Origin of the sequence: Hyphobacterium sp. (genome assembly GCF_043584775.1) — a bacterium.
In the GTDB taxonomy this organism is placed as follows: Bacteria; Pseudomonadota; Alphaproteobacteria; order Caulobacterales; family Maricaulaceae; genus Hyphobacterium.
In genome coordinates this window covers 2050250-2106282 of the sequence record NZ_CP121327.1, presented here as the reverse complement: position 1 = coordinate 2106282, position 56033 = coordinate 2050250, and the positions used below count along the sequence as shown (strand labels likewise).

Sequence of the window (56033 nt, the reverse complement as noted above, 5' to 3'; positions counted from 1 at the left end):
ACCACGGCGACGGTCTGCGGATACTCATTCTTCAGATAATTCGCGAGCACGACCTCGTTCACATTGCCGAGTTTGTCCCACATGGTACGCCCGGCAGGACCGCGCAGCTCCTCCATGATGCCATCGACTTTTTCGCCAGGCAGGAAGGAGGTGAGCAGCCGCTGGGTCGCTTCGAACGAGCCCATCAGCGAGCCGCCTTGCGAAATCTGGCCGGCAAAATCGACGATCAGTTTTTCAACGGCCTTCGCAGACACATTGCCGAGATTGGACATGGCCTGGGAGACCTCGCGGATCTCCTCCTCGTCCATCATTTCCCAGAGCGAGTGTTCTTCCTCGCCCAGCGCCAAAAGGATGACGGCAGCCCTTTCCGGTCCCGCGAGCTTTGCGGGATCATCAATGACGCGTTTGCCTTCCCTTGCAGCAGCCATCAGCCTTCACTCATCCAGGTCCGGATAATCGACAGGGATTCATCCGGGTGAGAATTGACGACGCCCGATACCTTCTTGATCGAGGAGGCTTTCACCTGACCGTCAATCTTGGCGATATCGATTCCATCATCGACATATTCGGTCGTTGCGGGCGCGCTCCCGCCGCTTGTATTCTGTTGTGGCATTTGCTGACCGCTGGCATCCGCAATGGCGGCCTGCGTGCCTTCGGACTCAATCCGCGGTCCGCCGCCGCCACCACCGCCCGCAATCGCCATGGCCGGCGCAGAAGCGGCGGCCCCCTTGGCCAGTGGCCGGGCCACCAGGAAGATGACCAGCAAGGCCGTCAGGAACATCACGCCGATTTCCGCCGCCCGCATGATGTCATCCGTGTTCAGGGAGAAACCCGAGGCCGCCGGCGTGCCGATATTCGGGTCTGCGCGGGAAAACCGGATATTGGTGACTTCAAGACTGTCCTGCCGGCCATTCTCGACTTGGGTAAAGCCCATGGCGGAGCGTACAAGCGCCGTGATTTGCGCCATTTCCTCGGCACTGCGCGGCACATAGGTCTGCGTGCCATCCTCGGCGATTTCCACCGTGCCATCGACGGCGACCGCGACCGACAGGCGCTCGATATCGCCGGCTTCGGTAACCCGCGTCGTGGTCGTGCGCGACAGGGCAAATTCCTGGGCGTCATTCGAATTCGATGACTCATTAATCGACTGTGGCCCATCGGATGCGGCGTTTTCGTCGTCCGGAAGGTTTTCGGACGCGGACACGGCATTCGCCGCACCATCGACTTCGCGGCCGGTTTCTTCCGAGCGCGTCCGGCTGCGCAATACGGAGCCTTCGGGATCGTAACGCTCTTCGCTCTGTGTCACGGAATTCCGGTTCAGGTCGGCGCTGACTTGCACCCGGGCCGCGCCAACACCGACCACCCCTTCGACAAGATCCAGAATGCGGCGGCGATACTGTTCCTCGATCGAGGCGCGCTGGCTTTCCAGCGCAATCGTTCCGAGGCCATCGCCTTCTTCCGGACTGGCCAGAAGGCGGCCGGTGGTATCAGCAATGGTGATTTCCCGGGCCGACAGACCATCAACGGCGCTCGCCACGATATTGCGGATGATGCCGGAATGCTCGCGGGTCAGATCACCACGCGCGGAGATCACAATAGAGGCGGAGGGCTGGGCTGCATCGCGTTCGAACAGGCGCCGTTCGGGCAGAACAAGGTGCACGCGGGCCGATGTAATAATGTCCAGCGATTGTATCGTCCGCGCCAGCTCGCCTTCCAGCGCGCGTTTGGCATTCATGTTCTGGACAAAGCTGGTGGCGCCGAGCGCATCGGTCTCATCGAAGATTTCATAACCGACCGAGCCGGAATTCAGCGCGCCGCCGCTGGCGACCCGTACGCGCGCTTCATCCACCTGGTTGCGGGCAACATAGATGGACGAGCCACCATTGCGGAATTCATAGGGGATGCCGGCCGTGTCCAGAGCTTCGCTGACGCTGGCCGAATCGGAAGGGTCCAGACCGGCATAGAGCAGGGCCTGGCTGCCGCCACCCATATTGAAGCTGAAGAAGAGGAGGGCTGCGGCCAGCCCGGCGCTCAAGCCGAATATGGCTATGAGACGCATGGCGCCAATCGACCGCAATTGTTCCATCAGACTGTTCACGTAGGCGTCCTGCCGATTCATTGCGCTGCTTTCGAAGCAGCAACCCGGCAAGTTTTTCCCACTGCCCGCGTAAACGAGGGTTTAATATGAAGACGCCCGGCTCAAAGAACCGGGCGTTTTTCGCAGTTTTTACTGAATAATGTGTCTCAGGCACCCATCGGATTGGGTTTGGCGCGGTAATGCTGGATGCGCGTTGTCCGCAATCCGGCCAGGCCGTGCTTGTCGATGGCGCGCTGCCAACCGAGAAATTCCTCGACCGTCAGACGATAGCGCTCACATGCCTCTTCAAGGGAAAGCAGACCACCGCGGACCGCGGCAACCACTTCGGCCTTGCGGCGAATGACCCAGCGCTGGGTCGACGGATTTGGCAAATCCGCCAGTGTCAGCGGGCTGCCATCCGGACCAATGACATAATTTTCCTTACGCCGTGCATTCATAACCACCACCCTGTATTTTCACCCGATGGACGCTCTTTGTCGTCCTTGTTGAGAGGGGTTATACGCGCAGCCTCTTAAATTCCGCCTAAACGCCGTGGTAAATCTTCATTTAACTCAATGACTAAAAAGCAAAGGACCTCCCGCCGGAACGGGAGGCCCTTCACTCAGGAAGTATGGGTCAGATCAGCGTTAGCGCTTCATCCGGATCGCTTCATCCAGCATCTCGTCAGCTGTGGTGATGATCTTGGAGGAAGCGGAATAGGCCCGCTGGGTTGTGATCAGGCTGGTAAATTCGGTCGCGATATCGACATTGGAGTTTTCCAGCGTCGATGAAGCGATCGTGCCTGCGGCGGCTTCACCCGGCACGTTGAAAGTATAGCTGCCTGAATCCGGCGTCACCGAATAAGCACCGCCCGCTTCGACATTCAGCCCGTTCGGATTGACGAAGGTTGCCACCGGCACCTGATAGGTCTTGCGGATAATGCCGTTGGAGAATTTCGCGTAGACAAAGCCGTCATTATCAACCTGCACGCCGGTAAAGGTCCCGAACGCCGAACCATTCACCTGGGTCGAGGTCAGTGTTGACGGGCTGTCATACTGGGTCATGCCGCCTGGCTGGGTCGGAGAGCCGATATCCAGCGTCACCGACTGCCCGGCAACGCCCGTTGCCGCTGCCCACTGATACTGGTTGGCACCCAAAGCGCCAGTGTTTGTCGAGGACAGAAAGTCGAGCGTCAGCGGCAGTGTGGTGTTGGCGATGTCGATTTCGCCCTGAGCATCGAAGGCAATAACGCCGGTGCCGATCTGGCCATCGACCAGGCCTGCGCCCGTTGTGATGTCAGATGTCGGCGAAACATGAAGCTCGGCATGCCACTGATTGGCCGTCGAGGATTTCAGCATGGACAGGGTAATGGTCCGGGCCCCGCCCTGACTGTCATAGATCTGGATCGATCGCTGGAAGTCAGGCGTAACGGTTCCCGATGCCATATTGGTCGCGCTGGCGCCGGCAGCATAAGCGGCTTCGTCAGCGGAGACCACCTGACTGGCTTGCAGATTGCCGTTGACGCCGACCTGTGTGGTGGCTTCCGCCGCGCCCCCGATGGAGGACAGGTTGATCGCTTCGAGGCCCGAGAGGTCGGACGGATTGGCGGTGACAGAACCGTCGGCAGCCACCGGCCATCCATACAGGAAGAGCCCGGCATCATTTCTGAGATTGCCTTGAGAATCTGCCGAGAAGGAGCCAGAGCGCGTAAACAGCACCGCATCCGTCGCTTCGACATTGGAGGCGACCGGCCGCACCACGAAGAAGCCGTCCCCGGCAATGGCGAGATCGGTCGGGGATGTGCCGGGCGTCAGAAGTCCGCCGGTGGAAATCTGGAAGCGGTTATTGGTGGTCACACCGCCCGCCGCATAGCGCGAATTGACGCCGTAGGATTCAAACATCGGCGAAAAGACTGCCGAGGCGCGCTTGTAGCCGACCGTGTTCACGTTGGCGATATTGTCGGATACGGCGGCCAGTGCGCTGGAATTGGCCAGCAGACCGGAGGCACCGGCCCAAAGGGCTGAATTGATACTCATTTTATGCTCCCTGAGTTTTCAATAGGAGCGTTCTGCTGTTTTCATCCACCCGGCAGAGTTCTTTTGCCAAGCGTCGGGCTCTTTTACGGCCCGATGTTAAACTGCGCCTGCCTCCCGCAGGCTGCGGACCGAGGAGAGGCGGACAAACAGTCCGTTCAACTCGACCACGACTTCCGAACCGGAGAAATCAACGCCCGTGACACGGGCCGTTGTCAGAATATCCGGTTGCATCGGGTCCCCATCGGCATTCACGGCCGAAATTTCCATCGTATAGATTCCGTCTTCCACGGTATTGCCGGACAGATCCTCGCCATTCCATTCGAAGACATGGGTGCCGGCGGTCGATTCCCCTTCAAACGTGGTGACGGTACGTCCGCTCGAATCCTTGATCGTGACCAGCGTGCCCTCGCTGTCTTCGGGCATGATGTAGGTCCATTCGGCTGATCCGTCCTCAAGCGCAGCATTCGGCGAGGCGACGGTCGCTTCCCGGCCAATAAAGCCCACCGCGGCGCCTTGCGCCGAGGCCGCCTGAATTGAAATGAGCGATTCCAGATTCTGGTTCGACCGGATTTCCTGCTCCACGCTGGAGAAATTCACCAGCTGGTTCACGAACTCTGTGGAGTCGAGCGGGTTGAGCGGATCTTGCGCCTTCATCTGCTCGGTGAGCAGTGTCAGGAACATCTCGAAATTATTGGCCAGCGAAGCCTGGGAATTCGCAGTTTGCGATCCGAAGGCACTGCCCAGCGCGTCAATCTCCGACATATCCGGCTCCTATAATCTGACATCAACACGGCCGACCGCGCTCAGCTGGAAGCCATAAAGCTCCCGTGGCAGCGCGGCAGCCGTGATCGGACCGGCGAGGTCCTCGGCGAATTCAATATTTGTGAATCCCGGCAGGTTCCGGGGCATGTGTTCGTCGTCATCGCGGCCTTGCGAGAGCTCGAAGGACAGACCGTCATTGTCGAGCTGAAGGCCGGACTCCTCGAGTGCACGTTCCAGCTCGCGGGCGTGCTGGCGCAAATCATTCAGCGTTTCCGGACGCTCGGCGCTCAGGATCGCCTGAACACGATTATCATTGCCGACATGCATCTTGACCTGAATGCGCCCCAGCTCGGGCGGGTCCATGCGAATTTCAAACTTGCGGTCGCCATTCTGGAATTTCGCCGCGATCTGTGCGGCCAGGGTTCCGGCATGGGCGGGTGTGAAACGTGCGGTGCCTGCGGCAACGCCGGGACGCTCGGTCACGCGGCTGATTTCGGCTGCCCGCGAATTGGACATATCCACCCGTTCGGCATCTGCGGCTGCGTCGGTCTGGCCGGGATCGGCCGGCGGCGGGGCAGAACGGGCATTATCGCTGACGGCCAGCCGGGCGGGATCAAGCGGTGCGTCGGCTTGTGTCTGTGCGGTTTGCGGCGCCGGCGTCTGCGTCTGGACCGTGATGTCCGGCTTTGCCGTTTGGGTGGTCGTGGAGCTCGCCGAAGAATTGGTGGCATTTGCCGCACCGGCTGACCCGCTGGCCGTTGATTTTGAGTTTCCGGCAATCGGGGCCTTGTCGGGTCCGGCCGCCTCGCGCCGCGCCTGAACGCCCGCCTGAACGACCGGTTGCGAAGCCGTGGAGGCCGCCGTGCTGGCCGCCTGTCCGTCGCTGATCTGTGCCGTTGCGCCTGCCACAGCATTGGCGGCGGGTGTAGCGGCATTTGTCTTGACGGTACCGGCACTGTTTGAGCCGGCGATTTCGCCCGTATTGCTGGCACCTGTCGCGGCAGGCGTCACATTATTCTTTATAGAGGGCTCTGCAGCCGCCTTCGCATTGACCGTTGAAGCCGATGGCGCGGCCGCTGGCGTTTTCGCTGCGGAATTGGACGCCACGGTGGCATTTCCGGACTCCGGGGCGGTCTGTGACGTCCCGGGCCCGGCGGCGTTCTGGCCGCCTTCAGCGCTCACCGTCGCCGGCGATGTCGATGGCGCCCCTGAGGCGCTGCCACCCTGCGCCGCCGTATTCGGCTGCAGCACTGCACCGTCTTGCGGATGGGCTCCCGTGGTGGGGGAGGCAGGCAAGGCGGTTGTCTGTAGGTTCGTCGTCGCGCTGGCCTGGGTTTGCGTTGCCATCACCGGGCCGGACGCTGTGCCGGCACTTGTCGATGACGCGGACATGGCCAGTTGCGCGCCTTGTGTCGGATTGGAGGGTGACGGCGCAAAGCCGCCATTGGGCCGTGAGGGAATGGCGGGAACCGGCGTAACAGGTGTCGTCTGACCGGCGAGCAGCGCGTCAAACGCGCCGGCCTCCGCCGTATCGGACGCAGACGATTGCCCGGCGCTATTGGCACCGGTTGTCTGAGACAGGATCGGATAGATCGCGTCCATGCCCTGTTTGGCTCCCCAAGCGGCGCGAGCCCCGACGGCCCACGCACCCGTCATGGGGAGTCGCAAGGAGCATGCCAGTTCGGTAACCATACAAATCATTGAAAAATATAGAGTAATATAATCTGCAGGCCGGCAGAAAGCGCGTGCCCGGCAGGAATCTCCCCATCCACGAGGGCGGAATCTGCCGACCCATCACGCCCGCTTTCCTCCACGGCGAAATGGCCCCGGCATTGCGACGCTGACAGTCAGATACGTCACCGGTTCGAAGACACGGAAACACCCGAATGCTGGAAAACATTATGAATACAAAGGCTAAGCGAAAGGACGCTGCCTCAGGCGACCGCGCCGGTCCGCGTATTCTCCCGGCAATTTCTGCCCGATACCCGGCATCTTTCTACCGGTTTGACGGGATTGTGACGGAGGAAACGCCATGTCGCTGAGCTCCATTCTCGGGAGTGCCCTCTCCGGGCTGCAGGCCAGCCAGATCGGTCTGCGCTCGGCGTCCAACAACGTCGCCAACGTCAACACTCCCGGCTATGCGCGAACCGAAGCCAATTTTACCACCCGCGTCATAGACGGCCGCGGCTTCGGCGTCAGCGTGACCGGCGTCGTCCGCGTCGCCGACGCATTTTTGCAGGCTGCCTCCGTGCGCGCTTCGGCGGAAGCCTCCGCCTCCGAGATTATCGGTCAGTCGCTGGACCGCTTTCAGCGGCAGGTCGGGACGTTCGATGATCAGGGCTCGATTTTCTCGCGTCTCAATCAGGCCTTTTCTTCCATCGCTTCAGCGGCGGTGGACCCGTCCTTGAGCGTCTCGCGCCTGTCTGTTGCCTCGGACCTCCAGTCCTTCTTCGATGAAGGCCGACGCCTGAGCGGAGAATTGCGGGTCCTGCGCGAAGAGGCCGACAGCCAGATTTCCTCGACCGTCAATCGTATCAACGAGCTGACGAGCGAGATCGCGGCCCTGAATCAGCAGGTCCAGTCACTGACCTCGGCCGCAGCGGATTCGACCGGCGCACAGAACCGCCAGGCAGAACTGATTGATGAGCTCTCCCAATATCTGGACATCCGAACCACATCGAACGCCGACGGCCGTATTTTCGTTTCGACGACAGACGGCGTGGCGCTGGTAGAAAATGGCGCGGCCAGGCTTCGTTATTCCGCGTCCGGTTCCGGTGCCGCCGGTGTTGACTATGCGCGCATCACCATTCAGCCGCCGGGTGGCACCTCGCAGATGGATTTCAATCCGCATATCCGCTCGGGTGATCTGGCGGCCTTTTTGAATCTGCGGGATGACGAATTACCGGCTCTGATGGAAGAAATCGGCGAATTTGTTGCCGCTGCGGCTGATGCGCTGAACCGCGAGCATAACAACGCCACCGCCTATCCTCCGCCCACAATTCTGGAGGGCCGCAATACCGGCTTGCTGGCAACGGACAGTCTGGGATTTACGGGTGCGACCACGATCGCCGTGGTGGATTCCGGCGGCACTTTGGTCAAGCAGATCGATGTCGACTTTGACGCGGGCACGATAAGCGTGGATGGCGCGGCGGCAACGCCCATTGGCGGCACGACGATAGCGGATTTCGTGACCGCTCTGAATACGGCGCTTGGCGCTGATGGCACGGCCAGCTTCACCAATGGCCAGATGACGATTTCCGCCACCGGCACGGACGGCATTTCCATGCTGCAGGACGAGACCACGCCGGCCGATCGCGGTGGACGTGGCTTCTCGCACTTCTTCGGGCTCAATGATCTGGTCGAGGCGGATCGCCCGCTCTTTTTCCAGAGCGGCGTTTCGGCTGCGGACGCTCACGGCTTTACCGCCGGACAGACGCTGGATTTCCGCATTAATGCTGCCAATGGCAGCGTCGCCCAGAACATCTCGATCAGCGTCGGCGGCACCAGCTTCAATGATCTTCTGACCCAGCTGAATGATCCGGTCTCCGGCCTCGGCCGCTACGCCACATTCTCTATCAATGGCGCCGGCGAATTGGTGGAAACACCTGTCGCGGGGTTTGAAAGTTTTGATGTCGAGCTGGTGGGCGACAATACACAGCGCGGCGGCACGACCATTGCCTTCAGCCAGCTCTTCGGCGTCGGTCTGGCCGCGCAGGCGGGACGGGCCGATATGCCGAATGTGGCGCCACGTATCCGGTCTGACTCCTCGCAGCTGGCCATGGCCAAGCTCGACTTGACAGGGTCGCCGGCGATCGGAGATGTCGTTGTCGCCGCCGGTGACGGCCGCGGCGGACACGCCCTGCAATCGGCCATGACCAATCAGCGCTCCTTTGCGGCCGCCGGTGGTTTTTCGGCCAGCACTTCCTCGCTGGAGAATTTCGCCGCCCGGATTGCGGGTGATATCGGCACCCGGGCTGCGCGCGCCGAGCGCGCTGCCCAGTCGGCCGAGTCGCTGAAAAGCGCGGCCGATCAGAAACGCGCCGATGTCGAAGGCGTCAGCCTCGATGAGGAACTCGCGAACATGACGATATTCCAGCAATCCTATAACGCCTCGGCGCGCCTGCTTCAGACGGCCAAGGAATTGACCGACACCCTGCTGAGCATCGTCTAGGAGAGGTGAGATGACCCGCATCGCCACAGCCGCAGCCGCCCAGACCGCCCTGATGGATCTGATGAAGGCCCAGCGCTCGGTCTTTGAAAGCCAGCAACAACTGACCACGGGAAAGCTTTATCCGGATCTGAAAGGTGCCGGGCATCGCGCCGAATCCATTTCGGCGGCCTATGGCGCGCGCGACCGGGCGGAATCCTACAAATTCTCCGCTGAACGCGTGCAGGGGCGGATGGATATGACCGCTGTCGCGCTCGAGAAACTGACGGAATCGGCGACCGATTTGCGCGTCGCGATGACCACGATTGATGGCACCTACATCATGGATCAGGCGCGCGAAGCCTTCGACAAGGCCCGCAATGCGCTCTCCACTCAATATGCTGGCGGCTATGTGTTCGGCGGCACGCGCACCGATACCGATCCGGTGACGGTCAATACGCTGGCGGATCTGGTTGCCGCGCCGACGGCGGGCGACGTTTTCGTCAACTCCAGCCGCCGTCCGGTGGCGAAGCTAGATGATCAACTCACACTGGAGGTCGGTGTGCTGGCGGATGAGGTCGGCACGGACATCATGGCCGCCTTCAAACGTCTTGCCGAATTTGATGCCGGTCCGAATGGCCCGTTGAATGGCCCGCTGACCGATGCGCAACAGACCTATTTGCAGGGTGAGATCGCCAATGTCATGACGGCCTTCGAGCGGATCAGCGATTTCGTGGGCCAAAACGGGGCCCAGCAATCGCGCGTCGAAAGCATGGTCAAAAGCCAGGATCAGAAAGCCGATTATCTCACCAGCCTGATCGGCGATCTGGAAGACGCGGATATGGCCGCCGCTGCCACCCGTTTCCAGCAGGCCCAGACCGCCGTGGACGTTTCGGCACGGACCTTCTCCGTCCTCAGCCAGGTGTCACTATTGCCCTTCCTGAGATAGGTCCGGTGAAATATATCACCTGATTGTTACTGGTTGCCAGAACTCGTTTATGTAATTCGTATTATACCGAATAATAATTCAACTAGGTGTAGAAATGCGAGTAATTCTGGCAATTCTGATTGTCTCTTTGTCCGGTGCCGCTTTCGCGCAGGACGAAGCTATCGACCGGCATCAGGCCTCACGGGCCTTCTTCGATCATTTCGCGTTTCAGGAAGGCCAGTGGCAGCTTGAAAACTTCATCATGCGTGGGCCGAATGACAGCACCACCTTGGAATTCACCGTGACGGTCGAACGTGTATTCGATGGCACGGGACGCCAGTCCCATTGGGTGCAGAATGATACCGGTGAGTGGATCGGCGACATCATCAACACCTATGATGTCGAGACCAATCTCCTTTCTGTCCGCTTTTTTGATGCCCGGGCCAATCGCTGGGTGGAATCGGCACAGGAAATCACCCTCACCGAAACCGGCTTTGAATTGCAATTTTCAGGCGAGGACCAGCATGGACCCTTCGATTCCCGCACCCGCATGGAGCGGATTTCCGACGATCACTATCGTCAGACAATCGAACGCCGTTATCCGGGTACGGACTGGTTTGTGACCGACCGCGTGGACGCGACGCGCGACTGACCCTTCCTAAACCGGCGCATTTCCCCTATATCCGCCGTCCCTTTAACGACTGCTTCGGGCCTTGACCCCGTGGGAGACGAGTATGACGACGACTTTGACGCGCGCCGGCGACAGCCGCGCCGACACCCTCATTCGTGAATTCGGCCTTGATGGCGACATATTGGGTCTGGGCGGAAACCCGTCCGACCATCGCGTGGTTGTGGCCATGTCTGGCGGCGTGGATTCCACTGTCACCGCCACCCTGCTGCACAAGGCCGGCTATGATGTGGTAGGGGTGACGCTTCAGCTCTATGACCATGGCGCCGCCATCAAGAAGAAGGGCGCGTGCTGTGCCGGGCAGGACATTTATGATGCCCGCCGCGCCGCCGAGGAAATGGGCTTTCCCCATTACGTGCTGGATTATGAAAGCCGCTTTAAAGAAGCGGTGATGGACGAATTCGCCGATACCTATCTGGCCGGCTATACGCCCATTCCCTGCGTGCGCTGCAATGAGCGCGTGAAGTTTGCCGATCTTTTGAAGCAGGCCAAGCAATTGGGCGCGGCCTGCATGGCGACAGGCCATTATATCCAGCGCATCGAAGGCCCGAACGGGCCGGAGCTGCGCCGTGCCGCCGATCCCGGCAAGGATCAGTCCTACTTCCTGTTCGCCACTACGGCGGAGCAGCTCGACTATCTGCGCTTTCCGCTGGGCTCCCTGACCAAGGACCAGACCCGCCAGCTCGCCGAAGCCTTCGGGCTGGCAATTTTCGACAAACCGGACAGTCAGGACATCTGCTTTGTGCCGGATGGAAATTATGCCGATATCGTTGAAAAGCTGCGCCCCGGCGCGTCAGAGCCGGGCGATGTCGTCCATATTGATGGCCGGGTGCTGGGCCGTCATGAAGGTGTGTTGCGCTTTACCGTCGGTCAGCGCCGCGGGCTGGGCATCGCCGTGGGGGATCCGCTTTACGTCGTCAAGCTGAACCCGGACGCGCGTCAGGTGATTGTCGGTCCGCGCGAAGCGCTGACCGTCAAGGAAATCAAGCTGCACGCGGTCAACTGGCTCGGCGAGGGCGATCTCGCGGCGCATGATGGCGCGCCCATCCTCGTGAAGGTGCGCTCCACACGTCCGCCCGTGCCCGCCGTGATTCAGCTATCGGATGGCAAGGCCAGCCTTTTGCTGGATGAGGGCGAGGAAGGCGTGGCCCCCGGACAGGCGGCCGTCTTCTATTCACCCGCCGATGGCGGTGATCGCGTCCTCGGTGGCGGCTGGATTACGGGAACGGTTTAACCCCTCACCCTCGAAAGCCGCCCATTGCCATGGCCGCCTTTCTCTACCCTCTCCCCTTTTGAAGGGGAGAGGGAAAAGAGCGCGCGTCCGCGAAGCGGCAAGCGGTCTGGATGAGGGGTTGGCTTAGTCCACCAATCGCCGCATCGCCCATTCCACCGGTCCACGCGTGTGATAGCGCCGCCAGATCGTCGCGAAAATGACGGACGCGATGAAGAAGGCGATGACGATACCATAGAGCCAGAAGATCGATTCCATTTCGCGCGGCAGGAACCATTCAATCCCGGTGACGCCGATGAAAACATGAGCGAGATAAAGCGTCAGCGCCATCTGCCCGGCATAAATGACGGGCTGAACGAATTTGCGACGGGCGTCCGACGCACAGAGCATGAGCGACAGGGACAATACGATAAAGCCGACGCCGAGGCCGAACATCACATAGATCGGTGTGGGCGGATAAGCCGACGAGCCGAACAGATCGGCGATATAGGGCAGGGCATAGCCCCAGTCCTCGACGGGTACGAGCTTGATATAATTGAGATCCAGCGCCGCAAACTTGATCGCCTTGGCCAGCGCGATCAGCACAATCCCGCCGATCAGAAGCTTCCAGTGATTGGACGATTTGTGCAGGTCAATCTGTCCGACCGCCAGCCCGGTCAGGAAATAGGCGAACCACGGAAAGGCGGGATGGTGGCCGGTAAAGAACACATCGCGCAGCGCTGCGCCGGGTTCGTGAAAGCTGGGGCTTTCCCAGTAATCAATGCCGAAGGCCGGCGGTAGAAACAGATAGAGCGCCACAAAGCCCAGTGTAGTGGCAATCGCCAGCGCAATCTGCCAGCGCGCGTGCAGCGTGAACACCAGCGCGGCCAGTCCCAGAAACACGCCGTAGAAATGCAGGATGTCATAGGGCCATTGGGCGCGGAAAGAGACGCCGACGATAAAGAGAAAGAGCCCGCGCTTGAGCAGCGACAGGCGCGCCGCCCGCCGGTCGGCCACATCCCGCGTCCGCCGCCAGCGCGCCGTGAGCAATGCCGTGCCGACCCCGGCGATGAAGACGAAGGTCGCCGCGGCCCGGCCGGAAAACAGGCTGGCCAGTTGCGTCATCCAGGCGGGGTCTGTGTCGGCATTGTGGATATAGATATGGAAATTCACCATCATCATGCCGAGGAAGGCCATGGCGCGGGCAAAGTCGATGCCTTCCAGCCGCGCTGCTGCCGGGGCGGTGATTTCCGAGAAGATCGGATCGGACGTCACAGTGGTCGTAGCCATCACCGGTCTCCGTCCGTTTGCGGTTCGGTCTCCGGGCAGGGGCGGCTGGACGCCGCTCTGATCCGGTCACCGCCCTGTCCGCGCCCGATCGGGTCGGAGCCAAATCCGGTATCGATATCCGTCACCCGCACTGGTCCGCGGCCCTCGCCCGCCGGGTCGGCATGCGCGCCGCGATCCCGGTCGGTATAGGTGCGCGGTCCGCGGCCATATCCCGCGCGGTCGGCGTTTTCTCCGGAATCCTCGTCGGTCACGCCCGTGCCCTGGCCATATCCACCGCGATCGGCCTCTGTCCCGCTATCGCTGTCCGTGATGCCGGTGCCACGGCCATTGCCGACCGGATCGGCTTCCTCGCCGCCATCGGAATCGGTCACGCCCGTGCGGCAGGCCGCATATTCCGCGCTCCAGCTTCCATGCTGGGCATGCGCGCCATTGATGATCGATGTCGCCCCGGACAGGGCCGCGCCCCCCACGACCGTACGCAGGAATGATCGCCGGCTCGGCCGGCCTTTATGTCTGGACATGTATTTCCCCTGATCCCTGGACGGGTTTAGTTGCTCACCCGCGAAAGGAAAAGTAAGAATTTCTATGTCTCGATTGTATTCTTAGTTTTACCCTCAGATTCCGCGACAAACTCGGATACGAACCGCATCCAATCATCCCAGATTGCGGGGTCCGCTGTTCCAGCTCTCACGAAACTGTCGATGGCTGAAGAGCCCAGAAATTCTGAGAATTCGTTTTTCGGTGATCCACGCAGCTTCCACTCGAAAACCAAAAATCTGTGCATGATGATGTAGGCCTCTTTTGGTGAAAGCTGGATTTCATCGGTCATCTTGGTTCCAATCACAATCAATATTCAAAGCGGTCCTAAGCTGATTTTACACAGACGAGCCGAGATTAGAATGTTGTCAGGCGATGTTCGCCTAGCTCGAAAAAAATTGATGAATTCCGAGGTTTGCAGCGACTATCTGATCAGGTTCTATGTGCAGTGCAGCAATTTCACCAGTGGCAAGGCTTGACGAAACGCGCCGCGCGCCTTTCACATGCGCGCCCGAATTCCCATATCATGCTTCCACCCAGGAGTGATCGAACATGAGTGCCAAGGAAGATCCTATTGTCATCGTCGGAATGGCCCGTACCCCGATGGGCGGCCTGCTCGGCGATCTCGCCGCTTTGTCCGCCAACGAGCTGGGCGCGATCGCGGTGAAAGCCGCCCTCGAGGAAGCCGGTGTCGCCGGTGATGACGTCGAGATGATTTACATGGGCAATGTCCTGCCCGCCGGTCAGGGACAGGCCCCCGCCCGTCAGGCCGCCATCAAGGCCGGTCTGCCGAAATCGGTCGAGGCCACGACGCTGAACAAGATGTGTGGATCCGGCATGCAGGCCGCCATTATGGGCCGCGCCTCCATCACCTCCGGCGATGCGGCTGTCATCGTGGCCGGCGGCATGGAATCCATGACCAACGCCCCGCACATGCTGCCGAACCATCGCACGGGATCCAAATATGGCGATGATGTCATCAAGGATCACATGGCGCAGGATGGCCTGACGGACGCCTATGAGCACAAGGCGATGGGCGTATATGCCGACATGATCGCCAACGAATACCAGTTCACCCGCGAACAGCAGGATGCCTATGCGCTGGAAACCCTCGCGCGCGCCCAGCGCGCGACGACGGAAGGCGATTTCAAGCGCGAGATTACGCCGGTCACGATCTCCACCCGCAAGGGCGATATCACCGTCGAGACCGACGAATTGCCGCGCAAGGCCATGCCGGACAAGATTCCCGGCCTGCGTCCGGCCTTTTCCAAGGACGGCACGGTGACAGCGGCCAATGCCTCCGCCATTTCCGATGGTGCGGCCGCTCTGGTGCTGATGAAGCAGTCGGAAGCCGAGCGCCGCGGTTTGAAACCGCTCGCCAAAATCGTGGCGACCGCCGCCCATGCGCACGAGCCACAATACTTCACCACCGCGCCGGTTCCGGCCATGCGCAAAGTGCTCGACAAGGCCGGCTGGTCGACCAGCGATGTCGATCTCTGGGAAATCAATGAAGCCTTTGCCGTCGTGCCGATGATCGCCATGAAGGAACTCGGCCTCAGCCATGACATCGTCAACGTCAATGGTGGCGCCTGCGCCATGGGTCACCCGATCGGCGCCTCCGGCGCGCGCATCATGGTGACGCTTCTGGCGGCCATGGAAAAGCACGGCAAGACCAAGGGCGTGGCCTCGCTCTGCATTGGTGGCGGCGAAGCCACCGCCGTTGCGCTGGAGCGCCTGAACTAGGCATTCCCTTATAGCCGAACGAGAAACCCCGGATCGTCACGATTCGGGGTTTTTCTTTGGTACGATCTTGGGGCAGACTGCAGCAGAAGGGGAGGCGATCATGAAATCTCTACTCACCGGGCTGGCTGTTGCCGCCGCAGCAACCACCGCCGTCAACGCCCAGAACTGCACCCGGCTGCCTTGCGAAGCTGACTATATCTGGCCTGAAACCGCCAGAGTGTATGTCGACCCGGCCGATGTGGTGTCGCTCTCCCCGGAAATGATGCGGTTGGCGCGAAATGAGATTTTCGCCCGCCATGGGCGCATATTCGTCTCGGAAGATCTGCAGGCTTTCTTCGGCGCGCGGGACTGGTATCGACCGATCACTGGCGAGCCGCAACTCAGCGAAATCGAGGCTGCGAACGTACGGCTGATCCATAGTATCGAACGCGGGCCTGACACATCGGGGCAAGCCTTCTCGGAAGTGATCTCTCGCGATGTCGGCGGCTATTCGGCCGTCCGGGAACTGTCTGTTGAATACCGGGAAGGCTTCGGCCGCGAGGATTATCAGGAAACACAGCCCATCCGGGCCAGCGGTGCCTCGATCCGGTTGGATGATGAGCACGGCCGGATGGTCTCTGCGCTCAACATGCGCGGCCGCGGCCTCGGCGAAAGCGCCGGGGGCATTACCATCACGGCCTTTTCGGTCGAATGGGACGAGAACCTGCTGGTTATTCTCAACGGATACATGCAGGCCCAGCCGGTCTGGTTGTCGGATGAACTGCTGGCCGAGACCAATGCCCGCATCGTGTCCGAAACGCCGGGAATGCACGGCGATGAAGCCGTGACGATTTACGAAGTCGGCGGTCAGGGTATGCCGGACTGGGGCTGGGGCAATTATTTCGAGGACGATTGCTTCGTGAACGATGCCGAACGCTTTGCCTGGAGTCATTACCAGCACGGCGAAACGGATTACCCGGTGCCCGCGCTTAGCGGCAATTTCGCTGTCACCCCGGACGGCATCATTCTCCGCGCCGAATACTACATCTGTTCGCCGCATCACGAAGCTTCGACGAATTACTACACGGGGTATTACATCCGCTACGAGCTTCAGGACTTCCAGCGCGAAGCCATTCCAGCCTCGGTGTTCGAACCCCCGTTAAGCGAGGTCGAAAACGTCGTGGCACCGGGCTGATACGTCGATGGGCTAGAAATCGTCTTCCGCGTGCAGCTTGCCGTCCTGCAAAAGATGCTTCAGGGGCACGCCATTGAACGGCTTCACCGTCTTCAGGATGACCGCAGAAGAATTGGCACCGATAACGCCAATCGGCAAAAGCCGGTTGCCGATGAAGTTGTTGAAGGCGGTCATGTCCGGCGTCATCACACGCAGCAGGTAATCGTAATCACCCGACAGCGTCAGGGCTTCGACGATTTCCGGAATGTCCTGGACCTTGTCCATGAAGAGGGCGTGATTCTCGCGAGACGGAGAGGCAATCTTGACCATGACGATGGCCTCGAAATCCAGCGCGACCTTGCGGTTGTCCAGAATCGCCATCCGCTTGCGGATCACGCCGGCAGTTTCCAGATTCCGGATACGCCGCCAGCAAGGCGACGCAGTAAGCCCGACCTTTTCCGCGACTTCGGCCACGGACAGCGCAGCATTGTCCTGCATGGCTTCGAGTATTTTTATATCGATATCGTCAAGTTTCATGGAATTCATATCCTGAAAGAGTGGTGAGCTGGCTCCGGATTATAATTAATTTCCAATCCTGGCAAATTAGCAGTTTTTCCTGCCCGATACGCCGGAAATGCAAACCGGCTTGCCAGTGCTGTGAGTGGACAAACACGGCCTTTCCGCGCTAAGGCCCGCCCGCAAAAGGTGATATGTCTATCGCCGGATTATCTATTCGATCAGAGGCAGTGCCCATGGCGACCAATGAACCGCGCTATCGCGTTCCTGTTCCGAACTTCCGTCCGGGTGATGATCCCGACTTCTCGCATCTGAATATCCCCGAGGCCGGCAAGGCCAAACGCCCCGGTGTGGACGTCGCGGGGCGGGACACAACCGATCTGGCGCTGGGCATGGTCCGCGTGCTCGATCACAATCATCAGGCGGTCGGCGAGTGGAATCCGGAGATCAAGCCGGACGTGCTGCGCGAGGGCCTTCGCCACATGATGCTGACGCGCGTCTATGACGAACGCATGCTCAAGCTGCAGCGTCAGGGCAAGATGAGCTTCTACATGAAGTCCACGGGCGAGGAGGCGGTCGCCGTCGCCGCCGCCATGGCTCTGAAAGATAGCGACATGGTGTTCCCGTCATATCGCCAGCAAGGCATTCTGTTCGCGCGCGGCCGCGACATCGTCGACATGATGTGTCACTGCATTTCCAACAGCAAGGACAACCTCAAGGGCCGTCAGCTGCCGGTTCACTATACGTGGGCGGAAGGCAATTTCTTCTCCATCTCCGGTAATCTCGGCACGCAATTCCCGCAAGCCGTCGGCTGGGCGATGGCGGCCCGCTACAAGGGCAGTGATCAGGTCACCGCGAGCTGGATCGGCGATGGCACGACGGCTGAGGGCGATTTCCACGGTGCCATGACTTTGGCCTCCACCTACAAGGCGCCGGTCATCCTGAATGTCGTCAACAACCAGTTCGCCATTTCCACCCACCAGAATATGGCCATTGGCGATGCGCCGACCTTTGCATTGAAAGGTCTGGGCTATGGCATCGCCTCCATGCGCGTGGATGGCAATGATTTCCTCGCCGTCTATGCCGCCATGCAATGGGCCGCAGAGCGGGCACGCGCCGGTCATGGCGCGACCTTTGTGGAATATTTCTCCTACCGGTCCGATGCGCACTCCACCTCGGATGACCCGTCCGGCTACCGCCCGAAGACGGAAGCCAAGGCCTGGCCGCTGGGCGATCCGATCGAGCGCCTGAAGAACCACCTGATCGGGCTCGGCGAATGGGATGAGGACCGCCATGAGGCCCTTAATGCCAAGCTCAACGAGCTGGTGATCAAGTCCTACAAGGAGGCGGAAAGCCACGGCACGCTGCACGATGGTCCGCTTTCGCCTATACCCTCCATCTTTGAAGACGTGTTCGAGGAGCAGGACTGGCGCCTGATCCGTCAGCGTCAGGATCTGGGAGTCTAGACCATGGCCAAGATGAACATGATCCAGGCGCTCAATTCGGCGCTCGACATTGCGATGGAGAAAGACCCCAACGTGGTCTCCTTCGGCGAGGATGCCGGCTATTTCGGCGGTGTGTTCCGCGTCACGGCCGGCTTGCAGGAAAAATACGGTCTCGACCGGTCGTTTGACACGCCGATCAATGAAGCCGCGATTGCCGCCATGGCCATCGGCATGGCTGCCAATGGTCTGCGCCCGGTCGCGGAAGTCCAGTTTTCCGACTACATCTTCCCGGCCATTGACCAGATCGTGAACGAGATGACGCGCCTGCGCTATCGTTCAGCGGGTCAGTATACCCAGCCTATCGTCATCCGCTCGCCCTGGGGCGGAGGTATTCGCGGCGGCCAGACCCACTCGATGAGCCCGGAAGCCTTTTTCACGCATGTTCCGGGCCTGCGTGTGGTCATCCCGTCCAACCCCTATGACGCCAAGGGCCTGCTTCTGGCCTCGATCGAGAATAACGACCCGGTCGTCTTCTTCGAGCCCAAGCGGATGTATAACGGCCCGTTCGATGGCAAGGCCGATGGCGCGCTTGCCAGCTGGGCCAATCATCCCAAGGGTGAAGTGCCGGAGGGCCATTACACCGTGCCGCTGGATACCGCCGAGATCGTCCGCGAAGGCAATGACGTCACCGTCGTTGCCTATGGCACGCTGGTGCATGTTGCCCTGTCGGCGGCGGAGAAATCCGGCATTGATGCCGAGGTGATCGATCTGAAGACGCTCACCCCTTACGACATCGAGACCATCACAAACTCGGTGAAGAAAACCGGCCGATGCATCGTCAGCCAGGAAGCGCCGCGCACCTCCGGTTTTGCCGCCGAACTGTCGGCCCAGATCCAGGAAGACTGTTTCTATGCGCTGGAAGCCCCCATCTACCGGGTGACCGGCTGGGATACGCCCTATCCGCATGCCCATGAATGGTCCTATTTCCCGGGGCAGGAACGCTTTATCAACGCGCTGAAATCCGTGATGGAGGCCAAGTAATGTCTGAATACCGTTACAAACTCCCCGATGTCGGTGAAGGCGTGGTCGAAGCCGAGATCGTTGAATGGCGCATCAAGGTGGGCGACACGGTCGAGGAAGACCAGCCCATCCTGGACGTGATGACCGACAAGGCCACGGTGGAAGTTCCCTGCGCGGTCAACGGCACGGTGACAAAGATCGTCGGCGAGCCAGGCGATGTGATCCCGGTGGGCACGGAAATCCTTTTCATTGATACGGGCGGCGCTCCGGCCCCGTCCGAAGACCCGGAAGAAAAGTCCGCCGAGCCGAAAGACGAAGCGCCGAAGGAAGAGCCCAAGCCGGAACCGGCGAAGGAAGAGAAAAAGCCTGAACCGAAACCGGAACCCAAAGCCGCTCCGGCCCCGGTCGCGCGTGCCGAAGGCGACCGCCCGCTGGCCAGCCCGGCCGTGCGTCAGCGCGCGATGGAAAACGATATCGATCTGTCCACCGTACCGGGCACCGGCCCGGCCGGCCGGATCACGCATCAGGACCTGGATGATTTCATCGCCTCGGGCGGCCGTCTGGCAGCCCGCGCAGGTGGGGGCGGTTCTAGCCGCGCCAAGCGCACCGGCGTGGAAGAGACGAAGATCATCGGTCTGCGCCGCAAGATCGCGGAGAACATGGTCAAGGCGAAGACCACCATCCCGCATATCGCCTATGTCGAGGAAATTGATCTGACGGCGCTGGAGGATCTGCGCAAGCACCTCAACGCCACCAAGCGGGATGACCAGCCCAAGCTGACCCTCATCCCTTTCCTCGCCGCTGCCCTGTGCCGTGCTCTGCCGCAAACCCCGCAGGCCAATGCGCATTATGACACCGAGGCCGGCGTTCTGACGAAGTACGAAGCCGTCCATCTCGGCATTGCCACGGCAACGCCCAACGGCCTGATGGTTCCGACCATCAGGCATGCCGAGGCCATGGATGTCTGGGAACTGGCTACCGAGCTCGGCCGTCTGGCCAAGGCCGCGCGCGATGGCAAGGCCACCAAGGACGAGCTGTCCGGCTCGACCATCACCATCACCTCGCTGGGCGCGATTGGCGGTCTGGTCACGACACCGGTGATCAACCTGCCGGAAACCGCCATTATCGGCGTCAACAAGATGCAGGAGCTGCCGCGCTTTGACGAGGGTGGCCTCGTCGTCCCGCGCAAGCTGATGAACCTCTCCTCCAGCTTCGATCACCGCATCGTCGATGGCTATGAAGCCGCCGTCCTGATCCAGAACGTGAAGGGCTATCTCGAAAATCCGGCGACGTTGTTTATGTGAGTTCGTTCCTTACAGCTTAAACGTGAAGTATGATACGGTTGGCCTGATCGATCGAGCCAAGGACCTTCTCGTGCTGCAAGTTAGATGCATCGGAATGATAGCTATTGGTTGCCTCATGGCGGTCTTGGTTGCCTCTATCGCTTCTGCCAATGAAAGAGACCAAGGTGCTCCAATTGGCGAGGTCGAAAGCATAAGCCTTCAAGACCTCGTCGATTATTGGGACTCGCCACTACCCCGTCCAGAAGTGCCGGTTCGGGCTCGCTATCTAGAGATAATCGACTCGCTTGTTTCCGGTGTCGAGATTAGGTCAGCGCCCGATGAATGGATGGAATCAACGATTGCGGGCCTTAGGCTAGAGGATGAGTATTCCGAATATACGGATGCTCAGCTTCGCGTTCTGGCTGAAGGCGGTTGGCAATATCTGCAGAGCTGGGCGATTAGTGCGCAGCAGGAACATTATGTTTCCGCTGTCGATCAAGAGGGGCCGTTTGGGTTTACTCAGCTGACAGAAATATTTCTCAGGTTTCAAACTGACGATCGCGAACAAAGCCTAACCGAGCTGATGGCTCTTTCCGAAGCCGGTTATCTGCCAGCTCAGATCGCCGTCTATATGATATTTCTGAGGCTCACGCCCGTCGATGTGCCGGAGAACCGTGACGCGGCCCATCATCATATCCAGCTGGCTGCGGATGCCGGTTTCATTTGGGCAATTGAACAGTACGCAATGCAGCTGAGGCATTTCACGGACGATCAAGAGCTTGCCCTCGAGTATTACAACCGAGCTGCTGAGCTTGGGTCCGTTCAGGCGCACCGCTATGTCGCGGAGATGTACTTCATGGGGCAGGGCACCCCTCAGGATTTCGAAGCGGGAATGGAGTGGCTTTATCGAGCGGCGGAACGTGGCGAGAGCTGGATGCTTCGAATTCTTTGCAGCAATAATTGGCCTTATGGAAGCATAGTTTACGATTATGAGCCCCGCATTGAAATGGATCAGCTTTTCAGCGCGCACGAAGCCAATGAATGGTGTCTTCGATCCATACAGTTGCGCCAGAGTCGTTTCACCAGCACAGACGCGTCGACCATCGGGGTCCGCTTTCTTTTCGATGAATCGGTCGGGCCAGATATCGTTCTGGCCTATGCATGGTTCTTGATTTCACGGGAGATCGAACCATCGTCAGTCAATCGACAAGCCGGTTATACGGCCGAACGAATGCGTCACCCCGAACTGGAAGAATTGCCAGAAGATCTTGGGCCGCTTGCAATGCAGATTCGGGACGAGTTGTCTGAAGTGGAGCTGGCGTTAGCCAACCTGATCTTCATGCGATGCCGGGACAGTGGTTATCAGGATTGCGATCTTGTTAGCAGCACACAGGACGAGTGAGCCGTCAAAAACGCGGACTCAGTGGCGCAGGTGCTATCGCAAAAACCCGGCGACGTTGTTTATGTAGGCGTTCACGCTTGGCCCTGCCTCTTTCCCCTCCCCCTCTGTGGGGAGGGGTAGGGGTGGGGGCTTAATTCGCGGCTGGCTTGAGGCCAGCACCTCACCAGCAAGCAATTTTCCATTCGTCATCCCCCGACTTGTTCGGGGGATCTCGCCTATAGAGGAGATCACCCGGATAAACCGGGTGATGACGGTTTGGTATGGGTTGGATACCGCATCCTGAGGACGGCTTTCAGGATTGAAGCCACCCTGCCCCTCTCCCGCAAGGGACAAGGAACGTTTGCTTGCGTGAATCCGATTCATCGATAGCGTTGCAGGGGGAGGTCTGGCGCGTGTTCAAAAGTGTACTCACAGCTTTTGGATTGATGGCTGTGATATTCGCAGGCGCTATCCTATTAGGCATGCATTCAACCTGGCTGCTTATGGCCGGAAATTGGGATGAGCTACCCAGCGATGCTGCTGTTACAAATCAGGTTGTGGGCATAATTCAGGCATTTTGGGCAGCGATATCGATAGCCGTTGTCATTGCATTTCGAACACTGTCTTTTCGCCGAAGCAAAGTTCTTCAGGGGGCGGCCCTCGGGCTTTCAATGCTGGCTACGGGTTCGTTGATTTTGTATCCGGCATTTCACTATTTCGCGGTCTCGTGGCCCAAAGTCCTATTTTCATTGGTTGCCGTGATTTGCGCACACTATGTGGCGTTTAATTTTATTCGCGTAAGGTCAGATGGCGGTTATCCGAAATGATGGTGTCGGCTTCATCCTCACGCCATCGTGACGCCACGGCGCGCATAATTTTGGCATGATCTTCGACAACTCGGGGAGATCATCATGAAACACGCAATTTCCATTCTGGCATTCACGCTTTTGGCCAGTACGTCCGCCCATGCGCAAGTCGTGGGCGAAGGCGTGCGCTGGTGCGGTGATTATGGATCGCCCGCCGAAGGCATGCCGGAGGAATTCGCGCAATTTGCCTTCATCATTGGCGATTTCGACGTCCAGTTTCTGGACTGGGATGCCGAGACGGATAGCTGGTCCGAACCGCGGCCTTACTTTGCCCACTGGAATGGGCGCTATGGCCTCGGCGGGCGGGCCATTATTGACGAGTGGTATGATCCGGGCTTTGGCTATCGCGAGCAATCCGGCGGGGGCATCAATATCCGCACCTGGGATCCGGACGAAGGCATCTGGAAAACCGCCTGGGTCCATACCGGCGGCCTCATCGTGCAGGATCTGCGTCAGCAGGTTCTGGAAGATGGCCGGCTGCATCTCTGGCAGGTCTATCCGGACGTCCCCGAACGCAATGTCTGGTTTGAAATCTATGACAACGGCGAATGGGCGCGCATCACGCAGGTGAGGGATGAGGATAGCGGCGAATGGGTGAATTCGGTGTCGCTCTATGCGCGCCCCGCCGATTGCGGAGCTGACTAGGCGCGCCTCAGGCCTGACGGCGGAATTCCGGCCAGTCGGCTTCAAATTCTTCCAGCCATTTCCGGCCCGCGTCACGGGAATTGAAGATTTCAATATCGAAAACACCACTCACGAACGGCATGGACTGCCAGAGGCGCAGAAGCGGGAGGTTATAGTCATCTTCCGCGACCCAGGCGACCTTGAAGTCCGGCCCCCGGATTTCCGTCAGGCGCTCCAGCTCGGCCTTGAAAGCGGTCCGCAAGACTTTGCTGTCAATGGCCGACACATCGGCGCCCTGTTCCAGAATTGCGAGCAAATTCATGCCCGTGCGCCATTCCGGTCCGAGATAGAGCTCGACATGTATGTCGCGGAAGGTCTCGAAAGACAAAGCGCCACTCAGGCGCACTTCAACGATATTTCCCGTTTCCGGGAAAATGATTTCATAGGCCATGACTGACCCTCTTTTTTAGCGGGACGCGGCGTATATGAAGGAAATGTGACGCAATCAAGGCCCGAGTCATGCGCGATCCATTATGCGGCTATGCCTCAGCGGGACGGTCGCCGAAGCGCGGCTGAAGTCCCGTCATGTAACCGATCTGGCGAGCGTCAGGCCGGACGCCGGAATTCGGGCCAGTCCGCTTCGAATTCCTGAAGCCATTCGCGAGCACGTCCGGCATCCGGAAAAATCTCGATGTCGTAGACACCATCGACGAAGGGCATGGCGCGCCATTCCCGGAGGGTGCCTTCAATCGCGTCATTATCGGCGACAATGGCGGCCTTGAAGTCCGGCCCGCGGACATCCTGAAGGCGCTCCACTTCGTCGCGGGGATCCGTCCGCATGGTTTTGGTGTCGATGCCAATCAGTTCAACGCCGGGGTCGATGATGGTGAGCACATTCATGCCGGTCTGCCAGGCTGCACTGAAATAGAGCGCGTCATGCATCTTTCGAATGGTGTCAAAACCCAATGCGCCGCTCAAACGCACTTCGACAATATTTCCCGTATCCGGGAAAATGATCCTGAAAGCCATGTCGTGGTATCTTTTCGTTTGGGTGGATGGGCGCGCTGAACCGGAATGGCTCCGAAGCGCGGCAGGCATGCCTGCAAGACGCCCGGCGCCGCACTAACCTGCATCAGTGTCCAGCTGTTCTTCTCAGTTCTGGAACCCTGCGCCCGGGCGGGCGTTTCCGTTCAAGATGAAAAGGAGAAGGTGATGCGTGCTTTCTGGATCTATCTTGCCGGTACGCTGATGGCGGTGACGGCGATCGGCTATGGCCTTTACGCTGCTGGTGTCAGCCCGACATGGACGGTGGTTGCCATTGTCCTGATCGCCGGGATCGGGATCGCCAGCGGCGCGGGGCTCTCTAGGAAGAAGTCCGGTGAAACCGGTCGCAGCGAAGCGGAAAGCGGCGGGAAGTCATAACGCGCGGCGTGCGGCTGCAGGGCGCAATGAATACCCGCCATGCATCCTCGCCCCTTCCCCTGAAACGCTGGCCCGGTTAAACCCTCGCCGAACATCAAGACGAGGATTTCGGCATGAGCGATCTCACCTGTGACGTACTGGTCGTCGGCGGCGGACCGGGCGGTTATCCGGCGGCCATCCGTGCGGGCCAGCTGGGGCTGGACACCATTATCGTCGACAAGGATGGCTGGGGCGGTACCTGCCTCAATCGCGGCTGCATCCCGTCCAAGGCCTTCATCCACGCTGCCGACAAATTCCACGAGATGAGCCACCATGCCGACAAGGCCGCACTGGGCATTTCGCTCTCCGCCAAGCCGAAGCTCGACATGAAGGGCCTCGTCGCCTGGAAAAACGAGATCGTCGGCAAGCTGACCGGCGGCGTTGAAGGCCTTTTGAAGGCCGCCAAAGTGAAAGCCATTTCCGGTTGGGCCGAGTTTGAAGACGCCAAGACCTGCACCGTCACACTGGAAGACGGCTCGAAACAGAAAATCACCGCAAAGAATGTGATCCTCGCCAATGGCTCGGTCGAGGTCGAACTGCCCTTCCTGAAATTCGGCGGCAAGGTCATCGGCTCCACCGGCGCGCTGGATCTGGAAAAACTGCCCGGGAAGCTCGTCGTCGTGGGCGGCGGCTATATCGGGCTGGAGCTTGGCATTGCCTATCGCAAGCTGGGCTCGGAGGTCACCTTCGTCGAGGCGCTGGATCGCATCCTGCCCGTCTATGACAAGGAGCTGACCCGGCCGATCACCCGCTGGCTGAAAGAGAACGGCATTACGGTTCACACCTCCTGCAAGGCCAAGGGCATGGTCGAGGAGGGCGGCAAGACCTTCCTCGAATTCGAAACCGCCAAGGGTGAGACCGAGCGTCTGGAAGCCGACAACATTCTCGTCTCTGTGGGCCGCAAGCCGAACATGTCCGGCTGGGGGCTGGAGAAGATGGGCATCCCCAATGACGGCAAATTCCTGAAAGTGAATGAGCGCTGCGAAACCGGCATGCGCGGCGTCTATGCGCTGGGCGATCTGACAGGCGAACCGCTGCTCGCCCACCGCGCCACGGCGCAGGGCGAGCGCGTGGCCGAGATCATTGCCGGTCACAAGACCGCCTTTGATCCCGTGGCCATTGCCGCGGTCTGCTTCACCGATCCGGAAGTCGTTGGTGTTGGTGTCACGCCGGATGAGGCCAAAGAGCAGGGCGAGACCGTCATCACCGGCAAATTCCCGCTCGCCGCGAATGGCCGATATCTTTCCATGGAAGGCGGCGCCGATGGCGGCTTCATCCGCATCACGGCGCGCGAAAGCGATCACGTCATCCTCGGCATTCATGCCGTCGGCAAGCACGTCTCCGAACTCTCCGGTGAATTTGCACTGGCGATGGAAATGGGCGCGCGACTGGAAGACATTGCCGGCACCGTCCACGTCCACCCGACACTAACCGAAGGCTTTGCTGAAGCCGCGCTCGCCGCCCTCGGCCATCCGATCCACATCTCCGCGCCGAAGAAATAGGGCAGGGGCGGTCTGTGAATACATATCTGAAGCCAAAGGATCAAACCGCCCGACTCTCCGGCGCGGTGGTCGGAGCCTATCTATTGGTGGCATTCTCGGATGGAGATTTCACCAAGTCGGAGGAGGTTCGCCTCAGATTAGGGCAATTTGATTCGACCAATCTGCCGGGGTTACGGCGGGATGTTTTCGAAGCGATCTATCCTGACGCGCTGACAATGTTTCGGCAGGACTACGACAAGGCCGCTGAATACACATTGTCGATGCTAGCCGGTTTCGCAGGCGAAGGGCTCGTTCGCCGCGCCGTTGCAGAGGCTGTCCGAGCCGCCGTGATGGCGGACCAGCAGATCAAGCCGCAGGAAAGTCTGGCGATCAATCGCATAGAAGAAGCGTTGGGTGCTCCGGCAGGACAGATCTGACAGAGAAAACGTGATCGACATGAACACTCTTGCCACATCCTTCGAGACCGCCTTCCTTCACACCCTGACGGTGGAAGACGACGCCATCGATTTCATGGGGCATGTGAATAATCTCGTCTATCTGCGCTGGGCCGCCGAGATGGCCGAACGGCACTGGGAAGCCGTCGCGAGCGACGACATGCAGGCCGCAGGCGTCTGGGTCGTTCTGCGCCACGAGATCGACTATCTGCGCGAGCTGAAACTGGGCGATGAGGTCGAGCTGCGTACCTGGGTCGATCCGGTGAGGGGCGTGCGCTGTCCGCGCCATGTCGATATCCGCAAGGCCGGGGCCGAAAAACCCTCCGCGAAGGTGCTGACCACCTGGACCTTTATCGACGCCGAAACCCATCGTCCCAAACGCCTGCCCCCCGAGATGAAAGCCCTCTTCGGGATGTAGACCCCTCACCCTCGAATACTCGCCTCGGCGAGGCTCGCATTCTTTCCCTCTCCCTGGAGGGAGAGGGAAGAGCGCGAAATCGCGAAGAGATGAGCGATCAGGGTGAGGGGGTTACTCCCCCAGAACCCCGTCCAGCCAGTCAATCATCGCCGTGACGTCAAAATCGGGATTGTGCTCGCCGCCATCCGTGCGGACGTGTTCATAGCGGGCACCGGCGGTGTTCAGGACCGTCAGCATGTAATCGCCCTGGCTGATCGGCACGACGGGGTCATCGGCGGAATCGATCATGTAGAGCGGTGGATCACTGGCATCGACATAGGTGGCCGGCGAGGCCTGCACGTGGATGGGCGGTGCTGTCTGATAATGATTGTCCGGTCCGAAAAACGGCACGCCCGTATACATGGTGATGGTCTGCGCCGCATAGGAATCCGCCTCGGCCGGATCGCCGGCCAGCATGAAGGGCGTGGCGATGCCAACCACCGCCTGAACGGCGGCAGAGGTCTGGTCAACCGGATCCACGCCTTCCCCCGGCGCATCATCCATCAGCGCCGCCATGGTGGCGAGATTGGCGCCGGAGGAATGGCCAAGCGTGGCAATCCGCATCGGGTCCAGCCCCAGGCTTTCGGACATCGTGCGCACATAGCGGACGGCGCGGCGCGTATCATTCACGGCTGCCGGAAAGCGATTGCCGGGCGAGGAGCGGTGATTGATGACAAACACCGTATAGCCATTCATCTGTAACTCGCCGACGATATTGCGGATATAATCATAGCCCGACAGGTCCTTGAGCTGCGGCGCGGAATAGATTTCCGGCCGGTACCAGCCCGAACCCGGCACCACGATGACGGAGGCGCCATTGGCCTCTTCCGGCACGTAGAGATCCATCAACATGGCCGCGCCCGACACCATGCCATAGACAATATTGTCCTCGGTCGGCTCGATAGTCTGGGCGTGCGCGGTCGTGGTCAGAAGGGCCAGCCCGAAGGCGGCGGCAATAAAGCGTTTCATGTGTGATCTCTCCCCGGAGTCGTGTGGGCACATAGTGAACGCTGTTTACGATTTGGGGAAGGGGCTAACCACTCACCCTCGAAAGCCGATCACTTTCGTGACCGCCTTTCTCTTCCCTCTCCCCTTCCAAAGGGGAGAGGGGAAAGCGTGCGAGATCGCGAAGCGGCGAGCGCGCTGGGTGAGGGGTTCAGAGACCCAGCCGCTTCTCAACCCCCACCGCCTCCGCCGCCGCATTCAGCTGTTTCAGCGTCTCGGAATCGAGCGGTACGCCTTCCGACGAACGGCGCGCGCGCAAGGACCGCTCCGGATCACCGGGCGCGACGACGGGCGAGTCCCAGTCCGCGGGCGGGGAGGCCAGCGCATAATCCCACATCGCATCGGTTTCACGCTCCATGGTGGCCGGGTCGCCAAAGGCATCGGGCTGCATCACCACAGCGATCATCTGATTGCGAATGCCGCCGCGCCGTTCATTTCCGGGCTGGATCGTGCCGCCACCGGAATAGACCCCGGCGAGGAGCTCAGCCGCAAAGGCGAGGCCATATCCCTTGTGATCGCCAAACGGGGCGAGCGCGCCCTTTTGTTCAAACCCCTTGAAACCGGAGGGATCATCGGTCGGCAGGCCGTTTTCATCGAGGATCGCCCCGAACGGCACGCGCAGACCTTTATTCGCGGCGACGCGCGCCTTGCCCATGGCAATGCGGCTGGTGGCCATATCCAGCAGGAAGGCGGGCTTGGTGCCGGTGGGCGGCAGGGCGATGCAGACCGGATTGGTGCCAAATCGGCTGTCTGTGCCCTGATAGGGGGCGACCATCGGATCATGATCGGTGACATTGACGAAGAAGAGCGCCGAAAAACCCGCATTGGCCGCCATTTCGCCATAGGCGCCAATCCGCCCCAGATGATGCGCGTTCGACAAAGTGACGGTGCACACGCCCAGTGCTTCGGCCTTTGGAAACGCCGCCGTCATGGCAAATTCGCCCGCCATCCGGCCCCAGGCGTCATGACCGGCGACTTTCAGGATCGCGCCCTTCTCGTGCAGGATTTCCGGCGTTGCATGGACGTCCACCAACCCGTCGACCGCATGCTTCACATAGGCGGGCAGAAGGCCGATGCCGTGACTGTCATGCCCCGTCAGATTGGCCATCACCAGATGCTCGGCAACCAGACGCGCATCGCTGGCGCGGGCCCCGGCCTTTGTCAGGGCCGCGCTGCCGAAATTGATCAGGTCGGGGGCGAGGATGCGGATATCACCGGGTTGCATCAGTCCTTGTCCACTTCTTCTTCCGGGCGGATGTCGGGCGGCATCCAGGCCCGCTCCATGGCATTGTCCCGGCCGACTTCGCGGTCATTGCGCATGGTCTGTTCCATCAGCTCATTCTGGCGGCGGGCAATATCGAGATATTCCTGGTTCTCGAAGACTGACTGCCCCTCGCGCCAGGCAGCGGCCAGCTTGATCAGCGTCTCGCGGTCATGGCGCACAAAATAGCGCACGGCCTTTTCCGCTTCAAACGGATGCTCGCCCAGCCCTTCCAGCGCACTTCGGGCCGCCCGCACCGCACTGTCAAACGTCTCGCGAATGATATCATTCGCGCCCGCGGCATAGAGTTGATAGACGTGATGGCGGTCAATCGCCCGCGCCACGATATGGATATCCGGCCGTTCCCGGCGCACATGTTTGACCAGTTCGGTGATCTGGTCCTTGTCATCAATCGCGGCGACGAATTGCCGTGCATCCTTCAGACCGGCGGCGTGCAAGAGGTCCGGCCGCGTCGCATCGCCATAGAAAGTCTTCACGCCGAACTTGGCCATATTGTCCACGAACTCGCTCTTGTGCTCCAGCACCACGATTTCATATCCGGAGGCCCGCAGGACCCGGTGCACGATCTGCCCGAAGCGGCCATGCCCGGCGATGATGGTCGTGCCGCGCTGGTCAATCTCGTCGGGATCGCGCGAAGCCTCGCTTTCCGCATACTTGGTGTGAAACACCCGCTCATAGAGAATGAAGAGGAGCGGCGTCACCAGCATGGAGAGCGCCACGACCAGTGACAGAACCGGCACCAGATCCGCCGGGATGACATTGTTCTGGACGTTGAAACTGATCAGCACGAAGCCGAATTCACCTGCCTGAGCCAGAGACAGCGCCATCAGCCAGCGATTGCGCCCGCGCAGTTTGAACACGAAGGCCAGAATCATCAGCACCGCCGCCTTGGCCCCGATCAGCGCCGCGACCAGCCCGCCAATCAGCATCCAGTCCGCCGTCAGAACTTCGAAATCTATACCCGCCCCGACCGTGATGAAGAACAGGCCCAGCAATAGCCCCTTGAAGGGTTCGATATCGGCTTCCAGCTCGTGCCGGTATTCCGAGTTCGCCAGCACCACGCCCGCCAGGAAAGTGCCCAATGCCGGTGACAGCCCCACCAGCGTCATCAACAGCGCAATCCCGATCACCAGGAAGAGCGCCGTCGCCGTAAACATTTCCCGCAAGCCGGACCGCGCGATAAAGCGAAAGAGGGGGCGGGTCAGATACATGCCGCCACCCACCACCACACCCACCGCCGCCAGAACGGTCAGGCCATAGGCCCAGCCCGGCATGCCTTCGGTCAGGTTCAGACTCGGGCCGTGGGAGGTGTCGGCGCCATGGGCTGCATCCACCGCGCCATGGGCCGCGTCAGCGCCGTGCGCCAGATCGGCTTCCAGCCCGCTTCCCATGACCACCGGCAAGGCCAGCAGTGGCAGGAAGGCCAGCATGGGAATGACGGCAATGTCCTGAAACAGCAGGATGGAAAAGCTGGCGCGCCCGCCTTCGGTCTTGTCCAGCTTCTTCTCGGCCAGTGATGGCGCATGTCCCAAAGCGCGCGTGGCTCAAGCTCCAGCCCGATGATGAAGAGCATCATCACCACGCCAAATTCGGCGAAATGCTGCAAATCCTGCGTCTCCTGGCCGACAAGGCCCAGGACCGGGCCGATCAGCACACCGGCGATCAGATAGCCGAGGACGGAGCCGAGGCCGAAGCGGGTGCAGATCGGCACCAGAATGACGGCGGCGACCAGATAGATGGTGGCATCCAGCAGTAATCCGGCCATACCTAACCCTCCCCGGTCAATGTTTTCAGCTGCCCGTTCAGGAGTGGCCGGTTGCGGGCGGCTTCGATATCCAGCCGGTGATCGCGCAAGGCGGCCAGAAGGCCTTTCCATTCGGCGACATGTTCATTCAGCCGGTTGTCTTCTTCGGCATGCCCGGCCCGGAAAAACGCAAAGGGCGGCAGATAGACCATGCCGCAATAATCCGCCGTCTGTTCCAGCGGCGTCAGCATTTGCCGCACGGTGAAACGGTTATAGCCGTCATCCGCATAGCTTTCTTCGGGGTTTCCGGCGGTCAGGGCGGAAAAGAAAATCTTACCCGTCAGCGCCTTGCCGGAGCGGCCAAACGCCCAGCCATGTTCCAGCACAATGTCCTGCCAGTCTTTCAGAATGGCCGGCGTGGAATACCAGTAGAAGGGATGCAGAAAGATGATGACGTCATGGGCTTCCGCGCGCGCCTGCTCGGTGTTGGCATGAATATCGTCGCGCGGATACTCGGCATAGAGATCGGCGAAGGTCACGCCCTCAACCTCCCGCGCCGCGGAACGCAGCGCTTTGCCGGCCACAGAGCGCCGCGGGGCGGGGTGCGCCGCCAGGATCAGGATGCGCCGCGGCGCGCTTTCATCATCCAGCAGGCTCATTTTCCCTCCGAATCCCTTGTCTTGCGTCCCAACATAGGCAGGCGATTGCGCGCCCGCCATGCAAAACGCGGCCATCGGGTGAATTCGGGTGCTTGCACCGCCGGGATGAGCGCAGTATATCGCCTCCCTCGCACGGCACGCCTCAAGGGGCGGGATGCGATGTGTGGCGGAGTAGCTCAGCTGGTTAGAGCAGCGGAATCATAATCCGCGTGTCGGGAGTTCAAGTCTCTCCTCCGCTACCAATTTCCTTCACCCAATTTTCCCGATGACAGTCTTGCGACCCGGTGTTACAGATTCGTAACAAACAGGGGAGGGGCAGATGCTCAAGGAATTCAAGGATTTTGCCATGCGCGGCAATGTGGTCGATCTTGCGGTCGGCTTCATTCTCGGTGGCGCGTTTTCAACCATCGTCCGGTCACTCGTAAATGACATTCTCATGCCACCGCTCGGACTGGCACTCGGCGGGGTGGATTTCACCAATCTCTTCATCACGCTGGGCGATGCGGAATACGAAACCCTGGCCGCCGCGCAGGAGGCAGGTGCCGCGACCATCAATTACGGCATGTTCATCAACAATGTCATCGCCTTCATCATTCTCGCCTTTGCGCTCTTCCTGATCATCAAGGGCATGAATTCGATGAAGAAGAAGGAAGAGGAAGCGCCCGCCGCACCGCCGGCACCGTCCAAGGAGGAGGTCTTGCTGACCGAAATCCGCGACCTTCTGGCGAAAAAGGCCTGACCGGCTTCGGGGCGGCGGACAATCGGTCGGCCGCCCGATTTGCTCAATCTCAGCATTATTAACCTTCTGGCCACCATGACTATGCCCTTCTGAAAGCGAGTGATTCGCTTTTGCGAAGGGCGGGGCCAGACGTGTTTGGATTGAAGTTTACAGGCAAGGCAGAACAGAAAGCCGAGGAGCTGGCTTCGAAGCGGCGCGTCATCACCGAAGGCGCGCTGGAAGAGATCGACCGCGCCCGGATGGAAATCTATTTCAAAAGCGGGCTGTCCAGTGTCCCGCTCAATATTGTCAGCGGTCTGTTTCTCGGCGGCATGCTGCTGACAGCGGTTCCCGTTCTCCATGTCGGCATCTGGTTTGCCGCTGGCGTCAGCTTCGCGCTTGGACGCATGGGGCTGGCCCGTTTCGCGCTCAAGCGCGGCGGCAGATTGCCGCCACTCCTCGACAAGCTGTTCATTTTTCTGACGACGCTGTCCGGCTGTATCTGGGGCGTGTCGATGTTCCTCTTGCCGATGGACCAGATCAGCATCGCGCACTTCGCGGCGGCCTTCATCGTCTCCGGCATGACCGCCGGTGCGGCGCTATCGTCTGCCACCCGCCCGATCGGGGTCATTGCGTACAATACGCCCGCCATTGGCGCGATGATGGCCTATCTGGTCATGATGGGCCGGCCCGAAGCCTTTGGCATGGCCGCCATGCTGGGCCTGTATCTGTTTATCACCATTCAGCTTTCGTCGCGCTACCGGGCCACCCTGAAAGAGGCTTTCGAAGCCAATGCCTCGCTGGAAGGAGCCAAGCTGCGCGTGGAGACCCAGGCCAAGGCATTGCGGGAACTCGCACGGCGTCATGAACAGACAGCGCGCCGCGGCGAAGACGCGACCCGCGCCAAATCGGCCTTCCTCGCCAGTGTCAGCCACGACATCAAGAATCCGCTGGCGGGCATTATCGGCGTCTCGCGCCGCCTCGCCGAGGACGTGACGCTGGACGCGGATACGCGCAAGAAGAACCGCCAGATTTTCGACGCCGGTGAGATGCTGATGCGCTTTGTCGGGGATTTGCGGGATGTCTCGATCATCGAGTCCGGCGAGCTGAACCTGATGCCGGGCGAAATCACCGCCGAACGCCTCGCCCGCGATACGCGCATGCTGTGGGAACCCAAGGCCAAGGCCAAGGGATTGCAGCTCGAGGTCTCCGTGTCCGGCGATGCGCAGCTGGTACTGGCCGGCGATTCCGCGCGCCTGAAACAGATGCTTTTCACCTATATCCGCAATGCCAAGCGCTATACCGCCAATGGCCGGATTGAGGTTCGCCTTAGCGTCGAGGCGCAATCCGGCAAGGCGCGCCTCCGGGCCGATGTCGAGGATACCGGCCGCGGCGTCCCGCGCGAGGCCGAAGGCCGCCTGTTCAAGAATTTCTTCGAGTCCGATGCCGATGGCATCCGCGTCATGGACGGCACATCGACCGGGCTCACCATCGCCCGCCATCTCGCCGAGATGATGGACGGTGAAGTCGGCTATCAGCGTCGCAAGGAAGGCGGATCCCATTTCTGGTTTTCCGCCCAACTGCCCAGCCTTGCCCGCCGGGAAGACAAGGTCAGCCCGGACAATTCGACCCGGACCGCGATCGAGGATTCACCCTCCGCCCCGGCCTTCGCCTCGCCTGCAGCAAGCAGCGGTCTGCCCAACCGGCCCTTGCGGGTTCTCGCGGCGGAAGACAATGCGATAAATCGCACCGTCATTGAGGGCTTCCTTGTCGCCAAAGGCTGGTCTGTCGAGTTTGCCGAAAACGGCGAACAGGCCGTTGAGGCGGCGACCAACAAGGCCTTCGACCTGATCCTGATGGATATGCGCATGCCGGTGATGGACGGTCTTCAGGCCACACGCGCCATCCGCGATCTGCCGTCCACGGCGGCCATGACACCGATCATAGCCCTCACCGCCAATGCCCGGCGTGAGGATGAGGCGCAATGTCTCGCCGCCGGCATGGACGGGTTCATTTCCAAGCCTATCGACACGCAGCGCCTGTTTGACACGATTGCCTCGGTGATCAGCGATGGCTCCGATGCGCCCATGGCGCGGACCGGCTAGCCCAGCGTTTCCGAGCGCACCCAGTCGAGAAACCCCGCTGAACTGCCATCCGGCTCGACCAGCCATTCCAGAATGGCCGGTTCCTCATAGGGATGCAACGCCTTCACTGCCTCCGCGCAGGCGGCAGCCCGCGCCGTCTTCAAAATCATCACCCACTCGGCCTCTTCCTGCATCTTGCCGTCCCACTGGAAGAAGGAGGTGCCGCCGGGCAGAAGATTGGCGCAGGCAATCATCCGCGCCTCCAACAGCTTGGCGGCGGCCTGCCGGGCGCTCTTTTCGTCCGGCCATGTGGTATAGATGAGGCTGACATCTGACATGTCGGGGATTTTAGCCTTATAAGGCCCGGCTATGAAGTCTGACCGCACACCTTCCGCACTGGTTCTCTTTTCCGGGGGACAGGATTCCGCAACCGCGCTCGCCTGGGCGCTGGAGACCTATCCGCGCGTGGAAACGGTCGGTTTTGATTATGGCCAGCGTCATGATGTGGAATTGCAGGCGCGCCTGCAGGTCCGCAAGGCGCTGTCCGGCCTCAATGCGGAATGGGCGGCGCGTCTCGGGCCGGACCAGATGGTAGATCTGACCGGCTATGGCGCGCTTGCCGAAAGTGCGCTGACGGCGGAAATGGAAATCGAGTGGAAGGAAGGCGGTCTGCCGTCCACCTTCGTGCCCGGGCGCAATCTGGTTTTTCTCACCGTGGCATCTGCGCTGGCCTATCGCCGCGGGCTGCGCGATCTGGTCGGCGGCATGTGCGAGACGGATTATTCCGGCTATCCCGATTGCCGACGCGATACGATTGACGCCGCCCAAGCCATGCTCTCGCTGGGCCTGGACCGGACCATGCCGGTCGAGACTCCTCTGATGTTCCTCACCAAGGGGCAGACCTGGCAGCTGGCCCACGAGTTGGGCGGCGACGGCCTCGTCGAAACCATCGTGGAAGACACCCATACCTGTTATCTGGGAGATCGCTCGCAGCGCCATGACTGGGGCTATGGCTGCGGCGTCTGCCCGGCCTGTGAATTGCGCGCGCGCGGCTGGCAGGACTGGCAGACCGGCGTATGACCTATTCCGTCAAGGAAATCTTCCTGACCGTTCAGGGCGAAGGCGGACAGGCCGGGCGGCCGGCCGTCTTCTGCCGCTTTGCCGGATGTAATCTCTGGTCAGGGCTGGAGCGCGACCGCGCCAGCGCCATCTGCAATTTCTGTGATACCGACTTTATCGGCGTCGACGGCCCCGGCGGCGGCAAGTTCAAGACGGCGGACGCGCTCGCACAAGCGGTCGCCGGCCAATGGCCGGGCGGCGGCACGCCGCTGGTCGTCTGCACGGGCGGTGAGCCCCTCCTGCAGCTCGACGCCGCGCTCATTGCCGCCTTCAAGGCCGCAGGCTTCGAGATTGCCGTGGAAAGCAATGGCACGCTGCAAGCGCCGGACGGCATTGACTGGCTGACGGTCAGCCCGAAGGCACAGACCGAAATCGTCCAGACAAGCGGCGAGGAATTGAAACTCGTCTTTCCTCAGCCGGATGTGGATCCAGCCCGGTTTGAAGGTCTCGACTTCAAGCGCTTTTCACTTCAGCCCATGGACGGGCCGAACCAGATGGAGAATGCGCAGGCCGCATTCGAATACTGCCTGGCGCATCCCAAATGGTCGTTGAGCCTCCAGACCCATAAATGGATCGGCGCGCCCTGATCCGCCTCTACGAGCCGGAATTCACCGCATCACGCAGGCTGGCCGCCAGGCGCGAGGAAAAGCGGTCAAACGTCCGGTTGGTATCGGTCCAGACATTGGCAAATTGCGCATCCTGAATGCTCGGCGTTGTCCAGCTATACTCATAGGTCGCGATCACCGCGCCGTTGTTATCGCGCAGTTCAGCCATGACATGGGCGCCGCCGCGGCCATAGCTCTGGAAGCTGAGGCCGGATGTGCCACCCTGCTGGGCAAAGGTCGGCCGGTTTGGCGTCGCATCCTCGATGACAACATGGAGCGTCGCATTTCCGGCGTCTGCCGCCAGAAGCGCGGCTTCCCGCAATTCGCGTTGGAGATCGGCCGTCAGCGTGCGGATCAGCCGGTCGAACTCGCGCTCGCCATATTCATCACCCTTCGCGGCGAGCGTTTCACCGATGGTGATCTCCGCGAGGCTGACGGGCCCTGTAGGTGTGGCTGAATAGGATGCCGAAAGGCCCTGGGCGAAAACCGGTGCCGTAAACAGCACCGCTGCCAGAGCCGAAATGAGATAACGCATGGTAAGTCTCCTGATGGTCGGCCTGTCCCCGATTTGCCAAACATAGCAGAGAAAACAGGCCGTGTCAGGAACTACTCGTGATCGTGATCATGGTCGTGATCATGATCGTCGTCATCCTCGCCATCGCCGGGGATGGCGGTGCGCACAACCGCGCCGCCGACATTGCCGGCGGTTTCCAGAACCGTGCCGGTAGTCCGGACAGCGGTTTCGGCGACCATGGATGTGGCACCAATGACAAGACATCCCGACAGGGCCGGGGCGGCCATCGCGACGGAAAGAAGAACAAGAAGACGCCGGGCGGTCATGAGATACTCCATTTCATGGACGCATCATGATCGCCCGGCAGGGATTCATAAAGGGTGAAGATGCATCAGCGCGTGTCAGTCAGCACCAGTTCGGCATCTTCAAGCGCGGTGATCGTAATGGCATCAACATCCGTGATCGCCGCCCCGTCTCTGGCATTGACGCGAGCACCATTGATCTCGACCGCCCCCTTCGTCGCCGCAAGGTATTGATGGCGTCCCGGTTTCGGCGAATAGGTCACCGAATGGCCGGCCTTGAGCGTCGCCCCCATCACCCGGGCATCGGCCCGGATCATCAGCCCGCCATCAGCATCAGGATCACCGGAGGCCAGCATGACGAGTTCACCGGCGCGATCCGCCTTCGGGAAGCTCATCGCATCCCAGCGCGGCGCACCGCCGCGGGTCTCCGGAACAATCCAGATCTGGAAGATCCGCGTCAGCTCGTCTTCCCGGTTATACTCCGCATGGCGGATACCCGAGCCCGCTGACATGACCTGCACGTCGCCGGCCACGGTGCGGCCTTTATTGCCGAGGCTGTCTTCATGCGTGATCGCGCCATCTCGGACATAGGTGATGATTTCCATGTCGGCGTGGGGGTGCGGCGGAAAGCCGGTTTTCGGCTGGATTTCATCATCATTCCAGACCCGAAGTGCGCCCCAGCCCATTCGGGACGGGTCGTGATAATGGCCGAAGCTGAAATGATGCTTGGCGTTCAGCCAGTCGATCTGGAACCGGCCGAGGCTGTCAAATGTGCGGACATCGATCATGAGAACCTCCATGGCGTATTGCTGTTGGAGGCGGAGATAAGGCGGCAGAGCTGCGCGATAAATGCCGCGATTGGCGGCTTATAATTTCCGGAATGGATGCAATCGGTGTCAGTCGCGCTGAATGCGCACAGAGACCGGATCGCCGCCCTTGAAGTGGATATCCCGCTGCGGGAAGGGGAAGTTCACGCCATTTTCGGTGAAGGCTTTCCAGATCGCCAGCAACACCTCGCTCGACACATTATTCACACCCTGACCGGGATCGGCGATCCAGAAGCGGATTTCCAGATCGATGGAATTATCACCAAAGCCGCGTAACAGGCATTTGGGCGCTGGCGAGTTCAGCACGCGCGGCACCGTGGCCGAGGCTTCAACGGCAAGCTCCATCGCCGTGGGCAGGTCGGTTGTATAGTCGACCCCGATCATGCGCTTGATCCGCACGGCATGGTCGGAGAATGACCAGTTGATCACCTTGGTGGTGATGAACTCCTCGTTCGGAATGAGGTGTTCCATCCCGTCGCGCGTGATCACCGAGGCAAAGCGCATGCCCAGTGAATTCACGCGGCCATAGGTTTCTTCCAGCGTGATCACGTCGCCGGGTTTGATCGACCGGTCGAGCAGAAGAATGACGCCGGACACCAGATTGGAGAAAATCTTCTGCAGGCCGAAGCCGATACCCAGGCCGACTGCACCGGAGAAGATGGCCAGCGCGCCCAGCGGAATGCCGAGGCTCGACAGGGCGAGCAGAATGGCGGTCGCCAGCAGCGTGACCTGAACCGACTTGCCGATCAGCAGGCGCGCGGACGGGTTGAGGCTGGGCAGTTTGTTGATCCGCGCCGACAGGATGGCGGCCATGCGCGAGGCCAGCCAGTAAAGAATGACCAGCAGGACGAGCGCCTGAATCGCCGACATGATCGAGACGCGGCCGCCGCCGACACCGACGCCCAGGGAATCCAGGAATCCGGTTGTTGGCCCCAGCCAGCCGAGGATATTCATGGCGGCAATGGTCCAGCTCATGATCGCAGCGGTGCGCGACCAGAAGGGCTCGGCGATAAAGCCGGTCAGCAGGCGGATCACCGCCCATGCGCCGACCAGATTGGCCGCCAGCCGCACCCAGAAAATCTCCATTTCCAGCTGTTGCAGGGTGAACAGGACCGCCGACAGGAAGACCCAGCTCAGCGCAGGCCCGAGGACCGGCGCCAACAGCCGAACGGCATCGGCCCGCACGCGGCGGAGAAAGCCGATACTGAACAGGCGCTGCAGCAGATTTCCGACCGGCTTGCGCAGGGCAAAGGCAAGGAGAATGCCGATAACGATCGCGCCGGCCTGCACGCCGAAGCCGACGCTGACCATTTCCGAACGCAGCCACTCCCACACCGATTCCAGACGGCCCATCCAGATCTCCGGATCGGCGAGTTCTTCCAGATCAGGGGCTTCGATCACAGGTGGGGGCGTATTGCTGGTCATGAATCAGCAAGATAGGCCGGAAGCAGGGGTAACGTCGAGTGGCTATTGACCTTCGCGCCGCCAGCCAAGGCCCAGAGCGCCGACAATCAGGAGCAGGATCAGCAGAGCCGGCAGCAAAGGTGTCCGCTCGGCACCGCGCACGATATAGCGCTCATTGCGTTGTAATCCGTACCAGTTCCGGCCGGCGGCATCCGTGCCGGCGCGCGTCCGGCGCATTCCCGGCAAGTCCGGCTGATCGCCGGTTCCAAGCGTGTAGCTGCCACCGCCTGTTGTCCGGACCAGCGGCTGCAGGACATCCCGTGTGGGCCGCAGATTGGCGTATTCCAGCGGATTGAGCGGGCCGAGCGCTGCCACAGCCGTCAGATCGCCGGACCGCAACCGCACCAGACCGGATTGCTCATTTGCCTCCGTGGTCGCGGTAAACCGTCCCGGTTCACCGGCCGAAGCCATGTTCAGAGTTTCGGTCCGGCCAGAGGGCCATTCCAGTTCCAGCGGTGGCGGCGCATCGGCCAACGTTGTGCGGTCGGCAACCAGCTGGCCATTGAAGGCACTTGCCGACAGGCGTTCTTCATCCAGCTCGGGTTCACCCATCAGCCAGTGCGCCACGCGGCGGAACATTTCGCCATGTGGACCACCGCCCTGATAGCCGCGCGCCCATAGCCAGCTCTGGTCCGACAGGAGAATGGCTGATCGGCCCTGTCCGGCCCGTGCCAGCACCAGAAGCGGCCCGCCGTCAGGCGCTTCCAGAAGAGTCTCGCCGCCCAGAACTGAGGCATCAATCCGGCGGAACCATTCACCCCACGGATCTTCGCCCTCCAGAGGTGCGAGATTGGCGGTCACCGGGTGACGCGCCCCCGCTTCGGTGATTTCAGGACGATAGGCGCCGGTGGCAATCACGCCGGTCGGACGCGCTGGCAGGACCGCTGCCAGCGGCGAGCGATAGATGGACGTCGCCTGTCCGAAGGGCGGACCGGCCGTGACCAGCAACGCTCCGCCATTATCCACATAACGCGCGATATAGTCGAAATAGAGTGGCGGCATGAGCTGGCGCCGGCGATAGCGGTCGAAAATCACCAGATCAAACTCTTCCAGACGCTCCTCGAACAATTCGCGGGTCGGGAAGGGGATCAGGGACAATTCATCGACGGGTGTATTATCCACGGCCTCCGGCGGGCGCAGGATGGTGAAGTGCACCAGATCGACCGACGGATCGGACTTCAACAGATCACGCCAGGTGCGGGCGCCATTATGCGGCTCGCCGGTAACCAGCAGCACCCGCAAGCGGTCGCGCACGCCGGTGACGGAAACCGCCGCGCGGTTATTGATGAGCGACAGCTCTTCACGGCCGGGCTCAACTTCGATCTCGATGACATTCGCCCCGCGATGCTCGATCGGCGCTGTAACGGTCGTATCCGTGCCGATGGTGATGCGCGCTGTCTGCGGCTCGCCGCCATCGACGCGGAAGGTCAGCGTGGCCGTCCCGGTCATGGCGTCATCCTCGACGCGAATGACAAATTCGGCCGGCTCGTTGACGAGGCCATAGCGCGGCGCATCGACGATCACCAGACGCCGGTCACCGCTCTCCGGATTGCCGGTCAGCAGGTGATGGACCGGCGCGTCAATTTCCAGTGCTTCGGCATCGTCCGGCATGTCATGCACGCGGCCGTCGGACGCCAATACAATCCCGGCCAGGCGATCACGCGGAATTCCGGCCAGAGCGGCCTGCATGGCATCGAGTGCCAGCGTGCCATTCTCGTCATTGCCGATTTCTGCCTCGACCAGATCGAGTTCCGGATCGGCTTCCGCGCGCGCTCTCAGATCGGCCAGCGCCGCATCGGCGGCTTCGCGGCGGCCGGGTATCTCCATCGAATCCGAGCGGTCGATGATTGCCAGCGCAATATCGGGCAGAGCTTCGCGTTCTTCCTCGACCAGAGACGGGTTCATCAAAACCGCCGAGATCAACAGAACCGACAGGCTGCGCCAGAGCCAGCCATTGAGCCGGCGGATGGCGCCAATGCCTGTGGTCACCAGAGCCAGCGCGGCCAGCGAACCGATCGCCCAGACCGGAATCAGCGGCGCAAAATCGAGGGTGGTCGCGGCGACACTCATTGGCCCAGCCTTTCCAGCAACGCCGGGATATGGACCTGGTCCGCCTTGTAATTGCCGGTCAGCGCATACATGGCGAGATTCATGCCGAAGCGCCGCGCCATTTCCCGTTCGCGCTCGCCGCCTTCGACGGGATAAAGGGTCTGGCCATTGGCATCGGTCGCCCAGGCCGAGGCCCAGTCATTCGAACCGATGACCACGCCGGACGCACCATCACGGGAGGCTCCATCCGGATCTGCTTCCACCCAGACCGGACCGCCACTGATGCGGCCGGGAAAGTCCTGCAGGAGATAGAAGGACCGGGTCAGCACATGGTCCGGATCAATACGGGCCAGTGCCGGCACATCCACGGCCTCCAGAAGGCGCGCCAGACCGGGATGCGGCGCACCGGCGCGCGTTGCGGCAATATCGGCATCCTGCGTATCAAAAATGATCAGCCCGCCGGACTGGATATAGCGAGAGACCCGTGCCGCCGCTTCATCGGATAAGGGCGGGGAATTCTGCAGCACTGGCCAGTAGATGATCGGGAAGAAGACGAGCTCGTTTTCCTCTACATTCACCGCCATCGGTTCCTGTGGCTCCATAGCGCTACGGCGGGTGATCTCGCGGCTGATGCCGAACAGGCCGGCCCGGCTACGGTCATCCACATCGCGATTGCCGGTAATGACATAGGCAAAGCGCAGATCGAGCGCCGCATCCATTTCAAAACTGTCGAGATATTGCGTCTGTTGGGCCTGCGCCTGCGGCATGAACCAGACCAGACCCAGCGCGGCAATGAGGGCAGCCACAGCGCCGCCGCGGCGCGGCAGGCGCAAACGGGGCAGACGCCCGGCAAGCGCAAGGCCGATCACGGCATCAATCGCCAGCAGGAAGAGCGCCAGCGCCAGCAAAGGCCCCGCAAAGCGGCGTTCAGCCGGCGCTTCCAGATTGGTGAAGGTGACGCCGGGAAGGGCGCGCGGCAGAGCGGTGATCTCATCCCCGGCGCGCAGCACATTCAGGGCCGCACTCGCCGCCCCTAGCCGATAGATGCCGGGCGGGGTTTCAGCGCTGGCCGTGGTGTTGGTCCAGCTTTGCGCCGGAACCGGTCGCGCGGACACGGGCGGATTGGACAGGCGTCCATCGCCGTCCAGCGCGCGATCAATGACATAGGCGCCGCCACCGGACGGCGTGGCCGAGCCACCTTGCGCGAGCGCGGAAATGCGCCGCAGCATGCGCGGGTAAAGCCCGGTCAGTGGCAGTTCGGACCATTCCGGACCGGCCGTGACGTGAAAGAGCACGACCCAGCCTTCACCCTGCCGCATGGCGGTGACCAGAGGCGTGCCATCTTCGAGCCGCGCCCAGACGCGATCCGCAGACGCCGTGCCGGGTTCCGCCAATACCTGGCTGGAGACGGTCGCTTCCGGCGGGACGGTCAGACCGGCAAAGGGCGAATCCGCGCTGAACGGTGCCAGGGATTGCGGTTCTTCCCATGACAGGGCGCTACCGAAATTGCGGCCGCCCTGACGCAATTGCACCGGCAGCAAATCATCGGGCCGGGCCGCGAGCCGCGGTCCGGCAAAGCGGATCAGAAGCCCGCCCTGATTGACAAAATCGAGCACGCGCTGATCGTCTGTCCGCGCCGCATCGACCATGATCAGGGCGGAGACATTGCTGGCCAGCAGGCCATCAAGGTCATCGCGGCGGGCCTCGGTGAAAGGCTCGATCGCGCGCATCACATAGTGCAGGTCAGAGAGCAGCGGCTGGCCGTCTTCGCTGGCCGCATCAATCACGCCGACACGCGGGCGGCGCCAGGCATCATCCGTCAATTGCGTGCCGCCGGCCGACACCTGTCCCTCAATCCGGATCGCGGCGACGCGGTTGCGCAAATCCAATGGCAATTCAATGTCGGCACGGGCGCGGGTGACGCTCGTCTCCATTTCGACTTCGGTCCGGGCAACAGCGCGGCCATCGCCGGCAGTGGCCACGAGCGAGACGGTGCGCGGCAGATCCGCATCAATCCGCATCACGTCCACGGCAAAACCATTGGGCGTGGCAATCGGCGCGCCCAGCGCGACCGGGGAGCGGCCGGGGCCCGGCAGAATGGCGGTCACCTGTCCCAGCGGATCCAGAATGCGGGCGAGGTTTTCAGACCCGGCAGTGTCGATACCATCGGTGATCCAGACAATCTGCAGATTGTCCGACAGGCCACCGGCATCGACCGCGGCATCAATGCGCCCGGCGGTCAGTTCGCGATTGGGCGGCCAGGCTTCCACATTCACGCCTTCCAGCTGACGGCGCGCAGCGTCCGGTGCGCCCAAGACCAGCTCGGCATCGGGTGACGCATCCGCGGTAAAGACGATGGCGGCCGTGCGGCCGGTTTCTTCTGCCAGATCCAGCCGGTAATTGGCTTCGCGGACCATGTCGCGCCAGGCCGGCGCAGAGGCCCAGCCATTATCCACCACCAGCAGTAGCGGGCGATTGGTCTCGGTATTCACGTCCGGCTGCCAGACCGGACGGGCCAGCGCGATAATCACGATGGCCGCCAGAAGCAGGCGGAATACGATCAGCCACCAGGGCGCATGGTGCGGTGTCTCGGCATCATCCGGCGCGTCCTTCAAGAGACGCAAGGGCGGGAAAACTGCCCGGCGCGGCGGAGGCGGTGTGGCGCGCAAAAGCCGCCAGAGGATCGGCAGGGTCAAAAGCCCGATCAGGGCCAGTGGCGCGGCAAAGGCGAGGGGACCGAGTGCAAACATCTAGATTTCCCTTGCCAGCGCGCGATAGAGCGCCAGTACAGCTTGTGTCGCCGGACGGTCAGTGCGGTGGGTGACCAGCGTCCAGCCATAGGAGCGCGCCAGATCGGCGAGGCGGTCGCCATGTTCCTGCCAGCGGGCGCGATAGGCTTTGCGGGCCTCCTCCGCGCGGCCAAAGAGCAGGCTCTCGCTATCATCGGTCGCTTCAAAACGGGTGCGGCCCTTGAACGGGAAGTCTTCTTCCATCGGGTCGATAATGCGCAGCATCGCGCCGCCGGCCTGCAAGGCGGCATAGCGGGACAGGCGCACGCGCCAGGTTTCAATGGGGTCAAGGAAATCACTGGCCAGCACGACGCGGCCATAACGGCCAATGGGTGCAGATTCGACCGAAGACAGACTGCCGGGGCCAGTGCCCAGCCGGATCGACGTGCGTTCCAGCCCCATTTCACCGCCGCGCGCCCGGGCGCTTTCGCCCAGAGCCGCAATGCGTTCACCGCCCCGCGACAACAGCGCCGCCATGGCGATCATGCAGACAGCCGCCCGGTCTTTCTTCAGCGGCAGATCGCGCGAGGATCCGAAATCCATGGTCGAGGAGCCATCGCGCCAGAGCCAGACCGTATTGGCCGCTTCCTGCTCATTCTCCCGGACATAGAGTTCAGACGACTTGGCCGACATGCGCCAGTCGACGGCTTGCGCGCCATCTTCCGCGCGGTGGTGGCGATATTCCCAGAAAGTTTCGCCGGTTCCGCGCTTGCGCTGTCCGTGCACGCCCATGACGACGCTGGCTGCAATCCGCTCGGCCTCGGCCACCAGCTCGCCAAACGGCGCAGCGGCGGCCTCACCGGCCTGACGCAGGTCAGCCGCGCGTTTGGCGGTGTCACGGGCAAAGGGCGAGCGCATCGGCGCGAATGTCCTTTAGGCGGCTTTGGTGGCGAGGCGGGAAATCAGGGATTCCAGTGTCAGACCGTCCGCGCGGGCGGCGAAAGACAGCGCCATGCGGTGTTTCAGAACCGGCTCGGCCAGCGCGGCGACATCTTCCGTCGACGGTGCCAGGCGGCCCTGCAGCAGAGCGCGCGCCCGAACCGCGAGCATCAGGGCCTGACCGGCGCGCGGTCCCGGACCCCAGGAGACGCCGTTCTGCACTTCCTTGTCATCGCTTTCATCCGGGCGGGCCAGATGGACCAGATCAAGGATGGCATCGACAACTTTCTCGCCAACCGGCATGCGGCGCACCAGCGCCTGTAGGTCGAGAATCTCGGCCGGGGACAGAACTGCCTCCGCCTGATTTTCAGACGCGCCGGTCGTCGCCAGCAGGATTTCGCGCTCATCGCCGCGTTCCGGATAGGGAATGTCGACGCGCAGGAGGAAACGGTCGAGCTGGGCTTCCGGCAGCGGATAAGTGCCTTCCTGCTCGATCGGGTTTTGCGTGGCCAGAACATGGAAAGGTTCCGGCAGATCATAGCGCTGACCGGCGACCGTCACATGATGTTCCTGCATGGCCTGCAGAAGCGCGGCCTGCGTGCGCGGGCTGGCGCGGTTGATTTCGTCCGCCATCAGCAGGCGGCAGAAGACCGGGCCCTGGATGAAGCGGAAGGAGCGTTTGCCGCCCGTACCTTCTTCCAGCACTTCGGAGCCGAGAATATCGGCCGGCATCAGATCCGGCGTGAACTGGATGCGCTTGGTGTCGAGCCCGGTCGCAATGGCGAGCGTTTCCACCAGCTTGGTCTTGGCCAGACCCGGCGCACCCACCAGAAGCGCATGACCACCGGAGAGAATGGCCGCGAGACACAATTCGATCTGATCTTCCAGACCGTAGATGACCTTGCCGATGGAGGCCCGCGTTGCCGCGAGGCGTTCCGTTGCAATATCAGCCGCTTCGACCACATCCATCGTTGCCAGAGACGGCGCTTTCGGGGCGGCCGCCTTGCGCGGTTTGCGGGCCGTTGTCGTCTTTTTTGCAGGACTTGCCGGTTTTTTCGCCAAGGTTATCTCCCTAAATCCCTGTATGAACTAGCGCACGGCTTCGACCGGTCACGTTTGTTGGTGAAGAATGACAATGCAAATACGGAGTGTCCATGCCCGGCGACCATACAACACCTGATCTGATGCAGTCGCTGTTGAAAGCAGCCGAATCATCCGGCGACGGATACCCGCCCGTCGACAAGTGGAATCCCACCCATTGCGATACAATGGATATGGTGATCCGCCGGGATGGCAGCTGGTGGCATGAAGGGCGTCGCATCACCCGCGAACGTCTCGTAAAGCTGTTTGCGCGTATCTTGCGAAAAGATGACGATGGCGTTCATTATCTCGTAACGCCGGTCGAAAAGCAGGCCGTCCAGGTCGAGGCCGCGCCCTTTGTGGCGGTGCGTGTGGACCATGGCGAAGAGGCCGGAGAGCCGGTGCTGCTATTCACAACAAATCTGGGGGATGTGGTGGCCGCGGGCCCCGATCATCCAATCCGCGTCGAAATCGATCCTGAAACCGGCGAGCCGGAACCCTTCATCCTGATCCGCGGACGGCTGGAGGCCCTGATCAACCGCCCGGCCTTCTACGAACTGGTTGAGCAGGCCGAGATTCGCAAGGCGGGTGGCAAGAAGACCTTGTATGTCCGGTCCAGAGGCGAGGATTTTGAACTGGGCCGTGCCGAATGACGCCGCAGTCCATTCTTGATCTGCTGGACGCGAAGCTCGACCACCCTGACCGCCCGGCCAACACCGCGGCGCGCGGCGATGGCGATCTGGATGGGCGGATCATTCCCTCCGGGGCAAAACTGAATCAGGCGGCCGTTCTGGCGCCGCTCATCCTGCATGACGGGCCGCCGCGCTTCCTGTTTACGGTGCGGGCGGCGCATCTGACCAAGCATGCCGGCCAGATTTCCTTTCCGGGTGGCCGCCGCGAACCGGGCGAAACCCTGGCGCAAACCGCCTTGCGGGAAACACAGGAAGAAATCGGCATTGGCCCGGAATTCATTGATATTCTGGGCTGTTTCGATCCCTATGAAACAGTCACTGCCTATCAGGTCACGCCTTTTGTCGGCGTGGTAAAGCCCGGATATACGGTCACGCCGGATCATCAAGAGGTATCCGCGGTCTTCGAAACCCCCTTTGATTTTCTCATGAATGCGGCGAATCATGAGCGTCATGAAATGGAATTTCGCGGGAAGATGCGCCGCTTCTGGGCGATGCCATACCGGGAACACTATATCTGGGGGGCAACAGCGGGAATGTTGAAGGCGCTTCACGACCGGCTGTTTGGAGACATGCAATGATCAGACTGGCTTTTCTGGAGCTTCTGCTCTTCACCTCGCCCTTCATCCTGTTCGCCCTGTGGCGATTGTCGATGAAGGCGACCGAAGAGGTCGTGGATCACAAGCCGGCCCCGACCCTCATTCTGTCGGCCATCGGCGGATTCCTTGCCGCTGCGGGCTTTGTCTTTCTGGTGCTGACATCGCATGCCGGCGATTCCGGGCACACCACCTATGTGCCGCCGCGCCTGAGCGATGGGACCATCAATCGCGCCGAGTTCAACAATAATCCGGGCGAGGCTCCGCAACAGGACACCCGCAATTTTGGCGAGCCGTCCAACCATACGGTCACGCGCGATCTCGACGAAGGCGCAGAGGATGAGGACGGGGATGATGGCGGTTCGCCTCAACCCCGCTGATCATGACTGGATGACGGCGCCCGCCACGCGGCGGGTCATGTCCGCCCTCGACGCAGTTGCGCCGGGCGGATCGCGTTTTGTCGGCGGCAGCGTCCGCAACGCCCTGCTGGGCGAGCCGGTCGCCGATATTGATATTGCGACAATACTGGAGCCTGAAGCGGCAAAGGCCGCGCTGGAAGCCGCCGGGATTGCCGTGCATCCCACAGGGATCGAACATGGCACGCTAACGGCGGTGGCCGATCATTGCCCGTTTGAGGTGACAACCTTGCGCCGCGATGTCTCGACGGATGGCCGCCGCGCCACCGTCGCCTTCACGACCGACTGGGCCGAGGACGCCGCGCGCCGCGATTTCCGGATCAATGCGCTCTATGCCGACATGACGGGCGAGATTTTCGACCTCGTCGGCGGCCTCGATGATATCCCGGATCGCCGCATCGTCTTCATCGGCAGGGCGGAGGACCGGATCGCCGAGGATTATCTGCGCATTTTGCGCTTCTTCCGCTTCTTTGCCCGCTACGGGCAGGGCGAGCCGGACGCCGAGGCCGTGCGCGCTTGTACGGCGATGACGGACGGGCTGGCGCAGCTTTCGGCAGAGCGGGTCTGGGCCGAGACGAAAAAACTCCTCGCCGCGCCGGATCCGGCGCCGGCCCTTCGCCTGATGGCGGAAACCGGCGTGTCGGCGGCGCTGTTTGGCGAGGCCGGGGATGCAGACCGCGTCGCGGCGCTCGTGCGGCTCGGCGCGGAGGATTCGCTGGTGCGCTTTACTGGCTGGATGGGCGGGAGGGCGGCCCGCCTGATCTCCCATCTGAAACTGTCCAACGCCGAAGCCCTGCGAATTCGGAAAATGACGGACCCGGAATTGTCGCGGACCATCGAGACCAATTGGCCTGTGCGCGCCGAACTGGAGAAGCTCGTCTATCGGCACGGCAATGCCGCCATCGCCGATCAGCTTTTTCTGATCTTCTCTGCGACGGAGGCGCCGGTGGAAGGCTGGGGCGGAGCGATTGCGCATGCCCTGTCGTTTGATGCCCCGGTCTTCCCGGTCACAGGGGCGGACCTGAAGTGGGCGGGTATCGCCGCCGGGCCGGACATGGGTGAGACCCTGCGGCGTCTGGAAGAAGCCTGGATCGACAGCCGTTTCCGGCTGTCGAAGGCGGATTTGCTCAACCTGATCTAGACGTCCAGGTCCAGATACATCGCCGTGAAGCCGAGCGTATCGACAGCGCCATGGGCAATGATCAGCGGCCAGATATTGCGCTTGTAGAGAACGTAGAGCGTGCCGATGGCGAGGCCGATCATGCCGGTCACCACAAGGCCGCGAAAGCCCTGATAATACATGTGCGCGACACCAAACCCGATGGCCGGGATGAGCACGGCCAGCGGCAGCGCCCATTTCGCATGCGGCAGCAAGGCCTCGACACGGTTGATCATATAGCCGCGGAAGAAGACCTCCTCGCCAAACCCGGCACTGATCCACGCAATTGCCAGCCAGAGCAGATAGACCGGCAGATTACCAACGATATTGCCCCAGCGATCCTCGACGCCGCTCATGGTCTCGCCTGTGGTCCAGAGCCCCAGCGCGTCTCCGGCGAAAGCCGTACCGGCGCCCAGCCCGATGATGGCGACAATGCCCAGAAGGGCCTGGGGGGCGAGCAGGGCCCAGGATTTCCAGCCCGGAAGTTTTCGCAGGCCAAATCCGGCCCAGCTTTCGCGATGGCGCCAGGTAAAGAATCCGATGGCGATGAAGGTGCAGAGGAGAGAGAGCGGCCCGGCAAATTTCCAGACGATCTGATCGAAGACAAGTTTCGACCCGACCAGAACGGCCAGAACGATGAGCACTTCAATCAGGAGGGATATGCGGGTACGGGGGGAGGCATTCGGCATGGCAGTTCACCTGTTCAGGAGGTTGTTATGTCCTGCCAGTGTGGCCGTTAGGGCGAGCCGTTTCTTGAACGATCGTGCGCGGGCCTTAGTGGACCAGCTTTTGCCAGGCTTTCGGCGTGATGCCGAAGGCTTTCTTGAAGTCGCGGGTCAGATGGCTCTGGTCGGCAAACCCGGTCGCATAGGCGGTATCCGCCAGCGAACCCGGTTCGCGAAGCATGGCCCGCGCGCGATCCAGGCGACGCAGCTGACCGAAGCGATAGGGGCTGGTGCCGAACAGGGCGCGGAAATCCCGGCTGAGTTGCCAGCGATTCTGCCCGGTCAGCGCTTCCAGCTCATCCAGGCTGATCGTTCGTTGGGGTGTCTCGATGATGAAATTTCGCGCCATATGCGCGGCGGCCGCATCCGCGATGGAGGCCGAACCGGCCGCGCCGCTGGCGGCCAGCATGGCTTCGGCCAGATCGGCCAGGGCCGCTTCGAATTCGGCAGCGGTGAGCGGAGCCGCCATGTCGGACAGGAGCGGCGTGATCACGTCAATCAGCCGGCCATCCCGCGTTACACCGCCTTCGATGAAGGGCAGGGCGCGTCCGTCCAGAGCCAGCTGCAGAGCGGCGGGGTCGATGGAGATACCGCGATAGTGAAACCCGGCCTCCGTTCCGGCACGGCCATCATGTTTTTCATCCGGATGCAGGACCACCAGCTCGCCGGGATGAGAGGTCCGCATTTCACCGCGATAGTCGAAACACTGGATACCCGCGCAGGTGAGGGCAAAGACATAGGTGTCGTGCCGGTGCGGCGCATAGGCGTGATTCCGGACGCGGATATCCACCCGTGCCGGAGCGATATATCGGCCGGGTGCCGATATCAGGGTCAGGCCCTCATCCATGAATTTGCACATGTCTCATGGTCAGAAGATGCGCGGTCGCGACAATCGGATGCGTTGCGGCTGTGATCAGGCCGACTGGCGGTGCGGCTGGGCCAGCATCCAGAAGGTCAGAGCGGCCGCGCCGCCGCCGAGGGTCGAGGAGATTTCCCGGATGGGCGAGGGCAATTGCGATATGAGAATAATGTCGGGCAGGAGCGGGATTAGCCAGCTCAGCGCGTAGCCGATGATCAGACCCAGCGCCACAATGGCCCAGAGCTGGAGCAGGCCGATCCGGCCCAGCCCCCACAACATCGCCGCGCCGAGCGGGAAAACAAGCGCCGCCATGATCGGCGTGGCGAAGAAAACGTACATCAGCGCGAACATGATGATGCCGTACATGTCCGGCACGCCGCCGGTTTCCGAAAATTGCAAACCGGCGACGACGCTGGCCCCGAGCATGATCCCGGCCGCGACAAAGCTCGCGCCCATCAGACCCGTAATGATCTTTCCAGAACCGCGCTGCGGGGTATCGGTCAGGGCCATTTGGCCTCCGGTGGCATGGACGACAGGATGGATTTTACATTGCCCCCTGTCTCGAGTCCGAATTTTGTACCACGGTCATACAGCAAGTTAAACTCGGCATAGCGGCCCCGGCGGATCAATTGTTCCTCGCGGTCGGCGGCCGTCCACGGCGTGGCCATGCGGGTTCGGACGATCTTCGGATAGACCGCCAGAAAAGCCCGGCCGACATCCTGCGTGAAGGCAAAATCCGCCGCCCAGTCGCCGGTATCATACCGGTCGTAGAAAATCCCGCCCACGCCGCGCGGCTCATTGCGGTGCTTCAGCCAGAAATATTCCTCGCACCATTTTTCAAAGCGGTCGTGGAAATCATCGCCATGCTGGTCACAGACCGTCTTGCAGGCGGCGTGGAAGGTCACGGCATCATCAAAGGACTTGTCGCGCTGATAATCCTGCGTCGGATTGAGATCCATGCCGCCGCCAAACCAGCCCTTCGTCGTCGCGATGAAACGCGTATTCATGTGAACGGCGGGGACATGGGGGTTTTGCATGTGCGCGATCAGCGAAATGCCGGACGCCCAGAAGCGGGGATCGTGTTCCGCACCCGGTATCTGCTTGGCAAATTCCGGCGAAAACTCGCCATAGACGGTCGAGCAATGCACGCCGACCTTTTCAAACAGCCGGCCCTTCATGATCGAGGCGACACCGCCGCCCTGATCGGATGATCCATCGCCGCGCGACCAGGCTTCGCGCTCGAACCGGCCCGGCGTACCGGGATAGAGGTTGGCAGGCGCTTCGTCTTCCAGGCGTTCGAACTCCGCGCAGATTTCGTCGCGCAGTGCCTCGAACCAGCCCTTGGCGGTCGCTTTTTCCGTTTCCAGTGCCATGGCGGGGGTCTCCGAACCGTCCAGCATTGTCGTTATCCTTTCGTGACTGAAACTGGCCACGAATAAAACCCTACTTGCAGTGTGGGGAAATGAGGCGCGCCGCCGCGCGTCAGGCTGACGCAGCCGATATCTGGCGCATCGCCTCGGCCAGGGCGATGCCGGCGCTCATGGAGACATTCAGCGAGCGCGTTTCCGGCCGGATCGGGATGAAGACGCGCGCATCGGCATCATCATGCACAGAATCGGGCACGCCGGCGCTTTCGCGCCCGAAAACCAGCTGATCGTCCGGCCGGAATGAAAAATCCCACAGGGATGTTGCTGCTTTTGTTGTGAACAACACCATGCGGCCTGCGCTGCGGCCGGCCCGCCATTTCTCATACGAATCATGGCGCTGAAAGTCTGCCAGAGGTGCGTAATCCAGCGCTGCACGGCGCATCGCCTTGTCATTCAGCGGAAAGGCACACGGCTCGATCACGTCAAGCCCGGCACCAAAACAGGCCGCCAGACGGATCGAAGCGCCGAGGTTTTGCGGAATATCTGGTTGAAAAAATACGATCCGCATTTTAAGCCGCGCTGGATATGGGGTTTGGGGACATGCGGCGGGATGCCGCTTCGCCTCCAATCCCGATACGAGTTAAGTGACGCGGTGATGCCTTTGTTGGGCAATCCGCGTCAAGCGGGGTAAGCCGGTTGCGTCCGCAGCCGGACTGTAAGGCAAGATAATCAAGAGGTCGGCCGTGACAGACCATACCACCGAAGAACCGACACGCCGGGACTTCATTTATATCGTCGCCGGGGGCGCAGCTGCTATTGGCGGTGCGATGACCATCTGGCCATTCATTCACCAGATGAATCCGGCAGCGGATACGCTGGCTCTGGGCTCTATCCGCAAGGATATCTCCAGCCTCGGCGTTGGCCAGGAAATCACCGTCATGTTCCGCGGTGGCCCGGTCTTCATCCGCCGGCGCACGGAAGCCGAGATCGCCGAAGCGCGTGCCGTCGAACTCGACCGCCTGCCGGACGATCTCGCCCGTAATGAAAATCTGCCGGACGACGCCTCTGCCGCTGACGCGAACCGGGTGCTCAATCCGGAATTCCTGATCGTCAAAGGCAATTGCACCCACCTTGGCTGTGTGCCGGTGGGCAATGGTGCAGGCGATTACGATGGCTGGTTCTGCCCCTGCCACGGCTCGCACTACGACGCGTCGGCCCGTATCCGCCGCGGCCCGGCCCCGGAAAATCTGCCGGTTCCCGCCTACATTTTCGAGAATGAAGGCGCCGTTGTGAAACTCGGAGCCTCTTCGGATGAGGTCGCCACGGCCGGATGGAGCGTCGCATGAGCCATCAGTCTACCTACGTCCCGCAGACCGGTATCGAGAAATGGCTTGATGCCCGCCTGCCGATCGTGCGCCTGGGCTGGGACTCCTTTGTGGATTTCCCGACCCCGCGCAACCTGAACTACTGGTACACATTCGGCGGCATCCTGACCGTCTGCCTGATGATCCAGATCCTGTCCGGCATCGTGCTGGCCATGCACTATGTGCCGCATGTCGATCACGCTTTTGACTCGGTGGAACGTATCCGCCGCGACGTGAATTATGGCTGGCTGATCCAGTCCATGCACGCAAATGGCGCGTCCATGTTCTTCCTGGCGGTCTACCTGCACATGCTGCGCGGCCTGTATTACGGCTCCTACAAGGCTCCGCGGGAGCTGTTGTGGATCCTGGGCGTGGTGATCTACCTGCTGATGATGGCCGCCGCCTTCCTGGGCTATGTGCTGCCCTGGGGCCAGATGTCCTATTGGGGCGCGATGGTGATCACCAACCTGTTCGGCGCGCTGCCGGTCGTGGGTGAGGGCATCCGCGAATGGCTGTGGGGCGACTTCGCCGTGGGCAATGCCACGCTGAACCGCTTCTTCTCCCTGCACTACCTCATTCCGTTCCTGATTGCGGGTCTCGTGATACTGCACATCTGGGCGCTGCACGTGCCGGGTAATAACAACCCGACCGGCGTCGAGGTGAAGGGCAAGGGCGATACCCTGCCATTCCACCCGTATTACACGGTGAAGGATGGCTTCGCGATTGTCGTCTTCCTGATGATATTTGCAGGCTTTGTCTTCTACCTGCCGAATGTGCTGGGCCATGCGGACAACTCCATCGAGGCCAATCCTCTGGTTACGCCTGCGCACATTGTGCCTGAATGGTACTTCCTGCCCTTCTACGCCATCCTGCGCGCCGTCACCTTCGATATTGGACCGATCAGCGCCAAGCTTGGCGGTGTGCTGGCCATGTTCGGTGCCATCGGTGTGCTCTTCGTCCTGCCCTGGCTGGACGGATCGCCGGTGAAATCCATGCGCTATCGTCCGATTGCCAAATGGTGCTTCCTGATCTTCGTGATTGCCTGCTTCGGCCTTGGCTGGTGCGGCGCGGAGAATCCGGACAATCTGGTGTTCGAATTCGGCGGTGTCGGCATGCCCTTCGTGGTGCTGTCGCAAATCCTCACCGCATACTACTTTGCCTACTTCCTGATCATTCTTCCGGTGCTCGGCTTTATTGAGAAACCGAAGGAAAGACCGGAAAGTATTGAAGCCTCCGTTCTGGGTAATCAGCCCACTGCGGCTCCGGCGGAATAGGGACAGGAGAGACACGATGAAACGCTTTATCGCGACCCTTGCTGCCCTTGCTGCTCTTGCCGCTCCGGCGCTGGCAGCCGAAGGCGAAACCCACGCGCCCGAGCCGTATGACTTCTCCTGGGAAGGACCGTTCGGCACGTTTGACGATCAACAATTGCAACGCGGCTTTCAGGTCTATCAGGAGGTCTGCGCCTCCTGTCACTCCATGGACCTGTTGAGCTTCCGCAATTTGGGTCAGCCGGGTGGACCGTTCGAACTCCTGCCGGATCCCGAGCATGAAGGCGAGCTGATCAGCTTTGCCAATCCGAACGACAATCCGGTCGTGATGTCGATTGCGAGCGGCTACACCTACACCGAGATCGACCTCGAAACCGGTGAGGAAATGGAACGCGCGGGCATTCCGGCCGACCGTTTCCCGAACCCCTATGCCAACCCGGCGCAGGCCGCCGCCTCCAATGGCGGTGCCGTGCCGCCGGACTTCTCGGTGATCGCGAAAGCCCGCTCTGGCGGCGCGGAATATCTCCGCTCCCTGCTGCTGGGCTATGACTATGAAGTGCCGGAAGACGTCACGCTCCTTCCGGGACAGCACTACAACCCGTATTTCCCGGGCGGCGTTCTGGCCATGGGCCCGCAATTGTTTGACGGGGCCGTCAGCTATGTCGATGGCTCGCCGGAAACAGCCGAACAATATGCCACCGACGTGGCCGCCTTTCTGGCCTGGGCCTCGGATCCACATATGGAGCAACGCAAGAGCATGGGCCTCGGCGTCATGATCTTCCTGCTGATCTTCTCCATCCTGATGTGGCTCGCCTATCGTCAGGTCTGGGCGAATGTGAAGCACTAGGCGTTTTTCGCGCTGAATGGATCAAGGCCGCAGCCCGCGCTGCGGCCTTTTTCATTTGCC

The 56033-nt window shown here is 61.3% G+C and carries 56 protein-coding genes, 1 tRNA gene and 1 pseudogene (1 of these 58 cut by a window edge); 28 read left to right on the top strand and 30 right to left on the bottom strand.

Translation table 11 applies throughout. The features are described from left to right. The 6 genes from fliG to P0D52_RS10515 form a co-directional block, all read right to left on the bottom strand. On the bottom strand, positions 1–428 hold the 5' portion of the coding sequence (fliG, locus tag P0D52_RS10540) for a flagellar motor switch protein FliG (protein ID WP_394692614.1). The gene continues 607 nt to the left of window position 1, outside the view; the window shows 428 of its 1035 coding nt (coding positions 1–428); its start codon is at positions 426–428; its stop codon lies beyond the left edge, outside the window. Then, on the bottom strand, positions 428–2098 hold the full coding sequence (gene fliF, locus P0D52_RS10535) for a flagellar basal-body MS-ring/collar protein FliF (RefSeq protein ID WP_394692613.1): 1671 nt from the start codon (positions 2096–2098) through the stop codon (positions 428–430). Before fliF ends, fliG begins: the two co-directional genes overlap by 1 nt. A gap of 146 nt (positions 2099–2244) precedes the next feature. Beyond that, on the bottom strand, positions 2245–2535 hold the full coding sequence (locus P0D52_RS10530) for a DUF1153 domain-containing protein (RefSeq protein WP_394692612.1): 291 nt from the start codon (positions 2533–2535) through the stop codon (positions 2245–2247). A 189-nt stretch (positions 2536–2724) separates the two neighbouring features. Continuing rightward, positions 2725–4113, bottom strand: coding sequence for a flagellar hook-basal body complex protein (locus P0D52_RS10525; RefSeq protein WP_394692611.1), 1389 nt, complete (start codon positions 4111–4113; stop codon positions 2725–2727). Between the two features lie 96 nt (positions 4114–4209). Next, complete coding sequence (locus tag P0D52_RS10520; protein WP_394692610.1) at positions 4210–4875, bottom strand: flagellar hook assembly protein FlgD; 666 nt, start codon at positions 4873–4875, stop codon at positions 4210–4212. 9 nt (positions 4876–4884) lie between these two features. Next, a complete protein-coding gene (locus tag P0D52_RS10515; RefSeq protein WP_394692609.1) occupies positions 4885–6531 on the bottom strand; it encodes a flagellar hook-length control protein FliK in 1647 nt (548 codons plus the stop codon). Between the two features lie 376 nt (positions 6532–6907). Between P0D52_RS10515 and flgK the strand changes: the two genes are divergently transcribed. The 4 genes from flgK (at position 6908) to mnmA (ending at position 11872) form a co-directional block, all read left to right on the top strand. Further along, positions 6908–9046 (top strand): flagellar hook-associated protein FlgK, encoded by a 2139-nt coding sequence (gene flgK / locus P0D52_RS10510; protein ID WP_394692608.1) that lies wholly within the window; start codon positions 6908–6910, stop codon positions 9044–9046. Positions 9047–9056: 10 nt separating this feature from the next. After that, positions 9057–9971, top strand: a complete 915-nt coding sequence (locus P0D52_RS10505) for a flagellin (protein ID WP_394692607.1) — start codon at positions 9057–9059, stop codon at positions 9969–9971. 94 nt (positions 9972–10065) lie between these two features. Continuing rightward, positions 10066–10602 carry a hypothetical protein gene (locus P0D52_RS10500; protein WP_394692606.1) on the top strand — a complete coding sequence of 179 codons (537 nt, stop codon included), beginning with the start codon at positions 10066–10068 and terminating at the stop codon, positions 10600–10602. 82 nt (positions 10603–10684) lie between these two features. After that, on the top strand, positions 10685–11872 hold the full coding sequence (gene mnmA / locus P0D52_RS10495) for a tRNA 2-thiouridine(34) synthase MnmA (protein WP_394692605.1): 1188 nt from the start codon (positions 10685–10687) through the stop codon (positions 11870–11872). Positions 11873–11995: 123 nt separating this feature from the next. Here mnmA and P0D52_RS10490 read toward each other — a convergent pair whose 3' ends face one another. The 3 genes from P0D52_RS10490 to P0D52_RS10480 form a co-directional block, all read right to left on the bottom strand. Beyond that, the gene (locus P0D52_RS10490) at positions 11996–13138 is read right to left on the bottom strand and encodes a DUF418 domain-containing protein (RefSeq protein WP_394692604.1); all 1143 of its coding nucleotides are present in this window, start codon (positions 13136–13138) and stop codon (positions 11996–11998) included. After that, a complete protein-coding gene (locus P0D52_RS10485) occupies positions 13138–13659 on the bottom strand; it encodes a hypothetical protein (protein WP_394692603.1) in 522 nt (173 codons plus the stop codon). Before P0D52_RS10485 ends, P0D52_RS10490 begins: the two co-directional genes overlap by 1 nt. Before the next feature lie 62 nt (positions 13660–13721). Further along, a complete protein-coding gene (locus P0D52_RS10480) occupies positions 13722–13967 on the bottom strand; it encodes a hypothetical protein (protein WP_394692602.1) in 246 nt (81 codons plus the stop codon). A gap of 260 nt (positions 13968–14227) precedes the next feature. Here P0D52_RS10480 and P0D52_RS10475 point away from each other — a divergent pair, with 260 nt between their 5' ends. Both P0D52_RS10475 and P0D52_RS10470 read left to right on the top strand, forming a co-directional pair. Continuing rightward, positions 14228–15418, top strand: coding sequence for a thiolase family protein (locus P0D52_RS10475; RefSeq protein ID WP_394692601.1), 1191 nt, complete (start codon positions 14228–14230; stop codon positions 15416–15418). 100 nt (positions 15419–15518) lie between these two features. Further along, entirely contained in the window at positions 15519–16592 is a 1074-nt protein-coding gene (locus tag P0D52_RS10470; protein ID WP_394692600.1) for a YARHG domain-containing protein, read from the top strand. Positions 16593–16604: 12 nt separating this feature from the next. On the opposite strand, the gene P0D52_RS10465 is transcribed toward P0D52_RS10470, so the two are convergent. Further along, positions 16605–17108 carry an Lrp/AsnC family transcriptional regulator gene (locus P0D52_RS10465; RefSeq protein ID WP_394692599.1) on the bottom strand — a complete coding sequence of 168 codons (504 nt, stop codon included), beginning with the start codon at positions 17106–17108 and terminating at the stop codon, positions 16605–16607. 215 nt (positions 17109–17323) lie between these two features. On the opposite strand from P0D52_RS10465, the gene P0D52_RS10460 reads away from it, so the two are divergent. From P0D52_RS10460 to P0D52_RS10435, 6 genes are all read left to right on the top strand, one after another. Continuing rightward, positions 17324–18553: a thiamine pyrophosphate-dependent enzyme gene (locus tag P0D52_RS10460; protein WP_394692598.1), complete on the top strand. Its 1230-nt coding sequence runs from the start codon at positions 17324–17326 to the stop codon at positions 18551–18553. Positions 18554–18556: 3 nt separating this feature from the next. Further along, on the top strand, positions 18557–19573 hold the full coding sequence (locus tag P0D52_RS10455; protein WP_394692597.1) for an alpha-ketoacid dehydrogenase subunit beta: 1017 nt from the start codon (positions 18557–18559) through the stop codon (positions 19571–19573). Continuing rightward, positions 19573–20856 (top strand): dihydrolipoamide acetyltransferase family protein, encoded by a 1284-nt coding sequence (locus P0D52_RS10450; RefSeq protein WP_394692596.1) that lies wholly within the window; start codon positions 19573–19575, stop codon positions 20854–20856. Before P0D52_RS10455 ends, P0D52_RS10450 begins: the two co-directional genes overlap by 1 nt. Before the next feature lie 115 nt (positions 20857–20971). Next, complete coding sequence (locus P0D52_RS10445) at positions 20972–22237, top strand: tetratricopeptide repeat protein (protein WP_394692595.1); 1266 nt, start codon at positions 20972–20974, stop codon at positions 22235–22237. A 344-nt stretch (positions 22238–22581) separates the two neighbouring features. Further along, positions 22582–23043 carry a hypothetical protein gene (locus tag P0D52_RS10440; RefSeq protein WP_394692594.1) on the top strand — a complete coding sequence of 154 codons (462 nt, stop codon included), beginning with the start codon at positions 22582–22584 and terminating at the stop codon, positions 23041–23043. Between the two features lie 84 nt (positions 23044–23127). Then, positions 23128–23727: a hypothetical protein gene (locus P0D52_RS10435; protein ID WP_394692593.1), complete on the top strand. Its 600-nt coding sequence runs from the start codon at positions 23128–23130 to the stop codon at positions 23725–23727. A gap of 7 nt (positions 23728–23734) precedes the next feature. Here the strand turns inward: P0D52_RS10435 and P0D52_RS10430 are convergent, their stop codons facing one another. Beyond that, entirely contained in the window at positions 23735–24157 is a 423-nt protein-coding gene (locus P0D52_RS10430; RefSeq protein WP_394692592.1) for a hypothetical protein, read from the bottom strand. 155 nt (positions 24158–24312) lie between these two features. Then, positions 24313–24735, bottom strand: coding sequence for a hypothetical protein (locus P0D52_RS10425; protein WP_394692591.1), 423 nt, complete (start codon positions 24733–24735; stop codon positions 24313–24315). Between the two features lie 183 nt (positions 24736–24918). Here P0D52_RS10425 and P0D52_RS10420 point away from each other — a divergent pair, with 183 nt between their 5' ends. The 4 genes from P0D52_RS10420 to P0D52_RS10405 all read left to right on the top strand — a co-directional run bounded on the left by P0D52_RS10420 (position 24919) and on the right by P0D52_RS10405 (position 27521). Continuing rightward, positions 24919–25128 carry a hypothetical protein gene (locus P0D52_RS10420; protein ID WP_394692590.1) on the top strand — a complete coding sequence of 70 codons (210 nt, stop codon included), beginning with the start codon at positions 24919–24921 and terminating at the stop codon, positions 25126–25128. Positions 25129–25241: 113 nt separating this feature from the next. After that, the gene (gene lpdA / locus P0D52_RS10415; protein ID WP_394692589.1) at positions 25242–26669 is read left to right on the top strand and encodes a dihydrolipoyl dehydrogenase; all 1428 of its coding nucleotides are present in this window, start codon (positions 25242–25244) and stop codon (positions 26667–26669) included. Between the two features lie 14 nt (positions 26670–26683). Then, entirely contained in the window at positions 26684–27085 is a 402-nt protein-coding gene (locus P0D52_RS10410; RefSeq protein WP_394692588.1) for a hypothetical protein, read from the top strand. Positions 27086–27104: 19 nt separating this feature from the next. After that, on the top strand, positions 27105–27521 hold the full coding sequence (locus P0D52_RS10405; RefSeq protein ID WP_394692587.1) for an acyl-CoA thioesterase: 417 nt from the start codon (positions 27105–27107) through the stop codon (positions 27519–27521). Between the two features lie 111 nt (positions 27522–27632). Here P0D52_RS10405 and P0D52_RS10400 read toward each other — a convergent pair whose 3' ends face one another. The 4 genes and pseudogenes from P0D52_RS10400 to P0D52_RS10385 all read right to left on the bottom strand — a co-directional run bounded on the left by P0D52_RS10400 (position 27633) and on the right by P0D52_RS10385 (position 32250). Then, the gene (locus P0D52_RS10400; protein WP_394692586.1) at positions 27633–28529 is read right to left on the bottom strand and encodes an alpha/beta hydrolase fold domain-containing protein; all 897 of its coding nucleotides are present in this window, start codon (positions 28527–28529) and stop codon (positions 27633–27635) included. Positions 28530–28716: 187 nt separating this feature from the next. After that, positions 28717–29790, bottom strand: coding sequence for a malate/lactate/ureidoglycolate dehydrogenase (locus tag P0D52_RS10395; protein WP_394692585.1), 1074 nt, complete (start codon positions 29788–29790; stop codon positions 28717–28719). Next, a pseudogene (locus P0D52_RS10390) lies at positions 29790–31612 on the bottom strand (cation:proton antiporter). The gene P0D52_RS10395 and the pseudogene P0D52_RS10390 overlap by 1 nt, the downstream one beginning before the upstream one ends. A gap of 2 nt (positions 31613–31614) precedes the next feature. Beyond that, the gene (locus tag P0D52_RS10385) at positions 31615–32250 is read right to left on the bottom strand and encodes an NAD(P)H-dependent oxidoreductase (protein ID WP_394692584.1); all 636 of its coding nucleotides are present in this window, start codon (positions 32248–32250) and stop codon (positions 31615–31617) included. Positions 32251–32415: 165 nt separating this feature from the next. Here P0D52_RS10385 and P0D52_RS10380 point away from each other — a divergent pair. The 3 genes from P0D52_RS10380 (at position 32416) to P0D52_RS10370 (ending at position 35073) form a co-directional block, all read left to right on the top strand. Beyond that, a tRNA-Met gene (locus tag P0D52_RS10380) sits at positions 32416–32492 on the top strand. A 77-nt stretch (positions 32493–32569) separates the two neighbouring features. After that, positions 32570–32989: a large conductance mechanosensitive channel protein MscL gene (gene mscL, locus P0D52_RS10375; RefSeq protein WP_394692583.1), complete on the top strand. Its 420-nt coding sequence runs from the start codon at positions 32570–32572 to the stop codon at positions 32987–32989. A gap of 131 nt (positions 32990–33120) precedes the next feature. Then, complete coding sequence (locus P0D52_RS10370) at positions 33121–35073, top strand: response regulator (RefSeq protein ID WP_394692582.1); 1953 nt, start codon at positions 33121–33123, stop codon at positions 35071–35073. Here P0D52_RS10370 and cutA read toward each other — a convergent pair. Next, a complete protein-coding gene (gene cutA / locus P0D52_RS10365; protein ID WP_394692581.1) occupies positions 35070–35390 on the bottom strand; it encodes a divalent-cation tolerance protein CutA in 321 nt (106 codons plus the stop codon). The two genes, P0D52_RS10370 and cutA, sit on opposite strands and share 4 nt — an antisense overlap. Before the next feature lie 31 nt (positions 35391–35421). Here cutA and queC point away from each other — a divergent pair, with 31 nt between their 5' ends. Continuing rightward, positions 35422–36132, top strand: a complete 711-nt coding sequence (gene queC, locus P0D52_RS10360) for a 7-cyano-7-deazaguanine synthase QueC (RefSeq protein WP_394692580.1) — start codon at positions 35422–35424, stop codon at positions 36130–36132. After that, positions 36129–36758 carry a 7-carboxy-7-deazaguanine synthase gene (queE, locus tag P0D52_RS10355; protein ID WP_394692579.1) on the top strand — a complete coding sequence of 210 codons (630 nt, stop codon included), beginning with the start codon at positions 36129–36131 and terminating at the stop codon, positions 36756–36758. The genes queC and queE overlap by 4 nt, the downstream gene beginning before the upstream one ends. A 7-nt stretch (positions 36759–36765) precedes the next feature. Here queE and P0D52_RS10350 read toward each other — a convergent pair whose 3' ends face one another. The 8 genes from P0D52_RS10350 to P0D52_RS10315 all read right to left on the bottom strand — a co-directional run bounded on the left by P0D52_RS10350 (position 36766) and on the right by P0D52_RS10315 (position 46569). Continuing rightward, the gene (locus tag P0D52_RS10350) at positions 36766–37311 is read right to left on the bottom strand and encodes a hypothetical protein (RefSeq protein ID WP_394692578.1); all 546 of its coding nucleotides are present in this window, start codon (positions 37309–37311) and stop codon (positions 36766–36768) included. 71 nt (positions 37312–37382) lie between these two features. Further along, the gene (locus P0D52_RS10345) at positions 37383–37616 is read right to left on the bottom strand and encodes a hypothetical protein (RefSeq protein WP_394692577.1); all 234 of its coding nucleotides are present in this window, start codon (positions 37614–37616) and stop codon (positions 37383–37385) included. A gap of 65 nt (positions 37617–37681) precedes the next feature. Next, the gene (locus tag P0D52_RS10340) at positions 37682–38380 is read right to left on the bottom strand and encodes a pirin family protein (protein WP_394692576.1); all 699 of its coding nucleotides are present in this window, start codon (positions 38378–38380) and stop codon (positions 37682–37684) included. A gap of 108 nt (positions 38381–38488) precedes the next feature. Then, positions 38489–39844 (bottom strand): mechanosensitive ion channel family protein, encoded by a 1356-nt coding sequence (locus P0D52_RS10335; protein WP_394692575.1) that lies wholly within the window; start codon positions 39842–39844, stop codon positions 38489–38491. A 42-nt stretch (positions 39845–39886) separates the two neighbouring features. Next, positions 39887–41953, bottom strand: coding sequence for a hypothetical protein (locus P0D52_RS10330; protein ID WP_394692574.1), 2067 nt, complete (start codon positions 41951–41953; stop codon positions 39887–39889). Continuing rightward, entirely contained in the window at positions 41950–44682 is a 2733-nt protein-coding gene (locus tag P0D52_RS10325; RefSeq protein WP_394692573.1) for a DUF4159 domain-containing protein, read from the bottom strand. The genes P0D52_RS10330 and P0D52_RS10325 overlap by 4 nt, the downstream gene beginning before the upstream one ends. Continuing rightward, positions 44683–45579: a DUF58 domain-containing protein gene (locus tag P0D52_RS10320; RefSeq protein ID WP_394692572.1), complete on the bottom strand. Its 897-nt coding sequence runs from the start codon at positions 45577–45579 to the stop codon at positions 44683–44685. 15 nt (positions 45580–45594) lie between these two features. Continuing rightward, a complete protein-coding gene (locus P0D52_RS10315; RefSeq protein ID WP_394694787.1) occupies positions 45595–46569 on the bottom strand; it encodes an AAA family ATPase in 975 nt (324 codons plus the stop codon). 185 nt (positions 46570–46754) lie between these two features. Here P0D52_RS10315 and P0D52_RS10310 point away from each other — a divergent pair, with 185 nt between their 5' ends. Genes P0D52_RS10310 through P0D52_RS10295 form a run of 4 tightly spaced genes read left to right on the top strand, consistent with a single transcriptional unit; the run spans position 46755 to position 49522 of the window. Next, complete coding sequence (locus tag P0D52_RS10310; RefSeq protein WP_394692571.1) at positions 46755–47333, top strand: DUF1285 domain-containing protein; 579 nt, start codon at positions 46755–46757, stop codon at positions 47331–47333. After that, positions 47330–47950 carry a CoA pyrophosphatase gene (locus P0D52_RS10305; protein ID WP_394692570.1) on the top strand — a complete coding sequence of 207 codons (621 nt, stop codon included), beginning with the start codon at positions 47330–47332 and terminating at the stop codon, positions 47948–47950. Before P0D52_RS10310 ends, P0D52_RS10305 begins: the two co-directional genes overlap by 4 nt. Beyond that, the gene (locus P0D52_RS10300) at positions 47947–48345 is read left to right on the top strand and encodes a DUF6111 family protein (RefSeq protein WP_394692569.1); all 399 of its coding nucleotides are present in this window, start codon (positions 47947–47949) and stop codon (positions 48343–48345) included. Before P0D52_RS10305 ends, P0D52_RS10300 begins: the two co-directional genes overlap by 4 nt. Continuing rightward, positions 48317–49522: a CCA tRNA nucleotidyltransferase gene (locus P0D52_RS10295; protein ID WP_394692568.1), complete on the top strand. Its 1206-nt coding sequence runs from the start codon at positions 48317–48319 to the stop codon at positions 49520–49522. Before P0D52_RS10300 ends, P0D52_RS10295 begins: the two co-directional genes overlap by 29 nt. On the opposite strand, the gene P0D52_RS10290 is transcribed toward P0D52_RS10295, so the two are convergent. The 5 genes from P0D52_RS10290 to P0D52_RS10270 all read right to left on the bottom strand — a co-directional run bounded on the left by P0D52_RS10290 (position 49519) and on the right by P0D52_RS10270 (position 53059). Further along, positions 49519–50229 carry a CPBP family intramembrane glutamic endopeptidase gene (locus tag P0D52_RS10290; RefSeq protein WP_394692567.1) on the bottom strand — a complete coding sequence of 237 codons (711 nt, stop codon included), beginning with the start codon at positions 50227–50229 and terminating at the stop codon, positions 49519–49521. The genes P0D52_RS10295 and P0D52_RS10290 overlap by 4 nt on opposite strands. A gap of 85 nt (positions 50230–50314) precedes the next feature. Then, complete coding sequence (locus P0D52_RS10285) at positions 50315–51124, bottom strand: helix-turn-helix domain-containing protein (RefSeq protein WP_394692566.1); 810 nt, start codon at positions 51122–51124, stop codon at positions 50315–50317. A 54-nt stretch (positions 51125–51178) separates the two neighbouring features. Continuing rightward, complete coding sequence (locus P0D52_RS10280; protein WP_394692565.1) at positions 51179–51634, bottom strand: hypothetical protein; 456 nt, start codon at positions 51632–51634, stop codon at positions 51179–51181. Next, complete coding sequence (gene hemF / locus P0D52_RS10275; protein ID WP_394692564.1) at positions 51625–52524, bottom strand: oxygen-dependent coproporphyrinogen oxidase; 900 nt, start codon at positions 52522–52524, stop codon at positions 51625–51627. The genes P0D52_RS10280 and hemF overlap by 10 nt, the downstream gene beginning before the upstream one ends. Before the next feature lie 82 nt (positions 52525–52606). Further along, entirely contained in the window at positions 52607–53059 is a 453-nt protein-coding gene (locus P0D52_RS10270; RefSeq protein ID WP_394692563.1) for a tRNA (cytidine(34)-2'-O)-methyltransferase, read from the bottom strand. 175 nt (positions 53060–53234) lie between these two features. Here P0D52_RS10270 and petA point away from each other — a divergent pair, with 175 nt between their 5' ends. Genes petA through P0D52_RS10255 form a run of 3 tightly spaced genes read left to right on the top strand, consistent with a single transcriptional unit; the run spans position 53235 to position 55973 of the window. Then, positions 53235–53837: a ubiquinol-cytochrome c reductase iron-sulfur subunit gene (gene petA, locus P0D52_RS10265; RefSeq protein ID WP_394692562.1), complete on the top strand. Its 603-nt coding sequence runs from the start codon at positions 53235–53237 to the stop codon at positions 53835–53837. Further along, entirely contained in the window at positions 53834–55129 is a 1296-nt protein-coding gene (locus tag P0D52_RS10260) for a cytochrome bc complex cytochrome b subunit (protein WP_394692561.1), read from the top strand. The genes petA and P0D52_RS10260 overlap by 4 nt, the downstream gene beginning before the upstream one ends. Before the next feature lie 16 nt (positions 55130–55145). Beyond that, positions 55146–55973, top strand: coding sequence for a cytochrome c1 (locus P0D52_RS10255; protein WP_394692560.1), 828 nt, complete (start codon positions 55146–55148; stop codon positions 55971–55973). Positions 55974–56033: the final 60 nt, after the last annotated feature.

Bases quoted from the DNA above. Each gene is read 5' to 3' on its own strand.
- P0D52_RS10530 (WP_394692612.1), bottom strand. From the start codon at position 2,535: ATGAATGCACGGCGTAAGGAAAATTATGTCATTGGTCCGGATGGCAGC.
- P0D52_RS10525 (WP_394692611.1), bottom strand. From the start codon at position 4,113: ATGAGTATCAATTCAGCCCTTTGGGCCGGTGCCTCCGGTCTGCTGGCC.
- P0D52_RS10520 (WP_394692610.1), bottom strand. From the start codon at position 4,875: ATGTCGGAGATTGACGCGCTGGGCAGTGCCTTCGGATCGCAAACTGCG.
- P0D52_RS10515 (WP_394692609.1), bottom strand. From the start codon at position 6,531: ATGACGGGTGCGTGGGCCGTCGGGGCTCGCGCCGCTTGGGGAGCCAAA.
- flgK (WP_394692608.1), top strand. From the start codon at position 6,908: ATGTCGCTGAGCTCCATTCTCGGGAGTGCCCTCTCCGGGCTGCAGGCC.
- P0D52_RS10505 (WP_394692607.1), top strand. From the start codon at position 9,057: ATGACCCGCATCGCCACAGCCGCAGCCGCCCAGACCGCCCTGATGGAT.
- P0D52_RS10500 (WP_394692606.1), top strand. From the start codon at position 10,066: ATGCGAGTAATTCTGGCAATTCTGATTGTCTCTTTGTCCGGTGCCGCT.
- mnmA (WP_394692605.1), top strand. From the start codon at position 10,685: ATGACGACGACTTTGACGCGCGCCGGCGACAGCCGCGCCGACACCCTC.
- P0D52_RS10490 (WP_394692604.1), bottom strand. From the start codon at position 13,138: ATGGCTACGACCACTGTGACGTCCGATCCGATCTTCTCGGAAATCACC.
- P0D52_RS10485 (WP_394692603.1), bottom strand. From the start codon at position 13,659: ATGTCCAGACATAAAGGCCGGCCGAGCCGGCGATCATTCCTGCGTACG.
- P0D52_RS10480 (WP_394692602.1), bottom strand. From the start codon at position 13,967: ATGACCGATGAAATCCAGCTTTCACCAAAAGAGGCCTACATCATCATG.
- P0D52_RS10475 (WP_394692601.1), top strand. From the start codon at position 14,228: ATGAGTGCCAAGGAAGATCCTATTGTCATCGTCGGAATGGCCCGTACC.
- P0D52_RS10470 (WP_394692600.1), top strand. From the start codon at position 15,519: ATGAAATCTCTACTCACCGGGCTGGCTGTTGCCGCCGCAGCAACCACC.
- P0D52_RS10465 (WP_394692599.1), bottom strand. From the start codon at position 17,108: ATGAAACTTGACGATATCGATATAAAAATACTCGAAGCCATGCAGGAC.
- P0D52_RS10460 (WP_394692598.1), top strand. From the start codon at position 17,324: ATGGCGACCAATGAACCGCGCTATCGCGTTCCTGTTCCGAACTTCCGT.
- P0D52_RS10455 (WP_394692597.1), top strand. From the start codon at position 18,557: ATGGCCAAGATGAACATGATCCAGGCGCTCAATTCGGCGCTCGACATT.
- P0D52_RS10450 (WP_394692596.1), top strand. From the start codon at position 19,573: ATGTCTGAATACCGTTACAAACTCCCCGATGTCGGTGAAGGCGTGGTC.
- P0D52_RS10445 (WP_394692595.1), top strand. From the start codon at position 20,972: ATGGCGGTCTTGGTTGCCTCTATCGCTTCTGCCAATGAAAGAGACCAA.
- P0D52_RS10435 (WP_394692593.1), top strand. From the start codon at position 23,128: ATGAAACACGCAATTTCCATTCTGGCATTCACGCTTTTGGCCAGTACG.
- P0D52_RS10430 (WP_394692592.1), bottom strand. From the start codon at position 24,157: ATGGCCTATGAAATCATTTTCCCGGAAACGGGAAATATCGTTGAAGTG.
- P0D52_RS10425 (WP_394692591.1), bottom strand. From the start codon at position 24,735: ATGGCTTTCAGGATCATTTTCCCGGATACGGGAAATATTGTCGAAGTG.
- P0D52_RS10420 (WP_394692590.1), top strand. From the start codon at position 24,919: ATGCGTGCTTTCTGGATCTATCTTGCCGGTACGCTGATGGCGGTGACG.
- lpdA (WP_394692589.1), top strand. From the start codon at position 25,242: ATGAGCGATCTCACCTGTGACGTACTGGTCGTCGGCGGCGGACCGGGC.
- P0D52_RS10405 (WP_394692587.1), top strand. From the start codon at position 27,105: ATGAACACTCTTGCCACATCCTTCGAGACCGCCTTCCTTCACACCCTG.
- P0D52_RS10400 (WP_394692586.1), bottom strand. From the start codon at position 28,529: ATGAAACGCTTTATTGCCGCCGCCTTCGGGCTGGCCCTTCTGACCACG.
- P0D52_RS10395 (WP_394692585.1), bottom strand. From the start codon at position 29,790: ATGCAACCCGGTGATATCCGCATCCTCGCCCCCGACCTGATCAATTTC.
- P0D52_RS10385 (WP_394692584.1), bottom strand. From the start codon at position 32,250: ATGAGCCTGCTGGATGATGAAAGCGCGCCGCGGCGCATCCTGATCCTG.
- mscL (WP_394692583.1), top strand. From the start codon at position 32,570: ATGCTCAAGGAATTCAAGGATTTTGCCATGCGCGGCAATGTGGTCGAT.
- cutA (WP_394692581.1), bottom strand. From the start codon at position 35,390: ATGTCAGATGTCAGCCTCATCTATACCACATGGCCGGACGAAAAGAGC.
- queC (WP_394692580.1), top strand. From the start codon at position 35,422: ATGAAGTCTGACCGCACACCTTCCGCACTGGTTCTCTTTTCCGGGGGA.
- queE (WP_394692579.1), top strand. From the start codon at position 36,129: ATGACCTATTCCGTCAAGGAAATCTTCCTGACCGTTCAGGGCGAAGGC.
- P0D52_RS10350 (WP_394692578.1), bottom strand. From the start codon at position 37,311: ATGCGTTATCTCATTTCGGCTCTGGCAGCGGTGCTGTTTACGGCACCG.
- P0D52_RS10345 (WP_394692577.1), bottom strand. From the start codon at position 37,616: ATGACCGCCCGGCGTCTTCTTGTTCTTCTTTCCGTCGCGATGGCCGCC.
- P0D52_RS10340 (WP_394692576.1), bottom strand. From the start codon at position 38,380: ATGATCGATGTCCGCACATTTGACAGCCTCGGCCGGTTCCAGATCGAC.
- P0D52_RS10335 (WP_394692575.1), bottom strand. From the start codon at position 39,844: ATGACCAGCAATACGCCCCCACCTGTGATCGAAGCCCCTGATCTGGAA.
- P0D52_RS10330 (WP_394692574.1), bottom strand. From the start codon at position 41,953: ATGAGTGTCGCCGCGACCACCCTCGATTTTGCGCCGCTGATTCCGGTC.
- P0D52_RS10325 (WP_394692573.1), bottom strand. From the start codon at position 44,682: ATGTTTGCACTCGGTCCCCTCGCCTTTGCCGCGCCACTGGCCCTGATC.
- P0D52_RS10320 (WP_394692572.1), bottom strand. From the start codon at position 45,579: ATGCGCTCGCCCTTTGCCCGTGACACCGCCAAACGCGCGGCTGACCTG.
- P0D52_RS10315 (WP_394694787.1), bottom strand. From the start codon at position 46,569: ATGGATGTGGTCGAAGCGGCTGATATTGCAACGGAACGCCTCGCGGCA.
- P0D52_RS10310 (WP_394692571.1), top strand. From the start codon at position 46,755: ATGCCCGGCGACCATACAACACCTGATCTGATGCAGTCGCTGTTGAAA.
- P0D52_RS10305 (WP_394692570.1), top strand. From the start codon at position 47,330: ATGACGCCGCAGTCCATTCTTGATCTGCTGGACGCGAAGCTCGACCAC.
- P0D52_RS10300 (WP_394692569.1), top strand. From the start codon at position 47,947: ATGATCAGACTGGCTTTTCTGGAGCTTCTGCTCTTCACCTCGCCCTTC.
- P0D52_RS10295 (WP_394692568.1), top strand. From the start codon at position 48,317: ATGATGGCGGTTCGCCTCAACCCCGCTGATCATGACTGGATGACGGCG.
- P0D52_RS10290 (WP_394692567.1), bottom strand. From the start codon at position 50,229: ATGCCGAATGCCTCCCCCCGTACCCGCATATCCCTCCTGATTGAAGTG.
- P0D52_RS10285 (WP_394692566.1), bottom strand. From the start codon at position 51,124: ATGTGCAAATTCATGGATGAGGGCCTGACCCTGATATCGGCACCCGGC.
- P0D52_RS10280 (WP_394692565.1), bottom strand. From the start codon at position 51,634: ATGGCCCTGACCGATACCCCGCAGCGCGGTTCTGGAAAGATCATTACG.
- hemF (WP_394692564.1), bottom strand. From the start codon at position 52,524: ATGCTGGACGGTTCGGAGACCCCCGCCATGGCACTGGAAACGGAAAAA.
- P0D52_RS10270 (WP_394692563.1), bottom strand. From the start codon at position 53,059: ATGCGGATCGTATTTTTTCAACCAGATATTCCGCAAAACCTCGGCGCT.
- P0D52_RS10260 (WP_394692561.1), top strand. From the start codon at position 53,834: ATGAGCCATCAGTCTACCTACGTCCCGCAGACCGGTATCGAGAAATGG.
- P0D52_RS10255 (WP_394692560.1), top strand. From the start codon at position 55,146: ATGAAACGCTTTATCGCGACCCTTGCTGCCCTTGCTGCTCTTGCCGCT.